52 protein-coding genes and 1 pseudogene (2 of these 53 only partly in view) are annotated in these 56,684 nt (G+C 66.2%); 22 read left to right on the forward strand and 31 right to left on the reverse strand.

Features of this window, described 5'->3' with window-relative positions; translation table 11 throughout:
• The 3 genes from ACQPYR_RS07640 to ACQPYR_RS07650 all read left to right on the forward strand — a co-directional run.
• On the forward strand, positions 1–137 hold the end of the coding sequence (locus ACQPYR_RS07640) for a long-chain-acyl-CoA synthetase (RefSeq protein WP_433629285.1). The gene continues 1,633 nt to the left of window position 1, outside the view; 137 of the gene's 1,770 nt are visible here — the last part of the coding sequence; its start codon lies beyond the left edge, outside the window; the stop codon is at positions 135–137.
• A gap of 140 nt (positions 138–277) precedes the next feature.
• Positions 278–1,162 (forward strand): dihydropteroate synthase, encoded by an 885-nt coding sequence (folP, locus tag ACQPYR_RS07645; RefSeq protein ID WP_433629287.1) that lies wholly within the window; start codon positions 278–280, stop codon positions 1,160–1,162.
• Positions 1,159–2,100 (forward strand): glucosyl-3-phosphoglycerate synthase, encoded by a 942-nt coding sequence (locus ACQPYR_RS07650; protein ID WP_433629290.1) that lies wholly within the window; start codon positions 1,159–1,161, stop codon positions 2,098–2,100. The genes folP and ACQPYR_RS07650 overlap by 4 nt, the downstream gene beginning before the upstream one ends.
• 438 nt (positions 2,101–2,538) lie before the next feature.
• On the opposite strand, the gene ACQPYR_RS07655 is transcribed toward ACQPYR_RS07650, so the two are convergent.
• The gene (locus ACQPYR_RS07655) at positions 2,539–3,486 is read right to left on the reverse strand and encodes a quinone oxidoreductase family protein (protein ID WP_433629293.1); all 948 of its coding nucleotides are present in this window, start codon (positions 3,484–3,486) and stop codon (positions 2,539–2,541) included.
• An 88-nt stretch (positions 3,487–3,574) separates the two neighbouring features.
• Between ACQPYR_RS07655 and ACQPYR_RS07660 the strand changes: the two genes are divergently transcribed.
• Positions 3,575–4,024, forward strand: coding sequence for a MarR family winged helix-turn-helix transcriptional regulator (locus tag ACQPYR_RS07660; RefSeq protein WP_433629296.1), 450 nt, complete (start codon positions 3,575–3,577; stop codon positions 4,022–4,024).
• Between the two features lie 305 nt (positions 4,025–4,329).
• On the opposite strand, the gene ACQPYR_RS07665 is transcribed toward ACQPYR_RS07660, so the two are convergent.
• From ACQPYR_RS07665 to sigE, 5 genes are all read right to left on the reverse strand, one after another.
• Positions 4,330–5,184 (reverse strand): hypothetical protein, encoded by an 855-nt coding sequence (locus tag ACQPYR_RS07665; protein WP_433629299.1) that lies wholly within the window; start codon positions 5,182–5,184, stop codon positions 4,330–4,332.
• A gap of 371 nt (positions 5,185–5,555) precedes the next feature.
• A complete protein-coding gene (gene tatB / locus ACQPYR_RS07670; protein WP_433629301.1) occupies positions 5,556–5,972 on the reverse strand; it encodes a Sec-independent protein translocase protein TatB in 417 nt (138 codons plus the stop codon).
• A 55-nt stretch (positions 5,973–6,027) separates the two neighbouring features.
• Entirely contained in the window at positions 6,028–7,581 is a 1,554-nt protein-coding gene (locus ACQPYR_RS07675; protein WP_433629304.1) for a trypsin-like peptidase domain-containing protein, read from the reverse strand.
• A gap of 10 nt (positions 7,582–7,591) precedes the next feature.
• On the reverse strand, positions 7,592–7,978 hold the full coding sequence (locus ACQPYR_RS07680) for a hypothetical protein (protein WP_040695126.1): 387 nt from the start codon (positions 7,976–7,978) through the stop codon (positions 7,592–7,594).
• 90 nt (positions 7,979–8,068) lie between these two features.
• Positions 8,069–8,674: an RNA polymerase sigma factor SigE gene (gene sigE / locus ACQPYR_RS07685; RefSeq protein WP_387297250.1), complete on the reverse strand. Its 606-nt coding sequence runs from the start codon at positions 8,672–8,674 to the stop codon at positions 8,069–8,071.
• A 465-nt stretch (positions 8,675–9,139) separates the two neighbouring features.
• On the opposite strand from sigE, the gene ACQPYR_RS07690 reads away from it, so the two are divergent.
• From ACQPYR_RS07690 to ACQPYR_RS07700, 3 genes are all read left to right on the forward strand, one after another.
• On the forward strand, positions 9,140–9,772 hold the full coding sequence (locus ACQPYR_RS07690) for an O-methyltransferase (RefSeq protein WP_371856482.1): 633 nt from the start codon (positions 9,140–9,142) through the stop codon (positions 9,770–9,772).
• A gap of 121 nt (positions 9,773–9,893) precedes the next feature.
• Positions 9,894–10,151 carry a hypothetical protein gene (locus ACQPYR_RS07695; protein WP_433629308.1) on the forward strand — a complete coding sequence of 86 codons (258 nt, stop codon included), beginning with the start codon at positions 9,894–9,896 and terminating at the stop codon, positions 10,149–10,151.
• Between the two features lie 90 nt (positions 10,152–10,241).
• Positions 10,242–10,436 carry a hypothetical protein gene (locus tag ACQPYR_RS07700; RefSeq protein ID WP_040695099.1) on the forward strand — a complete coding sequence of 65 codons (195 nt, stop codon included), beginning with the start codon at positions 10,242–10,244 and terminating at the stop codon, positions 10,434–10,436.
• Here ACQPYR_RS07700 and glgC read toward each other — a convergent pair whose 3' ends face one another.
• Positions 10,437–11,651, reverse strand: coding sequence for a glucose-1-phosphate adenylyltransferase (gene glgC, locus ACQPYR_RS07705; RefSeq protein WP_040695098.1), 1,215 nt, complete (start codon positions 11,649–11,651; stop codon positions 10,437–10,439).
• A gap of 137 nt (positions 11,652–11,788) precedes the next feature.
• Here glgC and glgA point away from each other — a divergent pair, with 137 nt between their 5' ends.
• On the forward strand, positions 11,789–12,946 hold the full coding sequence (glgA, locus tag ACQPYR_RS07710; RefSeq protein WP_433635048.1) for a glycogen synthase: 1,158 nt from the start codon (positions 11,789–11,791) through the stop codon (positions 12,944–12,946).
• On the opposite strand, the gene ACQPYR_RS07715 is transcribed toward glgA, so the two are convergent.
• From ACQPYR_RS07715 to ACQPYR_RS07755, 9 genes and pseudogenes are all read right to left on the reverse strand, one after another.
• Complete coding sequence (locus ACQPYR_RS07715; RefSeq protein WP_433629310.1) at positions 12,922–13,752, reverse strand: putative RNA methyltransferase; 831 nt, start codon at positions 13,750–13,752, stop codon at positions 12,922–12,924. The genes glgA and ACQPYR_RS07715 overlap by 25 nt on opposite strands.
• A gap of 16 nt (positions 13,753–13,768) precedes the next feature.
• On the reverse strand, positions 13,769–13,936 hold the full coding sequence (locus ACQPYR_RS07720) for a DUF3117 domain-containing protein (protein ID WP_011211259.1): 168 nt from the start codon (positions 13,934–13,936) through the stop codon (positions 13,769–13,771).
• Positions 13,937–14,116: 180 nt separating this feature from the next.
• Positions 14,117–14,698 carry a DNA-3-methyladenine glycosylase I gene (locus tag ACQPYR_RS07725; RefSeq protein ID WP_433629313.1) on the reverse strand — a complete coding sequence of 194 codons (582 nt, stop codon included), beginning with the start codon at positions 14,696–14,698 and terminating at the stop codon, positions 14,117–14,119.
• Between the two features lie 1,246 nt (positions 14,699–15,944).
• A pseudogene (locus ACQPYR_RS07730) lies at positions 15,945–16,224 on the reverse strand (DivIVA domain-containing protein); the annotation flags it as partial.
• A 148-nt stretch (positions 16,225–16,372) separates the two neighbouring features.
• Positions 16,373–17,509, reverse strand: a complete 1,137-nt coding sequence (locus ACQPYR_RS07735) for an Mrp/NBP35 family ATP-binding protein (protein ID WP_433629315.1) — start codon at positions 17,507–17,509, stop codon at positions 16,373–16,375.
• Between the two features lie 20 nt (positions 17,510–17,529).
• Positions 17,530–18,393 (reverse strand): lytic transglycosylase domain-containing protein, encoded by an 864-nt coding sequence (locus ACQPYR_RS07740; RefSeq protein ID WP_433629318.1) that lies wholly within the window; start codon positions 18,391–18,393, stop codon positions 17,530–17,532.
• A gap of 140 nt (positions 18,394–18,533) precedes the next feature.
• Positions 18,534–19,769: a lytic murein transglycosylase gene (locus ACQPYR_RS07745; RefSeq protein WP_433629320.1), complete on the reverse strand. Its 1,236-nt coding sequence runs from the start codon at positions 19,767–19,769 to the stop codon at positions 18,534–18,536.
• Positions 19,770–20,127: 358 nt separating this feature from the next.
• Positions 20,128–20,721: a DUF1003 domain-containing protein gene (locus ACQPYR_RS07750; protein WP_433629323.1), complete on the reverse strand. Its 594-nt coding sequence runs from the start codon at positions 20,719–20,721 to the stop codon at positions 20,128–20,130.
• A complete protein-coding gene (locus ACQPYR_RS07755) occupies positions 20,711–22,018 on the reverse strand; it encodes a magnesium transporter MgtE N-terminal domain-containing protein (RefSeq protein WP_433629326.1) in 1,308 nt (435 codons plus the stop codon). The genes ACQPYR_RS07750 and ACQPYR_RS07755 overlap by 11 nt, the downstream gene beginning before the upstream one ends.
• A gap of 64 nt (positions 22,019–22,082) precedes the next feature.
• Here ACQPYR_RS07755 and ACQPYR_RS07760 point away from each other — a divergent pair, with 64 nt between their 5' ends.
• Genes ACQPYR_RS07760 through ACQPYR_RS07770 form a run of 3 tightly spaced genes read left to right on the forward strand, consistent with a single transcriptional unit; the run spans position 22,083 to position 24,129 of the window.
• Positions 22,083–23,039, forward strand: coding sequence for an HpcH/HpaI aldolase/citrate lyase family protein (locus tag ACQPYR_RS07760; protein WP_433629329.1), 957 nt, complete (start codon positions 22,083–22,085; stop codon positions 23,037–23,039).
• A gap of 12 nt (positions 23,040–23,051) precedes the next feature.
• On the forward strand, positions 23,052–23,543 hold the full coding sequence (locus ACQPYR_RS07765) for a general stress protein (protein WP_063047186.1): 492 nt from the start codon (positions 23,052–23,054) through the stop codon (positions 23,541–23,543).
• 4 nt (positions 23,544–23,547) lie between these two features.
• Complete coding sequence (locus ACQPYR_RS07770; protein ID WP_433629332.1) at positions 23,548–24,129, forward strand: suppressor of fused domain protein; 582 nt, start codon at positions 23,548–23,550, stop codon at positions 24,127–24,129.
• A gap of 3 nt (positions 24,130–24,132) precedes the next feature.
• On the opposite strand, the gene ACQPYR_RS07775 is transcribed toward ACQPYR_RS07770, so the two are convergent.
• Positions 24,133–25,209 (reverse strand): magnesium and cobalt transport protein CorA, encoded by a 1,077-nt coding sequence (locus tag ACQPYR_RS07775; protein ID WP_433629334.1) that lies wholly within the window; start codon positions 25,207–25,209, stop codon positions 24,133–24,135.
• A gap of 62 nt (positions 25,210–25,271) precedes the next feature.
• Here ACQPYR_RS07775 and ACQPYR_RS07780 point away from each other — a divergent pair, with 62 nt between their 5' ends.
• The 4 genes from ACQPYR_RS07780 (at position 25,272) to ACQPYR_RS07795 (ending at position 29,646) form a co-directional block, all read left to right on the forward strand.
• The gene (locus ACQPYR_RS07780; RefSeq protein ID WP_433635049.1) at positions 25,272–26,126 is read left to right on the forward strand and encodes a PHP domain-containing protein; all 855 of its coding nucleotides are present in this window, start codon (positions 25,272–25,274) and stop codon (positions 26,124–26,126) included.
• A gap of 2 nt (positions 26,127–26,128) precedes the next feature.
• Positions 26,129–26,389 carry a hypothetical protein gene (locus ACQPYR_RS07785; RefSeq protein ID WP_433629337.1) on the forward strand — a complete coding sequence of 87 codons (261 nt, stop codon included), beginning with the start codon at positions 26,129–26,131 and terminating at the stop codon, positions 26,387–26,389.
• 51 nt (positions 26,390–26,440) lie between these two features.
• Positions 26,441–28,012 (forward strand): FAD-binding protein, encoded by a 1,572-nt coding sequence (locus tag ACQPYR_RS07790; RefSeq protein ID WP_433629339.1) that lies wholly within the window; start codon positions 26,441–26,443, stop codon positions 28,010–28,012.
• Positions 28,013–28,449: 437 nt separating this feature from the next.
• A complete protein-coding gene (locus ACQPYR_RS07795; RefSeq protein WP_433629342.1) occupies positions 28,450–29,646 on the forward strand; it encodes an NAD(P)-dependent malic enzyme in 1,197 nt (398 codons plus the stop codon).
• 66 nt (positions 29,647–29,712) lie between these two features.
• On the opposite strand, the gene ACQPYR_RS07800 is transcribed toward ACQPYR_RS07795, so the two are convergent.
• Together ACQPYR_RS07800 and ACQPYR_RS07805 are read right to left on the reverse strand one after the other, a co-directional pair.
• The gene (locus tag ACQPYR_RS07800) at positions 29,713–30,129 is read right to left on the reverse strand and encodes a CBS domain-containing protein (protein WP_433635050.1); all 417 of its coding nucleotides are present in this window, start codon (positions 30,127–30,129) and stop codon (positions 29,713–29,715) included.
• Positions 30,130–30,280: 151 nt separating this feature from the next.
• Complete coding sequence (locus tag ACQPYR_RS07805) at positions 30,281–30,571, reverse strand: hypothetical protein (protein WP_433629345.1); 291 nt, start codon at positions 30,569–30,571, stop codon at positions 30,281–30,283.
• On the opposite strand from ACQPYR_RS07805, the gene ACQPYR_RS07810 reads away from it, so the two are divergent.
• Positions 30,552–30,968, forward strand: coding sequence for a MarR family winged helix-turn-helix transcriptional regulator (locus ACQPYR_RS07810; protein ID WP_433629348.1), 417 nt, complete (start codon positions 30,552–30,554; stop codon positions 30,966–30,968). The two genes, ACQPYR_RS07805 and ACQPYR_RS07810, sit on opposite strands and share 20 nt — an antisense overlap.
• Before the next feature lie 3 nt (positions 30,969–30,971).
• Here ACQPYR_RS07810 and ACQPYR_RS07815 read toward each other — a convergent pair whose 3' ends face one another.
• The 4 genes from ACQPYR_RS07815 to ACQPYR_RS07830 are packed head-to-tail and all read right to left on the reverse strand — an operon-like array spanning position 30,972 to position 34,448.
• Positions 30,972–31,688: an ABC transporter permease gene (locus ACQPYR_RS07815; RefSeq protein ID WP_433629350.1), complete on the reverse strand. Its 717-nt coding sequence runs from the start codon at positions 31,686–31,688 to the stop codon at positions 30,972–30,974.
• Positions 31,685–32,347: an ABC transporter permease gene (locus tag ACQPYR_RS07820; protein WP_433629353.1), complete on the reverse strand. Its 663-nt coding sequence runs from the start codon at positions 32,345–32,347 to the stop codon at positions 31,685–31,687. Before ACQPYR_RS07820 ends, ACQPYR_RS07815 begins: the two co-directional genes overlap by 4 nt.
• Positions 32,344–33,492: an ABC transporter ATP-binding protein gene (locus ACQPYR_RS07825; RefSeq protein ID WP_433629355.1), complete on the reverse strand. Its 1,149-nt coding sequence runs from the start codon at positions 33,490–33,492 to the stop codon at positions 32,344–32,346. Before ACQPYR_RS07825 ends, ACQPYR_RS07820 begins: the two co-directional genes overlap by 4 nt.
• 8 nt (positions 33,493–33,500) lie before the next feature.
• Positions 33,501–34,448 carry an ABC transporter substrate-binding protein gene (locus tag ACQPYR_RS07830; RefSeq protein ID WP_433635051.1) on the reverse strand — a complete coding sequence of 316 codons (948 nt, stop codon included), beginning with the start codon at positions 34,446–34,448 and terminating at the stop codon, positions 33,501–33,503.
• 186 nt (positions 34,449–34,634) lie between these two features.
• Here ACQPYR_RS07830 and ACQPYR_RS07835 point away from each other — a divergent pair, with 186 nt between their 5' ends.
• The 3 genes from ACQPYR_RS07835 (at position 34,635) to ACQPYR_RS07845 (ending at position 38,008) form a co-directional block, all read left to right on the forward strand.
• Positions 34,635–35,558, forward strand: a complete 924-nt coding sequence (locus tag ACQPYR_RS07835) for a glycine betaine ABC transporter substrate-binding protein (protein WP_433629358.1) — start codon at positions 34,635–34,637, stop codon at positions 35,556–35,558.
• A 218-nt stretch (positions 35,559–35,776) separates the two neighbouring features.
• Positions 35,777–36,469, forward strand: coding sequence for a PadR family transcriptional regulator (locus ACQPYR_RS07840; protein ID WP_433629361.1), 693 nt, complete (start codon positions 35,777–35,779; stop codon positions 36,467–36,469).
• Between the two features lie 57 nt (positions 36,470–36,526).
• The gene (locus ACQPYR_RS07845; RefSeq protein ID WP_433629364.1) at positions 36,527–38,008 is read left to right on the forward strand and encodes a DHA2 family efflux MFS transporter permease subunit; all 1,482 of its coding nucleotides are present in this window, start codon (positions 36,527–36,529) and stop codon (positions 38,006–38,008) included.
• A gap of 151 nt (positions 38,009–38,159) precedes the next feature.
• On the opposite strand, the gene ACQPYR_RS07850 is transcribed toward ACQPYR_RS07845, so the two are convergent.
• Together ACQPYR_RS07850 and ACQPYR_RS07855 are read right to left on the reverse strand one after the other, a co-directional pair.
• A complete protein-coding gene (locus tag ACQPYR_RS07850; RefSeq protein ID WP_433629366.1) occupies positions 38,160–39,980 on the reverse strand; it encodes a sulfite oxidase in 1,821 nt (606 codons plus the stop codon).
• Positions 39,981–40,037: 57 nt separating this feature from the next.
• Positions 40,038–40,595 carry a CGNR zinc finger domain-containing protein gene (locus tag ACQPYR_RS07855; protein WP_433629369.1) on the reverse strand — a complete coding sequence of 186 codons (558 nt, stop codon included), beginning with the start codon at positions 40,593–40,595 and terminating at the stop codon, positions 40,038–40,040.
• An 88-nt stretch (positions 40,596–40,683) separates the two neighbouring features.
• On the opposite strand from ACQPYR_RS07855, the gene ACQPYR_RS07860 reads away from it, so the two are divergent.
• Positions 40,684–41,553 (forward strand): alpha/beta fold hydrolase, encoded by an 870-nt coding sequence (locus ACQPYR_RS07860; RefSeq protein ID WP_433629372.1) that lies wholly within the window; start codon positions 40,684–40,686, stop codon positions 41,551–41,553.
• A gap of 55 nt (positions 41,554–41,608) precedes the next feature.
• Here the strand turns inward: ACQPYR_RS07860 and ACQPYR_RS07865 are convergent, their stop codons facing one another.
• From ACQPYR_RS07865 to ACQPYR_RS07880, 4 genes are all read right to left on the reverse strand, one after another.
• Positions 41,609–43,399: an AMP-dependent synthetase/ligase gene (locus tag ACQPYR_RS07865; protein ID WP_433629375.1), complete on the reverse strand. Its 1,791-nt coding sequence runs from the start codon at positions 43,397–43,399 to the stop codon at positions 41,609–41,611.
• A gap of 80 nt (positions 43,400–43,479) precedes the next feature.
• The gene (locus tag ACQPYR_RS07870) at positions 43,480–44,406 is read right to left on the reverse strand and encodes an alpha/beta hydrolase (protein WP_433629378.1); all 927 of its coding nucleotides are present in this window, start codon (positions 44,404–44,406) and stop codon (positions 43,480–43,482) included.
• Between the two features lie 27 nt (positions 44,407–44,433).
• Positions 44,434–45,264 carry an SDR family NAD(P)-dependent oxidoreductase gene (locus ACQPYR_RS07875; protein WP_433629381.1) on the reverse strand — a complete coding sequence of 277 codons (831 nt, stop codon included), beginning with the start codon at positions 45,262–45,264 and terminating at the stop codon, positions 44,434–44,436.
• Positions 45,261–46,793, reverse strand: coding sequence for a flavin-containing monooxygenase (locus tag ACQPYR_RS07880; protein ID WP_433629384.1), 1,533 nt, complete (start codon positions 46,791–46,793; stop codon positions 45,261–45,263). The genes ACQPYR_RS07875 and ACQPYR_RS07880 overlap by 4 nt, the downstream gene beginning before the upstream one ends.
• A gap of 68 nt (positions 46,794–46,861) precedes the next feature.
• Here ACQPYR_RS07880 and ACQPYR_RS07885 point away from each other — a divergent pair, with 68 nt between their 5' ends.
• Positions 46,862–47,497 carry a TetR/AcrR family transcriptional regulator gene (locus ACQPYR_RS07885; RefSeq protein ID WP_433629386.1) on the forward strand — a complete coding sequence of 212 codons (636 nt, stop codon included), beginning with the start codon at positions 46,862–46,864 and terminating at the stop codon, positions 47,495–47,497.
• 209 nt (positions 47,498–47,706) lie between these two features.
• On the forward strand, positions 47,707–49,350 hold the full coding sequence (locus ACQPYR_RS07890) for an alkaline phosphatase D family protein (RefSeq protein WP_433629389.1): 1,644 nt from the start codon (positions 47,707–47,709) through the stop codon (positions 49,348–49,350).
• Between the two features lie 150 nt (positions 49,351–49,500).
• On the opposite strand, the gene ACQPYR_RS07895 is transcribed toward ACQPYR_RS07890, so the two are convergent.
• Entirely contained in the window at positions 49,501–53,277 is a 3,777-nt protein-coding gene (locus ACQPYR_RS07895; RefSeq protein ID WP_433629391.1) for a multifunctional oxoglutarate decarboxylase/oxoglutarate dehydrogenase thiamine pyrophosphate-binding subunit/dihydrolipoyllysine-residue succinyltransferase subunit, read from the reverse strand.
• Between the two features lie 97 nt (positions 53,278–53,374).
• Positions 53,375–56,684, reverse strand: partial view of an ABC transporter ATP-binding protein gene (locus tag ACQPYR_RS07900; RefSeq protein ID WP_433635052.1) — the 3' portion only. It continues 353 nt past the right edge of the window; 3,310 of the gene's 3,663 nt are visible here — the last part of the coding sequence; its start codon lies off the right edge, out of view — the gene reads right to left on this strand; it ends in the stop codon at positions 53,375–53,377.

Below are 56,684 nucleotides of genomic sequence, written 5' to 3' on the forward strand. Positions count from 1 at the left end.
TCGAACTCCGTAAGCAGGGCTACGCAACCGACGCCGACAGTGAGCTGTACGTGCTCGCCGGTCGGACCGATGGCTACGTCCCGGCGTACGACGAATACGCCGCCGACGTCGCCGCGGCTCGCGCTCCGAAGAACTAGCGCCGATCGCACGGCGGCGCTTTGGGCGCGCTCGACAAGTTGCCCAGGTGCTGGCGAAATCCGTTGTTGCCCGTCCCAAGAATGCACCGTCCACAACCCGTTCCCTGGGGCCGTGTTACAGGACTAGGTACAGTCGGGGCATGTTCAGCCCCACCGCAGCGCCGCTCCCTACCTTGTGCGGCAAGCCGGTGGCGACGGATCGGGCGCTGGTCATGGCCATCGTCAACCGCACCCCCGACTCCTTCTACGACAAGGGCGCCACCTTCACCGACGCGGCCGCCATGGACGCGGTCGCGCGCGCGGTCGACGAGGGCACCGATCTGGTCGATATCGGCGGGGTGAAGGCCGGTCCGGGCACCGTTGTCGATGCGGCGGAAGAGGCTCGCCGGGTGGTCCCGTTCGTCGCGGCGATCCGGGAGAAGTATCCGGAGCTACTGATCAGCATCGATACTTGGCGCGCGGAGGTGGCCGAGGCCGCTGTCACGGCAGGCGCGGATCTGATCAATGACACCTGGGCGGGCGCCGATCCGGAATTGGTGCACGTGGCCGCCGATCGTGGGGTCGGCATCGTGTGCAGCCACACCGGCGGGGCGGTCCCGCGGACCCGACCGCATCGGGTGCGCTATGCCGATGTGGTGGCAGAAGTAACGCAAACGGTGCGGCGCGCCGCAGAAGATGCGGCCGCGGCCGGGGTTCGCAAGGATTCGATTCTGATCGATCCGACCCATGATTTCGGCAAGAACACTTACCACGGGCTCGAGTTGTTGCGGGGAATAGACGTTCTTGTAAATACCGGATGGCCAGTCTTGATGGCGCTGAGCAACAAGGATTTTATCGGGGAGACTTTAGGTGTCGGTCTATCCGAACGGTTGGAGGGCACATTGGCAGCAACAGCATGGTCGGCGGCCGCCGGCGCCCGAGTCTTCCGAGTGCACGAGGTTGCCGAAACCCGGCGCGTCGTGGACATGATCGCCGCGATACAGGGCATCCGGCCCCCCGCACGAACCCTGCGAGGTCTGGCATGAATTTCCATCATCACGACAGCCCGCTCTGGGCGACGACGAACACCTGGGACACCCCGGACTGGACGGTCGAGGAACTGATCGCCGCCAAATGTGGACGCACCGTTTCCGTGGTGCTGCCCGCACTGAACGAAGAGAACACCGTCGCCGATGTGGTGGCCAGCATTCGACCGCTGCTCGGCACCCTGGTCGACGAGCTGATCGTGCTCGATTCCGGATCGACCGATGCGACCGCCGAACGCGCGCTCACCGCGGGCGCCGAGGTGATCAGTCGGGAACAGGCCGTCCCCGAACTCGATCCGCTGCCCGGCAAGGGTGAGGTGCTGTGGCGTTCGCTGGCGGTGACCAGCGGCGATGTCATCGCCTTCGTAGACTCCGATCTCATCGACCCGGATCCGGCCTTCGTGCCGAAGCTGCTCGGCCCGCTGCTGCTGGTCGACGATATGCATCTGGTGAAGGCCTACTACCGCAGGCCGCTGCGGCAGGCCGGTGCCGTGGACGCACACGGCGGCGGTCGCGTCACCGAACTCGTGGCCCGTCCGCTGCTCGCCGCATTGCGTCCGGAACTGTCGCAGGTGCTGCAGCCGCTCGGCGGCGAATACGCGGGCACCCGCGAACTGCTGACCTCGGTGCCGTTCGCCCCCGGCTACGGCGTGGAGATCGGTCTGCTCCTCGACACCTACGACCGCCTCGGCCTGTCCGCGATCGGTCAGGTGAATCTCGGTGTGCGCACCCACCGCAACCGCCCGCTCGCCGATCTCGGCGTGATGAGCCGCCAAATCCTCGGCACCGTGCTCGGCCGCAGCGGCGTCGAGGATTCGGGTGCGGCGCTGACCCAGTTCCCGCTGATCGGCGATGCCTTCACCGCGCACAGCACGGAAGTTTCACTCGCCGACCGCCCGCCGATGAATACGCTGCGCCCGGCCTGGGCCGCGGCCTGAATCGACCACGACGAACCCCGGGTGCTCCGAGCGCCCGGGGTTCTTCCGTTTGCGGTGATGCACAGATAGGAGCGGCAGGATGTTTTGAGCCGCAGCGGGTTTCGCCTGTCAGCCGCCGCGGCATGGCCCGCCACCCTGCTCGGCGTGCATGATCGGCGCTGATCTGCCTGGTCGATGCCTCGACCATTTCCTCGATCCCGGGTATGAACCCTCCGATCCTCCGCACCCGGGTGTCGGATCGGTTCCGCCGCTGCGTAACTGGACGTAGCGGCAGACGCTGTGCTGGTCACAGCCGACCGTTTGCGCGGCACGCCGGTAACTGCCGGTCAGATCGGAGGCGGCCAGGATCTGCTCGTCGGTCTTCATCACAGTCGGCACGGTCGCCGATCCAGCGCGGGACACGTGACGAGGTGTCCCGGCCGGATCGGGGACGGCGACTCATCCGATACGGACGATGCTCTTGCCTCGGGTCACTCCGCCGGCCAGGTTCGCGATCGCGGTCTCGACGTCGGCGAGAGCGTATTCGGCGGTGACATCGACGCGCACCGACCCGTTGGCGACCAGCGCCATCGCGCGCGCGGCGCTGTCGGCGAGCCGTTGCGGGCGGGTCTGGCTAGCCAGGTTGCTGTTGTAGGTCATCAGCGACTGACCGTGCATCAGTAGGTCGTTGGCCGACACGGTGACCGGCTCGAAGGTGGCGATGTTGCCGTAAACCACGATCCGGCCGTGCGCCGCCAGCCTGGCCAGGCTCGCGACCCGGGTGGGCCCGCCGATTGGGTCGAGGATTACGTCGAACTTCGCCTCACCCAAGACATCTGGGAACTGTTCTCGCGTCAGCACCTCGTGGTAACCGAACTGGCGCGCGTAATCGAGCTGACCGGTATTGCCGACCACCCCGACGATCCGTTCCGCGCCCGCGGCAGCTGCGAACTGTCCGGCCAGCGACCCGACACCACCGGCGGCGGCATGGATCAGCACACTGTCCCCGCCCCGAACTCCGGCGACGGTATCGACCAGGTCGTAGGCGGTCGGAGTCACCCACCCGAACGCGGCCGCGGTGCGTGGGTCGATACCCGAGGCATTGATCGCCAGCACCGCCGGCGCGGTCACGACCTCGGCGTAACCCCCTCCGCCGACCAGCGCGACGACCTGCTCACCGATCCTGTCCTCGGCCACGCCCTCACCCACCGCGATGATCTCGCCAGCGGCTTCGAAGCCCGGTACGAACGGGCGCGGGATCGGGAAATGCCCTCCGTGCACCAGCACGTCGCCGTACTGCACTCCCGCATAGGCGACGCGGATCGCGACCTCACCCGGTCCGGCCACAGGCTCGTCGATCTCCGAGATCCGGAATGTGTCATCGGTGTCCAGCACAACAGCCTTCATGACATACAACTTTCTGTGTTGACTCAGTATCCTGATACACAAGACCTAAGCAGTATCAGATAGTTGAGTCAACTCAGGGAGTTGTTACATGTCCGACGTGCCCGTCGAGGAATACGTGTGCACCCGAATCCGCCGCGCCGAGCAGGCGCTCATGGCCCACCATGAGGCCGTGCTGCGCGGCTACGGACTGACCATGACCCAATACACGGTCCTGCTGACGCTGTCCCGCGATGACGCTATGTCCGGTGCCCAACTTGCCCGCGCGTGCGGAGTCACCCAGCAGAGCATGGCCACCGTCTTGACCGGCATACAGAACAAAGGACTCATCGACCGGCAACCGTCCCCGGTGCACGCCAAAGTCTTGATCGCCACCCTCACTCCGGCCGGCCGCGGCCTGCTCGACCGCGCCTACGAAGAAGTCATCGTGCTCGAACGCGCCCTCACCGACAGATTCACCCCCGCCGAGCACAAGCTGTTCTGCGAATTCCTCGACCGCGCAACCGCCACCCTCGTCGAACAGACCCCCACCGCCAACTGACCGTCCACGTTCCGTAGTCGAGTTGTGGGGAAACCCGCTGTCCACCAACATGTTCGACCTGCCGACCGCCAGCCGGGCGATACCTGACCGCTAAACAACCGCTCGTTCTCCTCGGCCAGCCGCGCCTGCCCAGACGGAAGGCCTGCGTGATGTGTGACGCATCACGATTTCAGTGCGTACTCCTGTGAGCTACCTGGGTTTCTTCGAGCGTGAGTGAAATATCGCGTGGCTCCGTCGAATCCGGGCGCCGCGCCACGTTCGCGATCACTAATTGGTTGCCAAAAGCTTTCCAGCAGTCGAACAACTCAGCGTCGAAAGCCGGAGATCGATCTGGGCTCGGCGTCGTGCCGATACACCGGTGTGAGCAGATCGGCATCGACCGGTTCCCCCGTGGAACGGTCGTAGCGGACGGCGACCAGCACCGAAAACAGATGTGTGGCAGCACGTTCGTGCAGCGTCGCCAATCTTGTTGCGAGCAAACGGATTGCGCCGAGCGAGCCGGGTGGGTGCAGGCCGTCGATGATCAGGGCGGTGCCGCGTCCGTCGGGACGCGGCAGACGCGCGACATAGGCGATATCGTGCGGTTCCGGACCGCCTGGCCGGTATACCCGCCGGGCCGCCCGATCTTCGATGCCGCGCCGGGCGTCCCCGGCGCGCGCCACCGCGCGCCGCAGTCGCGGATCGGCCGCGATGAGCTGACGAATGCTCGGCGAGAGTTCGGGTCCGCCGAGCACGATCAGTCCGTCGCGATTCAGGTCGACGGGTCGGCCAGGCAGGAAGTGTTCGACCGTTGCGGTGAAGCCGAGTTCGCGAAGTAGCTCCACCAGTCGTTGTGCCGCACTCGGATCCGGTGCGCCGAGCACTCGGCCGCTGCGCACCTCCGGAGCGATTACCGTGAGCGATCCGTGCCCGAAAAACAGACCTTCCGGTGCGGGACCCTGGGTACTCACCTGATGGATCCGCGCGCGGGAAAGTCCCGCCGCCGCACCGATTCTGGCGAAGGTCCAGCCTTCGGCATGAAGTTCCCTGATCACCGCCCTGCGGATACGGGTTAGTTCGTTGATGGTCTGCTGGGCCGCCGCCACCCCATCGGTGGCCGCCTTGAGTCGCTCGACTTTATCTTCGATCGCGAAAACGCGCGCCACGTCATCGGCCGACATGTGCGAAGTCTAGACATCTCGACACGATCAAGCGTCTAGTCTTCTTGACACAACAGACCCGTTGCAGCCCATAGCAACCACGACGGAGCGAGTCTTACGAGCGACGTTCACGGCCCGTCTCGCGTCCGAGTGGCCAAAAGCTTATGCGCCGCAAGCACGGGATTCGACCATCCGCTGCGAGTGCATCAGGTGCCGAACGCTCCGGCCATCAGCACCCACGACGGAGCGAGTCTTACGAGTGACGTTCGCGGCCCGTCTCGCGTCCGAGTCGTCGAAGTGCATGCGCCGCAGGCGCGAGTCTCGACGGCTCGGACGCGAGACACCAGGGGGCCGCGAACCCGCAGCGCCGAAGGCGCTGCAATTAGAAACAGTTACGTCGCGTCGGTGTCGATCGGCGGACGTTCGTTGTGCTCCAAGGGCTTTTCGAGCTTGGGCATCGGGTAGTCCGGCATGCCGCCGCCGGCGCCGAGCAGGTCCTGCTTATCCGGGATCGCCTTCTCGAATTCGCGGAGCACCGAATCGTCGCCATTCAGAAGATGTTTGGTGACCATCTGGCGCGGCGACATCTGGCGCAGCTCGTTCAGATCGGCCAGCGGCTTACGCAGGTCCTCGAATTCCGGTCCGAGCTCCTGCTGCAGCTGCTGGGTCGCGCCGCTGGCATAGTCACGAACCTTGCGCAGGCTCTCCGTGGTCCAGCGAATCGCCCCGGGCAGTCGCTCCGGGCCGAGGATCACGAGGGCGGCGACGAGAAGGATGACCATCTCGCCCCAGCTGATGTTGCTGAACACGAGTCCAGGCTACCTGGGCCGACGTAGCCGAGCCGCTTCGGATTCCATCCGCGGATCAGTCCGATTCCAGCGTGACCGGCACGTCCACCTGCCTGCCATCGCGGATCAACTGCACGTTCACCGTTTCGCCGATCTTGCGCTGCTGCACGGCGACCACCAGCTCGTCCGGGCCGGTCACCTCGCGATCGCCGATCTTCACGATGACGTCGTTCTCCACGATTCCGGCCTTGGCCGCCGGTCCGCCGGGTTCCACATCGGCGACCGCTGCGCCGCTCATCACATCGTTTGCGACCTGCTTGCTGCGGGCACTGAGCCCGATCTTCGGGTGGTGCACCTGGCCGTCGTGGATCAGGGCCTGCGCGATATTGGTCACCATATCCACCGGAATCGCGAAGCCGAGGCCGACCGAACCGCCGGTCTCACTGCGGATCGCGGAATTGATGCCGATGACCCGGCCCTCCATGTCGACCAGTGCGCCACCGGAGTTACCCGGGTTGATCGAGGCGTCGGTCTGCACCGCGTCGATGACGGCCTTGGTGTCGCTGCCCTCACCGGAGAGCGCGACGGGACGGTGCAGGGCGCTGACGATGCCGGAGGTGACGGTCTTGCTCAGGCCGAGCGGCGAACCGATCGCCAGCACGTCGTCACCTACCTGGACATCCTTGGACTTGCCCAGATTGGCGACAGTGAGATTCTTCACATCGACCTTGAGTACCGCCAGATCGGTCTTCGGATCGCGCCCGACGATATTCGCGGGCACCCGGCTGCCGTCGGAGAAGGTCACCTGAATCGCGGCCCGATTCGACTTGTCCTGTGCCGCCATCGAAATCACGTGATTGTTGGTCGCGATGTAGCCCGCACCATCGATGACCACACCGGAACCGGTGGCGCCGTTGTCACCGACTGTGACCCGGATCGAGACGACCGAGGGCAGCACCGCATTGGCCACCTTGGCGATCAGGCCGTGCGGGCGCTCGATCTCGCCGGACTGCTCCAGGCTGACCTTGCGCGAGGTCAAGGGGGACGTCGCCTCCGCGGTCAACCGGCCGACCAGGCCACCGAGCACGCCGATGGCCAGCGCGACGGCCGCGAGCAGGGCCAGCGCCTTGGGCGCCACCCGGGAGCCGAAGAGCACTTCCCTGGCCGAGAGCTTCCGTGCCTGCGGCAGCGGTGCGGGTCGCGGGGTGGCGACGGCGGGTGCGCCGAGACGTGCGGCGGCCTCGGGATCGCGCCACGGATCGGCCGGACCGGCCACCGGTGCGCCGGTGTCGGCGGCATCGGGATCACGCTGCAGGAGTTCGGTGGAGCCTTCGGGGCGACCGAAAGCCTCCTCGAGCACCGCGTCGGGCGGGCTGTTGTGCAGTTCCGGGCCGACCTGTGGCACGCCCGAACCGGTCGACTTGGGCTGCTCACCGAACGAACCGGCCTGGCCCGAGGGGCGGCGGAACGCATGCGCCGTGTGACCGTCCACATGGGGCCGGTAGACCGGGCGCGGTCCGAGTACGGGCGCGTCCGACGGCCTTAAGTTCCCCCGGGGCGCCGAATCGTTGCTATCGCCTGCGGAGGGCCGCGATTCCGACGGCCCGGAATTCGTCGATTCGGTGGTCACTCGGCAAACTCTACTTGCGCCACCAGGTGGTCCACCGGGTCGCGGTGAACGAATCGGTCAGAAATCCGAAAACCGCCTCGTTGCGGGGGCTTCCGGCGGGCGGCCGGGCGGCCGCGCTGGTTGCGCCGCCGGGCAGTTCGGCGAGCGGAATGCGGGTGAGGCTGTCGTGCAGATCGGTCGGAATCGACACCTGACCGGCCCGGCGCAGGGCGATCCGCGCCTGCTGCTGTGCGTCGACCTCCGCCGCACATTCGGGGCAGACGGAAAGATGTTGGGCGGCACGCAGATAGGCATTCATCCGCAGTTCGCCGTCCACATAGGCCGCGATCGCCTCGCTGGCCAGATGCTCGGTGGGACGGAAACGGGGACGACCTGACGTGCTGGCGTCGCCACTCATTCGGTGCTCACCCTTCCAACCGACATCATCCACTCCTGCGCTCGACCGAACGGATATCCGGCCGTCGGGTGCGGTTCGGCTTGCGCCGGATCACCCCAGGTTCGCGTCAGCGGCGAACCGCTGCTCACTTCCATTATGCGCAAGGTAGTCGCGCAGTGCCTGACGGCCGCGGTGGATGCGGCTGCGCACGGTGCCGAGCTTGACACCGAGGGTCGCACCGATCTCTTCGTAGGACAGACCCTCGATATCACAGAGCACGACCGCCGCGCGGAATTCCGGAGCCAGAGAATCCAGGGCGGATTGCAAGTCGGGATCCAGGCGGGAGTCGTGATAGGCCTGCTCGGGGCTCGGTCCGTCGGCGGGCACCCGATCGTAATCCTCGGGCAGCGCCTCCATCCGGATCCGGTTGCGCCTGCGCACCATGTCCAGGAAGAGGTTCGTGGTGATGCGGTGCAGCCAGCCCTCGAAGGTGCCCGGCTGGTAATTCGACAGTGAACGGAATACCCGAATGAAGGTTTCCTGGGTCAGATCATCGGCGTCCTGCGCGTCGCCGGAAAGTCGGTAGGCCAGGCGGTACACCCGGTCGGCATGTTCGCGGACCAACTCGTCCCAGGACGGCATCGCGGAACGGTCGCCCGTCGCGTCGAAGGCCGCGGTACCGGTCAGCTCGACTTCGGTGGCGTCCTCGTCGTGCATTTCGGCCTCCGTCGGGAGAATTTGCGCCGCTTCCGTCGGGATAGCTTGCGCTGGCAGGGTGGCGAACTCGCGCGCCGCCCCGGCGCGAGCGACGGGCCCGGAGGCGGAAGCTTGCGTAACCACGGAGGGCACCGGGAGCGTCGAAAATGACCCTCTGTCCATGTGGATGGTGATACCTCCTACTCGGGACCGTGGCTGCGGATCTGGTGGCGATCCGGGTCTCGGATCGTCACGTACGGTTACAACAGACGATCGGTATGTCGTTGTTCCCGCGCCCCCGTGCCGGACGGTCGGCTGGTCTTGCTTGCCCATACTCTTTCCTGCCTCGATATGCCGAGGGTATGGAGATCCTGAGGGACACCTGAGAATCCGCCCCCGCCCCCGACAAACAATTAATCGCACGACCACGGGATAACGCTTCACCGATGAGCCAAACTTGCGACTTCGTGCCCTAGATTCATAGGCGTGGCATCGAATCTGGAGCGAAACCTCTCCTACGTGGAGGAATCCGTCGTGGAAGACGAGGTCCTCGTCAGCGCGCGTGAGCGGGCCACTGAACTCGGTGCGTTACCCGTACCACCCTCGGTCGGCGCCCTGCTGAGCATGTATGCCCAGCTGCTCGGCGCGCGTGCGGTGGTCGAGGTGGGGACGGGCGCGGGGATCAGCGGGCTGTGGCTTTTGGATGGCATGCGCGAGGACGGGACCCTGACCACCATCGATTCCGAACCCGAGCATCAGCGCGCGGCCAAGGAGGCGTTCCGCACCGCCGAGATCCTGCCCGCGCGCACCCGGTTGATCAACGGCCGAGCCCTCGATGTGCTGCCCCGACTCGCCGACGGCGCCTACGACCTGGTGTTCATCGATGCGGCCCCGCTCGAGCATCCGCAATACGTCACCCAGGCCGTGCGGCTGCTGCGCGCGGGCGGCGCGATCCTGCTGCACAATGCCCTGCTCGGCGGCCGGGTTCCGGACCAGACCCAGCGCGACCCCGCGACCCAGGCCGTGCGCGCCGCGACCAGGGCGATCGCCGAGGATCCCGAGCTCACCAGCGTGCTGATCCCGGTCGGCGACGGTCTGCTCTGCGCATCGCGGGGCTAGTAACCGCCCGGCTATTCACAAGCGTTGGGCGCGTGTGGATTTCATTCGCCGTGTGCTGATTTCATCGCCGCCGGACGGGTATTCGAGCTGATGCCAGGTTCGACGACGGCAAGGTACGCCCATGGTGTGGGAGCGCGGATCCCAGATCCTAGAAATCGGCCATTTCGGCCACACGATCAAAGAGGGACGAGCACGCGGTGGTTGTCTGCTGCCCGCTCTCGGCTTTCTGATTTTCATCATGGTGCTGGCCGTGGTGGTGCTGTTGTGGGTCAGCAATGCCGATTTCGGCACCGAGCACACAAAAGTTCCGCTGACTCCCGGTCCCTGCGAACCGTTCTGCACGGGCATCGTCGCGCCACCGGAACCCGCCCCGCGATAACCGTCGGAAACATTTCGCGCGAAACCGCCGCCGACTGGGTATCAAGGAGTAGAGGATGTCCCGGGAGTGGCGATCGGGGAGAGGTTCAGCGTGTTTCGCGACAACGATGATCGAGACCCGATCAACTGGGGCTGGTCGGCGATCTTTCTCGTGCTGGTGCTCGGTCTCGCCGTTGTACTGATGCTATTGGTCGTCACCGCCGATTTCGGCGATAAGTCACCGGCCACGACAGTGCCGAAAACACCCGGTGCCTGCGCGCCGTTCTGTCCGTCGAATCCGACGTAGTCAGACCCAGACGCCCTTGCCGACGGTCACCACACCGCCGTTGCTGACCGCGAAGCGATCCCGATCCCGATCCAGATCTACGCCGATGATCTCGCCCTCGCCGACGACCACGTTCTTGTCCAGAATCGCGCGCCGTACCACCGCGCCGCGCCCGATCCGGACGCCGGGCATGATCACACTGCCCTCGACTGTCGCGCCGTCGTCGACCATGACATTGGAGCTGAGCACCGAATTGCGCACGGTCGCGGCCGACAGGATGCAACCGGCGCCGACCACGCACTCCTGCGCGAGCCCGCCCTGCGCGAACTTGGCAGGCGGCAGATTCTCCGCCGCGCCGCGAATGGGCCAATGCTTGTTGTAGAGATTGAAGACCGGATGCACCGAGACCAGATCCATATGGGCCTCGTAGAACGCGTCGATGGTGCCGACATCGCGCCAGTAACCGCGATCGCGCTCGGTCGCGCCGGGCACCTCGTTGTCAGCGAAGTCGTAGACCGAGGCCTCGCCGGCGGCCACCAGCGCCGGGATGATGTCGCCGCCCATATCGTGATCGGAATCGGAGTTGTCGGAGTCGGCCCGGATCGAATCGACCAGCACCTTGGTGGTGAAGACGTAGTTGCCCATCGAGGCGAAGGTGACGTTCGGATCGTCTGGTGTGCCCGGCGGATGCGCGGGCTTCTCCAGGAATTGGGTGATCCGCCCGGACTCGTCGGAGTCGATGCAGCCGAACGCACTGGCCTCGCTGCGCGGCACCCGGATGCCCGCGACCGTGACGCCCGCGCCGGAATCGATGTGGTGCTGGACCATCTGCTCCGGATCCATCCGGTACACGTGATCCGCACCGAAGACCACGATGTAGTCCGGATCCTCGTCGTAGATCAGGTTGAGCGACTGCATGATCGCATCGGCGCTGCCGGTGTACCACCGAGGGCCGAGCCGCTGCTGCGCCGGCACCGGCGTGATGTATTCACCCGCGAAACCGGAAAGCCGCCAGGTCTGCGAAATGTGCCGGTCCAGTGAATGCGATTTGTACTGGGTGAGCACGCACAGGCGCAGATAACCCGCGTTGACGAGATTGCTGAGTACGAAGTCGATCAGTCGATACGCACCGCCGAAGGGGACAGCTGGTTTGGCCCGATCCGCGGTGAGGGGGAACAGGCGCTTACCCTCGCCACCGGCGAGCACGATCCCGAGTACGTGCGGCTGGCTCCTCACACCTGCCAAACTACCGCGCGTCGCGGGTACAGGTGGCCCATGCCAAAGTGAACGTCTAGTTTGAAGCCGTGAGTTTCGGCACGGGCGGTGGGGGTGCGGGGGCGGAAGCCGGCGATCACGACCGGCTTCGCGTCGCTATGTTGACGCGCGAATATCCCCCCGAGGTTTACGGCGGGGCAGGTGTCCATGTCACCCAGTTGGCCGCCCAATTGCGGCAGTTGTGCGAGGTGACCGTCCATTGCATGGGCGTGCCCCGCACGGATGCCGTAGTGCACCAGCCGGATCCGATGCTCTACGCCGCCAATGCCGCGATGCAGATGCTGTCGGCCCAGCTGCGGATGGCCGATGCCGCGGGTGAGGTGCACGTGGTGCACTCGCATACCTGGTACACCGGGCTCGCCGGACATCTCGCCGCGACCCTCTACGGGATACCGCATGTATTGACCGCGCATTCGCTGGAGCCGCGGCGGCCGTGGAAGGCCGAGCAGCTCGGCGGCGGCTACCGGCTGTCGTCCTGGTCGGAGCGCAATGCCGTGGAGTATGCCGACGCGATCATCGCGGTGAGCGAGGGCATGCGCCACGATGTGCTCGACGCCTATCCGACGATCGATCCGGACCGGGTTCACGTGGTGCACAACGGCATCGACGCGACCGTTTGGCATCCGGGACCGCCCGACGGCGAAGCCCGCACGATCCTGGACGAATTGGGCGTGCGTAGCGACCAGCCGATGGTGGCCTTCGTCGGTCGCATCACCCGGCAGAAGGGGGTCGGGCATCTGCTCGCCGCCGCCCGCGAATTCGATCCGGAGATCCAGTTGGTGCTGTGCGCGGGCGCGCCGGACACCCGCGAACTGGAAACCGAGGTCGCCGCCGCCGTCGCGGAACTCACCAAGGCACGCGGCAATGTGTTCTGGGTGCGCGAGATGCTGCCGACCGAGCAGATTCGCCAAATTCTCGCGGCGGCCACGATGTTCGTCTGCCCCTCGGTCTATGAACCGCTAGGGATCGTGAATCTCGAGGCCATGGCGTGCGCGACCGCGGTGGTCGCCTCCGATGTCGGCGGCATTCCGGAGGTGGTCGTGGACGGACAGACCGGTCGCCTTGTGCACTACGACCCGAACGCACCGGAGCAGTACGAACACGATCTGGCCGCGGCGGTCAACCAGGTCGCCGGTGATCCCGTGCTGGCCGCCGAATTCGGCGCCGCCGGACGCCACCGCGCCATCGCCGAATTCGACTGGCCGCAGATCGCCGTCCAAACCGTGGCGATCTACGACCAGGTTCGCAAGTTCTGACGTCGGAAGGTCGAGATCTGGACCGAGGCGGTCACCTCGAGCGTGTCCGGTAGGCCATCCAGTCGGTTGGTCGCGTGGTGGGCGGACGGACCCATCGCCACCACGTTGCCGATATCGGTGCGGGTGAGTTTCATCGGGTATTCGACGGTGGTGCGGTCTACCGCGTCGAAGTGGCCGGACATGGTGTCGGTGAGACGGCGATCCTTGTCCGGGTCGACCGTCACCATGCCGAGTGGGCCGACAAGCTCGGCCAGATGACGTGGGGTAGGTGTGGCGACGACGAACCGGCCGTCGGCGGTGAGCACCCTGGCGACCTCGCTCGGATTACGGGGTGCGAACACCGAGACCACTCGATGCAGCGCACCGTCTCGAACCGGCAGCCCACGCCAGGCGTCAGCCAGTACCGAGGCAGCACGCGGATGGGCGCGGGCACAGCGTCGGGCCGCGGGCTTGGCCACATCCAAGGCGATCCCGATGGCCGCCACGGCATCGAGCACCGCGGCCAGGTAATAGCCGGTTCCGGCACCGACCTCGAGCACGGCGGCGCCGTCGAGCACCGGCTCGTCGGCCGCGACAGCCGTGGCCACCGCATCGGCGATCGGCGCGAAATGTCCCCCGACCTGGAACGCGGCACGCGCGTCCAGCATCGCCGAGGTATCGCCGGTCATTTTCGTCGACGCACCGGTCAACAGACTGACATAACCCTGTTTGGCGATGTCGAAACTGTGCCCGTGTCCGCAGCGCAACGCCCGATCGCGCGACTCCATTTCCGAGCCGCATTCCGGACAGGCCAGCAGACCGGCCACATCAGCGAGTGTGGGATTAGCTGGTGACACTCTTCAGTTCGTCACCGAGCGCTGCCGCTTCATCCGGCGTGAGCTCAACGACCAAACGCCCGCCACCCTCGAGTGGAACCCGCATCACGATTCCACGCCCTTCCTTGGTTGCCTCGAGGGGACCGTCCCCGGTGCGGGGCTTCATGGCCGCCATCCTCTGCTCCCTCCAGATCTGCGCGATATGCAGCGCACTTTCTTGGAACTCCAGTTGTCACCAACTAGTGAGCTCGCCGGCATTTGGCGAGCTACACCCGTCCCATTCTTCCCTATCGCCGGAGCGGACGGATACCTGAGTTCGAAATGTGACCGCTCGGCCGGTGTCGGACCGTCCTCCCTAGACCCAGCAATCGGCCAGGTGGTCGTCGACCATTCCGGTCGCCTGCATCAGCGCGTAGGCCGTCGTCGGGCCGACGAAGCGGAACCCGCGCCGCTTCAATTCTTTTGCCAGAGCTACGGATTCGGGGGTGGTCGCGGGCACCTCGGCAATCGCGCGCGGGCGCGGCCGGACGGCGGGTGCAAAGGACCAGATCAACTCGTCGAGTCCGATATCGAGGTCGGCGGCAACCCGGGCGTTGGCGATCGACGCTTCGATTTTGGCCCGATTGCGCACGATGCCGGAGTCGGCCAACAGCCGCGCCACATCCTCATCGCCGAACGCCGCCACCCGCTCGATCGCGAACCCGGCAAATGCGGTTCGGAAGGCCGGACGCTTGCGCAGAATGGTGATCCACGCCAGCCCCGATTGAAATGCCTCGAGGCACATGCGTTCGAACATGGCGTCATCGCCGTGCAGCGGTTTGCCCCATTCGTTGTCGTGATAGTCCCGATAAAGCTGGGAGCCCTCCGACCAAGGACAGCGGATCTTGCCGTCGGATTCGGTCGTGTCCTGTGCGGCCGCAGTGATTTCGGCGGTCATTTCTGATCCAGCCCGAATGGCGTGTGCTGCTGCACGCTCGGTGCCTGCTGCGCGGTTGGGCCATGCTGCACGCTCGGGGCCTGCTGCGAAGCCTGGACCTGTTGCGCCATTAGGCCGTGCAGTGCGGTTGGGGTCTGCTGCGTGCTCGGGGCTTGCTGCACGTTCGGTGCCTGCTGCGAAGCCTGGACCTGTTGCGCTGTTGGGTCGTGCTGTGTGGCTGGGGCCTGCTGGGTGGTCGAGATCTGCTGTGCGACTGGGACTTGCTGCGTGGTCGGGGTCTGTTGCGTGTTCGGGGTCTGCTGTGTGGTGGGGACATGCTGCATGTTCGGGGTCTGCTGCGAAGCCTGGACCTGTTGCGCTGTTGGGTCGTGCTGTGTGGGTGGGGCCTGCTGTGTGGGTGGGGCCTGCTGTGTGGTTGGGCCGTGCTGGGGGGTCGAGATCTGCTGTGTGGTGGGGACTTGCTGCGTGGTCGGGGTCTGTTGCGTGGTCGGGGTCTGCTGTGCGGTCGGGATTTGCTGCACGTTCGGGGGCTGCTGCACGCCTGGGAACTGCTGCGCGGTCGGAGCCTGCGAGGCGGCGACGGAGGGCTGCATGGTCGGCGGCTGGGCGATCGCCCCGTTCTGCGGCACAGTCGTGGTCTGCTGGACAGTCGGCAGCTGGAGCGAGGCGACCGATGGCTGTCCGAACGGTCCCTGGGTTGCTGTGCCGCTCGACGGGACGGGCATGATCTTCTCGGTAGACGGCAGGTGGGGCGGGGCGACTGATTGTCGGGCGATTGGTGCTCTGGGCGCTGTGCCGTTCGGCGGGACGGTCGGCGCTTGGGGCTGGCCGGTCGCGGCCGGCTGACCAATCGTGCCGTTCGGCTGGAGGGCCGTGGCTTGCTGAGCTGTCGGTGGTTGCGGCCGGGCGACCGATGGCTGTGCGATCGGTGCGTCGGGCGCTGTGCCGTTCGGCGGGGCGACCGACGGCTGTCCGATCGGTGCCTGGGTTGCTGCGCCGTTCGGCGGGGCGGGGGGCGTCTGCGGCGGAGCCGCAGGTGGCTGGACACTCGGTGCTTGCGGGGTGATCGAGCCATGCGGCGGGACAGTCGGTGTCCGGGGCTGGGCGGTCGGGGCCGGTGACTGAGCGGTCGGGGCCGGTGGTTGGGCGATCGTGCCGTTCGGTTGCGGGGTCGCCGCCTGGGGCTGCTGGTGCGGCGTGCTCGGTTGCGGCTGCTTCGGGAGCTGGACGCTCGGGGTTTGGGCGCCGCGCGCCTCGGCTAGTTGGAGCTGCAACTCGTCGATTCTGGCCGCGAGCCGGGTCAGCGCCCAGTCGACTTCACCGGCCTTATAGCCACGCACCACCTGCTGGAAGCGTAGGGCGCGTACATCCGCGCCGTTGATGCCTTCGGCAGGCAGCACGGTCGCCGTTGTTCCCTCGGGCAGCGGTCCGAGTTCCTCGGCTCGCCCGAAGACCGCACTGGCGAGCAGGAACAGCACCGCGGCGACCAAGCCGACGATCAGCACGTACAACAGCAGCGTGAGCATGTCCCCGAGCTTATTGGCCTACGCCGACACCTGACATCCGCCCGCCCGCGAAAATTGGACCTCGAATTGCGAGCGGCCATGTCATCGGCCCACCGAGCTGTGCGATCGCCCGAGTCGGCACGGCGCGCTGTAGCGACCCGGCCCGCGGCTACAGGTGGCGGGTCGTATCGATGCCGAGTGACATGCCCGCGAGTCCGCGGCGGCGCACTGCGAGTTTGTCGGCTACATCGAGCAGTGCCTTCGCAGCCGGATTCTCCGGATCGCGCAATACGATCGGGGTGCCCTCGTCGCCTGCCTCGCGCAACTCCTGCTCGATCGGAATCTGGCCCAGCAGTGGCACATTCGCTCCGACGGCTCGGGTGAGGCGGTCGGCGACGGATTGGCCGCCACCGGAACCGTAGAGGTCCATCCGGGTGCCGTCGGGCAGATCGAGCCAGGACATATTCTCGATGACACCCGCGATCCGCTGCCGGGTCTGCAGCGCGATCGCACCGGCGCGTTCGGCGACCTCGGCGGCCGCCGGCTGCGGGGTGGTGACGACCAGGATCTCCGCATTCGGGATCAGCTGCGCGATGGAGATCGCGACATCGCCGGTGCCGGGCGGGAGGTCGAGCAGCAGCACATCGAGATCGCCCCAGAACACATCGGCGAGGAACTGCTGCAGCGCCCGGTGCAGCATCGGACCGCGCCACACCACCGGCGTATTGCCCTGGGTGAACTGCGCGATGGAGATCAGCTTCACATTGTGCGATTGCGGCGGCATGATCATCCGCTCGACCTGAGTCGGTCGCGCGTCGGTACCGAGCATCCGCGGAATCGAGTGGCCGTAGATGTCCGCGTCGAGCACACCGACCGAGAGACCCCGCGCGGCCATCGCGGCCGCGAGATTGACCGTGACACTGGACTTTCCGACGCCGCCCTTACCGGAGGCCACCGCATAGACACGGGTGAGCGAACCGGGCTGGGCGAACGGGATGACCGGATCGGCGGAGTCGCCGCGCAACTGCTTGCGCAGATTGGTGCGCTGCTCATCGCTCATCACATCGAGGTCCACTGTGACCGCGCCGACGCCCGCGACGTCGGCCACCGCCTTGGTGACCCGCTGGGTGATCTCGGTGCGCAGCGGGCAGCCCGCCGTCGTCAGGTAGACCTCGATATGGACATTGCTATCTGCACCGATCTCGATGCTCTTCACCATGCCCAGTTCGGTGATCGGTTTGCGGATCTCCGGGTCGTCGACCTTCGCGAGGGCTCCCCGCACATCCGTTTCCGTTACCACTGGCATGGCATGAATTTTACGTTGTCTCAGATTCGCGGCAGGTCGCCGGGCTTAGGTGCGACGCCGGAGGCGTAGGACCCGGCCCACGCCATCACATTCGCGACATAGGCCATGGAGTTGTTGTAGCGCAGGATCGCCCGGGTCTGCTGGGTGAGATCGCGCATATTCAACCCGCCGTCGCACAGATACCTGCCCGCGGTCAGTGCCGCGTCGAACAGATTCTGCGGATCGGCGATGCCGTCGCCGTTACCGTCGGCGCCGTAGCGCTTCCAGGTCTCCGGCAGGAACTGCATCGGGCCGATGGCGCGGTCGTATCCGCTGAGTCCGTCCAGCGCGCCGCCGTCGGTGTCGTGAACGACGTGGTTGCCCGCGAGGCTGCCGTCGAGCACCGGACCGTAGACCGGTGTCAGCGGATTGCCGTCCGCGTCGGCCTTGCCGCCGAAGGCGTGCGTCGACTCGACCCGACCGATGCCGGCGAGCATAGACCACGGCATTCCGCAGACCGGATTCTCCGCGGCGAGTATGTTTTCGGCGTTTTGATAAGCCGCGACGGCCACGCCGGGAATGCCGAGCGGGCCGGGTGGCAGCGCGGCCGGTTGCCTACCATCGGACAGCGCAACGGTTTTCACGATCGGCGGCGCACTCGGTGCCTGCTTTGCCATTGCGTTCGCGACGAATTCGGTCGCCGCCGGTTCCGCGGCGACCGAAAGTCTGGCCGCCTGGTCGTCTTGATCGTCCCCCGGAATGTGTTGCAGGACAGACGATGCGGTCGGATCGCCGGTGCCTGCGGACGCGGCGACGGCCACGAGTCCAGCGGGGACCAATCCGGTCAATGCGATAACGGAGCTGCGCTTGATCGTCGCAGGCGACTGCTTTCGGTGACGCCCCACTGTGTGGTGACCCTCCAATTGACTCGATAACGAGCCCTTCGTGATGGACGAAGTAGAGGGTACCGCATTCGAGATCTTTTTGTTACTGCTTCGTTATCGGGTCTCGGTGTGGCGTCATCTGTTCGATATCAGGCCTGGTCTCAGCCTTGCGGGACCGGTGCCGGGCCGGGCAGCGGGATCACGATGCCGAACGGCAGCGTGATGCCCGGTGCGGGCGGCGGGGTGGCTGCTTCGGTCTGGGGCGGCTCCGGCGCTTCGGCCACGCCGGGCTCCGGCGTCTTCTCCGGGGTGTTCTGCTGCGTTTCGCCCGGCGATGGCGCGGGAGCCTGCGCATTGGGCGCGGGCTGGGCCGCACCGGGCTGGGGCGCATCCGGTTGGGCCGGAGTGCAATTGGCGGGTTGCTGTTGCGGCTGCTGCTTGTCCGGGCGCTGCTGGTCTTGCTGCTGAGGATCCTTCGGCTCGCCGTTTTCCGCGGCACCGTAGGTCTGCGCCGGTGCGATGGGCGACTGTGCCGGATCGCCGGGGGCGGGCAGCTGCGCCGGGGCCACCTGCTGTGGATCGCACGGCGGCTTGGGTACCGGGCGCGGGCAGAAGATGCCGCAGGGGATCGGTGGCAGACCGGGGATGGTGATCATCACCTCGGTCGGCGTCGGGATGGTCACGGTATTCGGCGGCAGTTCGGGCTTGGTGGTGGTGGTGGTCGGTGCCGTCGAGGATGCGGCCAACATGTCCGCGCCCGCCGTGATCGGCGCGGTACCGGGCGGAATGAGATCGGGGGAGATGTTCACTTGGCTCGGTGTGCCGCCGGTGCGATAGGCCGCCGACCAGCTCAGCACATTGGCGGCGTAGGCGAGCGAGTTGTTGTAGCGCAGCACCGCGCGCAGTTCCTGTTGCGGATCGCGCAGGTTCAGCCCGCCCGAGCACAGGTACTTGCCTGCGGCGAGCGAGGCGTCGAAGACGTTGTGCGGGTCGGCGATTCCGTCACCGTTGCCGTCGGCGGCGTACCGGCTCCAGGTGCCGGGCAGGAATTGCATCGGCCCGATGGCGCGCACCGCGCTGCCGTCGGCGGCCTTGATCACTTCGTTGCCCGGCAGCGTGCCGTCCAGCGCGGGTCCGAAGATCGGCGTCACGGTGGTGCCCGCGGCGTCGGTGCGTCCGCCGCCGGCGTGCATTGATTCGATCCGTCCGATCCCGGCCAGCAGGCTCCACGACAGACCGCAGCCGGGCATCGAGGATTCCAGCGCGAGTTCGGCATTGCGATAGGCCGCGAGCACGATTTCCGGGATCCCGAGCGCGCCGCCGGTCGCGGGCAGGGCGATGTCGTGCAACGGCACCGAACCCGCGAACAGCGGGGTGCCGTCAGCAAGCGGGGTCATTGCTCGAAGTTTGCGGGGAGCTTCCGGCGTTACCGGAAGGAGACCAACTGTCCGGGACAATGCGGGTTCGCTGGTGTCGCCGGATGTTCCTTCGGCGGTGGATGTGCCGGTCGACGCCGCGAGTAACGCCTCGGGCGCGGTATCGGGAGTGGTGGATTGCGTGGTGTTGGTACCCGAGCCTGTGGCCACAAGACCTGCGACGACCAGGGCCGAGACGGTTATCGGAGCAGAGATTCGCATTCGGCCACACCAATCCTCTACGTCGTGAGAGCGCCTGTCCGGGACATCCCCTGCCCGTCCGCTCGGGACAACGTCGTCCAGGTTACCCGTGGGTCACAACCTTGTAGAGCATTTCCTGTCAATCGTCAGCAACTGGCGGTGAAACCTGAACTGTGCCCGGCTTTCTGCCGGAACTTTTCATGCGATTGGCCTTCGAAGGCTTACCGGGGCTCGACTCGGAATCCAGTGACCGCGCGGCCTCGATCCGGTCCAGCACCTCGCGCATTTCCTCCAATTCCCTGCGCAAGTAGTCGCGCGTAGCAACCTCGCCGACTGCGATCCGCAGCGCCGCGAGTTCGCGGGCAAGGAATTCGGTATCGGCCTTGGTCTGGGCGGCCCTGGTGCGATCCTCCTCCAGCGAGACGCGGTCGCGGTTGTCTTGTCTGTTCTGCGCCAACAGGATCAGCGGCGCGGCATACGCGGCCTGGGTCGAGAACGCGAGATTGAGCAGGATGAACGGATACGGATCCCAGCGCAGCGCGATCACGAAGACGTTCAGCAGGATCCAGACGACCACCACAATCGTCTGGATCGCGAGATAGCGTCCGGTGCCGAGGAATCGGGCGACCCGCTCGCTGGAACGGGCCAGCGCCTCGGCGTCGTAGTCGAAGCGGAACCGCGATTCCACCGGCGTTTCCAGTCGCTGACGCGCCGGATTCTTCTCACTCGGCATCGGCTATCCCCTCGCGCCCCGCGACCGCGTCATGGGCCGTATCTTCTTGCTCGCGCCAATCTTCCGGTAGTAGATGATCGAGCACGTCGTCCACACTGACCGCGCCGAGCAGATGGTTCTCCTCGTCCACCACCGGACCGCAGACCAGGTTGTAGGTCGCGAAGTAGCGGGTCACCGCACCGAGCGGGGCATCGGGACGCAGCGGGGCCAGATCGGTATCGAGGATGCCGCCGACCAGGTGTGCCGGGGGTTCGCGCAACAGTCGCTGCAAATGCACCGAGCCGAGGAAGCGGCCGGTCGGCGTTGCGGTCGGCGGCCGCACCACGAACACCATGGTGGCCAGCGCGGGTGTCAGATCCGGATTGCGCACTCGGGCAAGCGCTTCGGCGACCGTGGTGGCCGGGGTCAGCACCACCGGTTTCGGTGTCATCAGACCACCCGCGGTATCGGGGGAGTGCTCGAGCAGCCTGCGGACGGGTTCGGACTCCTCCGGATCCATCAGCGCCAGCAGCGATTCCCGCTCACCCTTCGGCAGTTCGCCGAGCAGGTCGGCGGCGTCGTCGGGATCCATCGCCTCGAGCACGTCGGCGGCGCGGCGCACCTCGAGGTGGCCGAGCAGATCGACCTGGTCGTCGTCGGGGAGTTCCTGCACGACGTCGGCGAGTCGCTCGTCGTCGAGCGCGATCGCCACCTCGATGCGCCGCTTCTCGGGAAGTTCACGCAGCATGTGCGCGACATCGGCGGGACGCAGGCCTTCGAACTGCTCGAGCAACTGGGTGACGTCCTGGCCCGGCCTACCGATCTCGTACGGCGTCAGCCCGCTGACCTGCATCCAGTCCACCACGTGCACGGTCCGGCGGCGGCCGAGCCTGCGATGTCCGCGCACCGCGACCCTGGTGACCCGCCAGTCCCTGGTCCGGGTCTGTTCGATGCCCAGATCGACCACGAGCACATCGACATCGGCGAGATCCGGCAGATCCGGATCATCAACGCGCACCGAGGAATCCACGATCTGCGCGAGTGCCAGCATCTCGCCCGGACGCTGGGTGAAGCGGCGCAGGCTCACCGTGCCGGTATTGAGCGCGACGACACCGGGTTCGATCGTGGTCACCCGCAGCATCGGTACGAATATTCGGCGCCGGGACGGCAATTCGACAACCAGGCCGTGCACCCGGGGTTGCTGGCGGTCGTAGCGGACGGCCACGACGACGTCGCGGATGCGGCCGATAGACTCGCCGTCCGGGCCGAGTACCACCAGTCCGGCGAGCCTGGCGACGTACACCCTGGTTGCTGCCATGGCTGTCAGGTTAGAGGGTTCGCTGACCGGTACTCACACCATGCCACGATCGACGGGAGTGATCATGAAGCCGCGCCGCTCGGTGCTCGCCTGCCCCGGCAGCAGCAAGAAGATGATCGATAAGGCCAAGGGTTTGCCGGTCGACGAGGTATTTCTCGATCTGGAGGATGCGGTCGCCCCCGCCGCCAAGGCCGAGGCCCGCGCGAATATCGTGGCCGCGTTGAACGACCGCGGCTGGGGCGATCAACTGCGGGTGGTCCGGGTCAACGATTGGACCACCGAGTGGACCTACGCCGATGTGATCACCGTGGTCGAGGGCGCGGGCGCCGCGCTGGACGCGATTTTGCTGCCGAAAGTGACCGATGCCGGTCAGGTGCGGGCACTGGACCTGCTGCTCACGCAATTGGAGAAGGCCAGCGGGCTCGAGGTCGGGCGGATCGGTATCGAACCGCAGATCGAGAACGCCATGGGGCTGCGCAACATAGACGAGATCGCCACTGCGAGCCCGCGGGTGCAGACCCTCGTTTTCGGCCCGGCCGACTTCATGGCCAGTATCAATATGCGCACCCTGGTGGTCGGTGAACAGCCCGAGGGTTATGACACCGGCGATGCCTACCACCACATTCTGATGACCATCCTGCTCGCCGCTCGCGCACACGGGCTGCAGGCAATCGACGGCCCCTACCTGCAAATTCGGGATATCGATGGATTCCGCAGGGCGGCCGGGCGCACCGCGGCACTCGGTTTCGACGGTAAATGGGTATTGCATCCCGGACAGATCGAGGCCGCGAACGAGATCTTCAGTCCGCGCCAGGCCGATTACGATCGCGCCGAGCTGATTCTGGATGCCTACGCCTTCCACACCTCGGAAAAAGGCGGTGCGCGCGGAGCGGTAATGCTGGGCGACGAAATGATCGATGAGGCCAGCGCGAAGATGGCTCAGGTAATCGCTGACAAGGGCCGAGCTGCGGGGATGACGAGGACCACGCGTTTCACACCCCCGAACTCCGGTTCGGAATAGCAGAATAGAGATATGACGAATCCCTTGGGGAACTCGAATCGCGGTCGCCAGGGCCTGCCGACGCCGCCTTCGGGCTGGCCGGTCGGCTCGTATCCGACCTATGCCGAGGCACAGAAGGCGGTCGACTTCCTGGCCGACAACGAGTTCCCTGTGCAAGACGTGACCATCGTCGGCGTGGACCTGATGCAGGTCGAACGCGTGCTGTACCGACTGACCTGGGGCAAGGTGATCGGCGGTGGAGTGGTTTCGGGCGCCTGGCTCGGCCTGTTCCTCGGCCTGCTGTTGAGCTTGTTCACCACCAGCGGCGGTTTCGCGCCGGTGCTGGTCGGCTTGGTCGGCGGCATCATCTTCGGCGTCATCTCCACCTCGATCCCCTACGCGGCGACCAGGGGACAGCGCGATTTCGCCTCCACCATGCAGTTGGTGGCGGGCCGCTATGACGTACTGTGTGACCCGAAGTCGGCCGAGCAGGCTCGGGACATGCTGGCGCGGTTGGCGATCTGAGCGCATGGAAGTTGTAGACAAGGTCCGCACCGAGGTGCTGGATCACTTCGGTGCCGCCTCGACGGGCGTCGACTCCGCGTCGGTGACCTTCCTCGGTCTGGAGCCCATCGAGATTCTGCGCATTCCCGGCGACGAGCTGGTGCACTACGTGACCCTCGGCGGATCACGTCATCCCATGGGCGATCCCGGTGACCTGCACGCCGATCCGGTGCGCGGGCCGCGGGCCGAATTGGTGCTGACGCTGCGTGCGGGGGTCGGTCCGAGTTCCGGACTTGCCCGCACCCTCGGCGTGCTCGTCGCGGCGCCCGCCGTGGAAGGTGTTGTGCTGCAAGCCGATGCGCTGCTCGATCTGGGCGAGCCGATGTGGCGCGATGCGCCGTTCACCGCGGTGTTGTTGGGGGACAGCGATATTCCCGAGGTCGCGCTGCCCGAACCCGCCGAACCGGTGCGGTATTTCGCGGTGGTTCCGGTGACCGCGACCGAGGCGGCATGGGTGCGGGTGCGCGGGGCACAGGCGTTGCGTGACGCGTGGGCCGAGGCCGGGATCGATGTGCACGATCCGGCGAGAGGCGCTGCGTCGCTGTAGTTCTCAGAGCCAGTTGTTGCGGTGGAAATTGACGTAGAGCCCGGCGCAGATCGCGAGCGTGAGCACGATGACGATCCAGAAGCCCCAGGTTGCCTCCAGCCCCGGCATATGCGTGAAATTCATCCCGTAGATGCCGGCGATCATCGTCGGCACCGCCGCGATCGCGACCCACGCGGAGATCTTGCGCATGTCGGTATTCTGCTGGACACCGACCTTGGCGAGCGCCGCGGTGATCAGTGCGCTGAGTGCCTCGTCGAAATCGTTGATCCGCTCGGCCACCGCGGTGTGGTGGTCGGCGACATCGCGTAGATAACGCCGAATCTCTTTGGGCAACGGCATTGTGGTGTTGCGGCCGAGTGCCTCGAGCGCGGTGCCGAGCGGATTCACCGCGCGACGCAGCTCCACGACCTCTCGCTTGAGCTGGTAGATCGATTCGATGGTCACCGTGCTACGCGGGGTGAAGACCTCTTCCTCCATCTCGTCGATATCGTTCTCGACCGACTGCGCCACCGCCACATAGGAATCCACAACATGGTCGGCGACCGCGTGCAGCACCGCACCGGGACCGAGCATGAGCTGTTCGGGGTGATCCTCCAATTCCTTTCGGACACCGGCGAGTCCGGTGTGCTCGCCGCGCCGAACGGTCACCGTGAAATTGGGTCCGGTGAAGACCATGATGTCGCCGGTCTCGACGATCTCACTGACCGAATGGATTTCGTGTGGGACGTAGCTGACCGTGCGCAGGACGAGGAACAGAGTGTCGTCGTAGCGTTCCAACTTCGGCCGCTGATGACCATGGACGACATCCTCGACGGCCAACGGATGCAGGTCGAAGACCTTCGCGATATCGGCCGTCTGGTACTCGTCCGGCTCGTGCAGTCCGACCCAAACGAATCCGGTTCCCCGGTTGCTGACCTCGGCCATCGCGTCCGCGTGGCTGAAGTGGCCGGGCAGCCGCCTGCCGTCGACGTACACGGCACAGTCGACCACCGCACGTGCGGTGGGAACCGGGATATGGGGCACTCGGGTACGTACTCGGCCCTGGCCGCGGAACGACGGTAGCGGCGGAATAGATGGCACGGGTTGATGCTACGTCGCGTGCGCGTGCGTGCGCCGGGTGAGCGCACGGTATGAAAGAAGGCGTGCGCATCGACCTGCATACCCATTCGACCGCGTCCGACGGTACCGACACCCCGGCCGAACTCGTCCGTAACGCGGCCGCGGCCGGCCTGGACGTGGTCGCCGTCACCGACCACGACACCACCGCCGGGTGGGCCGAGGCGGTCGACGCGCTACCGAAGGGATTGACGCTGGTGCGCGGCATGGAGATGTCGTGTATCGGGCTCGGTGAGGACGGGTGGCCGGTCCCGGTGCACCTGTTGGCTTACCTGTTCGACCCGACCGACCGGTGTTTCGCCGACGAGCGGGAACGCTTGCGCGCCGAACGCGTCGAGCGGTTGCGCGCGATGGCCGAGCGCATGCGCGACGACGGACTACCCATCGATCCGGATGCGGTCCTGGCCTCGGCCGGACCGTCGGCGGGGCGTCCGCATCTGGCGCGCGCGCTCGTCGTGGCCGGTGTGGTGCCGACTGTGGACGCGGCCTTCACCGAATTGCTGGCCCCGCACGGCCCCTACTACGCGGAGAAGGCGGATACACCGCTGCGCCGGGCCGTCGAGATGATCGCGACCGCGGGTGGGGTCAGTGTGCTCGCGCACACCCGCGCGCGTAAGCGTGGACGGCTGCTGGCGATCGACGATATCCGCGAGCTGGCCACGATCGGACTCGGCGGGCTCGAGATCGATCACCCGGACCATTCCGCGGCCGATCGCGCGCTGCTGACGGAGTTGTCCGCCGAACTCGGTCTCATCACCACCGGTTCGTCGGACTATCACGGTTCCAACAAAACCATCCGGCTAGGTGAATTCACCACCGACCCCGCGCAATTCGAGGAACTCGCGGGCAAAGCGACGGGCGTGCCGGTGATCGCCTCGTGAGAGTGCTGCGCGGACTCAGCGGAATCGTCGCCGGTGGGATGTTCGTGCTGGCCCTCGTCGTTATCGGGACTGCGGTAATAGCTGCTCGGCGCGGCTTTCCCGGACCCGGCGGCGAATCGGTGACGTGGCATGTCGCCACCTCGGCGGTCGGGCTCGGCGCACAAATTTTTTCAGATCGTCATCGGGGTTTGGCAGCTTTTTCCGGATCGGTGGTCGTTTTTATTGTCGCCGGGATATTGCTGTGGACGCAGTGGTGGAGCTGATAAATCGGGAATGGTTGCGGTCGCGTGAATTGTGGCCGAACATTTCTCTTTGTGACGGAATTCGAGACGGATGTGCTCGTGCTCGGCGGCGGTCCCGCCGGGACCTGGGCCGCCATCTCCGCCGCCACCGCGGGCGCTCGGGTGACGCTCGTCGACAAGAGCCGCTGCGGCGCGAGCGGGCCGACCGCCGCCGGGACGACCTCACTGTGGAATATCCCGTCGGGGACCGCGCGAGACGAGGCGGTGCGGCGCGCATACGCGCACGGCGGCGGACTCGCCGAACCGGAATGGATGCTGCGCGTACTCGACGAAACGCATCGGCGGGTCGAACAGCTCGTGGCGTGGGGTTATCGGTTTCCTGGTGAGGGCAACGGCGCAACGCCATTGCGCGTATGCCTCGACGGCGCAAGCTATCTGCGTCGGATGCGCCGCGGCCTGCTCGAAGCCGGAGTCCGAATTCTCGATCACCATCCCGCCCTGCAACTGCTCGTCGATTGCGACGGCGCGGTCGCCGGTGCGGTTGGTGTGCAGCGCCACAACGGCTTTCGGACTTGGACCGGCCGAGCCGGGGCGGTCGTCGTCGCCACCGGCGGCTGCGCCTTCCTCTCCGGCGGCGCAGGCACCGATGTGGATACCGGCGATGGACTGCTGCTGGCCGCCGAGGCGGGCGCGCAACTGTCCGGCATGGAATTCTCCAGTGCCTACGGTCTGGTGCCGCATGTGCCCGCGCCCCGCGACACCGCCTTCGCTCCCGGGCTGGCACTGCATTTCGCGACGCTCTACGACGAATCCGGTGCGGAGATCACCGGACATCGCTCGGCGGCATTCACCGCGATCGCGGATGGCCGCCGGATCTACGCGGCCCTGGATGATGTGCCCTACCCGGTCCGGCGCTGGCTCTCCAGACAGGGGCTGGTCGACCACACCCGCCGGGTACCGCTGCGCGCGGTGCTGGAGGGGACGGTCCGCGGGACCGGCGGGTTGTGCATAGGCGGGACCGACTGCGCGACCACGGTGGCCGGCCTCTATGGTGCGGGCGATGTGATGACGCGCGAGCCGATCACCGGCGCGGTCAGCGGCTTCGGCGGTCAGGGCGGAGCATGGGCCATCGCCTCGGGTGTGTGGGCCGGAAAAGGGGCCGCGCGCTACGCACGTGGGCGCGGCGTGCCGGGTCCGGTACGTGAGGTGGCCGGTGCGGGACTGAATCCGGTGGCCCGCATCGATCCGCGCGCGGTGGTCGGGTTGGTGCAGGAGCACACGCTGCCATTGCGGCGCAGCTACTGGCGCAGCGCCGGAAGTCTGCGCGACAGCATCGGCGAGCTCGACGCCATGTGGCCGGGCGCCGACTTCGATCTCGGCGGGTTCGGCGTGCACCGGTTGCGGGCCAGGCAGGCGGCGGCGCTGCTGGCGGTGGCACGCTGGACCAAATACAGTGCGCTCGCGCGCACGGAGAGTCGCGGGATGCACCGGCGCACCGATCATCCAGGCGCGGCGGCGGATTGGCGGGTGCGGCTGACCTCCGGCGGACTCGAGGCGGTGTGGGTGCGCCCCGGAGTTGCCGATATGATGCCCGAGCCTCCGGGCCGGCCGGAGCTCACCGCGGCCGATCCGTTCCCGTTGTGACAGCTCACCGGATACCGCTGCCGAACTGCGAGTTTCTGCTTACCCCCTGGTAATTCCCGCGACCTACCCTCGAAAGATGACGCTCGACCGGGACACGACACGCCGGTTTGGCAATGCGTCCTCCGGCTGGCAGAATGTTGCGGATTCCCGCCTACGCCACCGCCGGGTTCGGGAACAACGGCGATCATCGCCTCGCGACGCACCGTCGCGACCCGAGGATCCCCCCGCACGTTTCGTACGGACACACCCGTCCGACCTTCGCTCTGCGGATCAGTGCCGCGCCACGTTTCGGTAGTAGATCGTCGCATTTCCGATGCTCTCGGCTCGACCCGAAATGTCCCGGTCAGCGCACTCGATGAGCCTGTGAAACAGCTAACACCCGAGTACCCGGCGGTAACCGTCCCCCCGGCTTGTCCGACCCGATCAGGAGTGAAATCGTGTCATCTGTGACTGACGCAGCGAATGCCACCGCAAGCCTTTCCGAAATCACCCAGGAAGAAATTTTCGCGGGCCACCTAGGCGGCAAACTGTCGGTCGAACTCGCCGCGCCGCTGGACACCCAGCGCGACCTTTCCATCGCCTACACCCCGGGTGTCGCGAAGGTCAGCTTGGCCATCGCGGAAGACGAGGCGCTGTGCAAGCGCTACACCTGGACCGACCGGCTCGTCGTGGTGGTCAGTGACGGCACCGCGGTGCTCGGTCTGGGTGACATCGGTCCGCGTGGCTCGCTGCCCGTGATGGAGGGCAAGGCGGCGCTGTTCAAGAAGTTCGCCGGACTGAACTCGATCCCGATCGTCCTGGACACCAAGGACGTCGACGAGATCGTGGAGACCATCATCCGGCTGCGCCCGAGCTTCGGCGCGGTGAACCTGGAGGACATCTCGGCGCCGCGTTGCTTCGAGATCGAGCAGCGGCTCATCGAGGCCCTTGACTGCCCCGTCATGCACGACGACCAGCACGGCACCGCCATCGTGGTGCTCGCCGCCCTCAATGGCGCGGCCAAGGTGCAGGGTCGTGCCATCGAAGGCATGAAGGTCGTGGTGTCCGGCGCGGGCGCCGCCGGTGTCGCATGCACGAACATCCTGCTCGCCGCGGGTGTCAAGGACGTGACCGTGCTCGATTCCAGGGGCATCGTGAACCGCGAGCGCGGCGACCTCAACGAGGTGAAGGCCGAGCTGGCGCAGCGCACCAACCCGCGCGGTCTCGCCGGTGGCGCGGCCGAGGCGCTGGACGGCGCCGATGTGTTCCTCGGACTCTCCGCGGGCACCATCGCCGAGGAGCTGATCGCCTCGATGGCGCCGGAGTCGATCGTGTTCGCCATGTCGAACCCGAATCCGGAGATCCACCCCGATGTCGCGCACAAGTACGCCGCGATCGTGGCCACCGGGCGCAGCGACTTCCCGAACCAGATCAACAATGTCCTCGCGTTCCCCGGCGTCTTCAAGGGCGCGCTGGACGCGGGCGCGCGCCGCATCACCGAGGGTATGAAGATCGCGGCCGCCGACGCCATCCTCAGCGTGGTCGCCGATGAGATCGCCCCGGACAAGATCGTGCCGAGCCCGCTCGACCCGCGCGTCGCCCCGGCCGTTGCCGAGGCGGTGGCCGCCGCCGCCCGTGCGGAGGGCGTCGCCTGATTTCGACCCGGAAATACGGGGCTGCTCACTCGGGTGAGCAGCCCCGTATTGCGTTGTGCGGGTTGATCAGTGCGGAACGAAGACGGCCGAGACGAATTCTGCGATTTCGGCGTCGCTGAGGTTCTTGGCGATATCGGATTCGCAGATCATGCCGACGAGTCGCTTCTTGTTGTCGATCACCGGCAGCCGTTTGATCCGATCATGCTCCATCATGTCCAGCACCTCGCGGACGTCGGCATCGGCGGATATCCAGCGCGGGGTGCCCTCGGCCAGATCCCCGGCCCGCACCTTGCTCGGATCATGGCCCATCGCAATGCATTTCACGACGATGTCGCGATCGGTGAGCATGCCGATGAGCCGGTCGTCGTTGCCGATCGGCAGCGCGCCGATATCCAGCCTGCGCATCATCTGCGCGGCCCGATCCAGCGTTTCGTCGGCGGGGATCCACTCCGCGTTTTCGTGCATGATGTCGCGCGCCTTCATAGAGCGACTGTTCACGGTACGCCTCCTGGTCTCGGATGAGTGATCCCGCAGAATTCGGCTCCGCGATCCTGCGTCGAGCATCCGCGAAGCAAACTACTGCGGCCACGTCACATCGTGACCCATGTCACATCATTGGTCAATGCCGGGGCGGTCAGCGCAGGCGAGCGGTCATCGCTGCCACGCCGTCGCCCGCCAGCAGGTCCATTGCCGCTGCGCGGCCGGTGACCAGGAGTAACAGTGCGGTGATCGGGCCGCGGATCTCCGGTCCGCTGCCGTGGATCCAGTCGACGTCGGATGCGACCAGGCGGATGCCGTCAAGGCGGTGTTTATCCCATACCGGCCATCCGATGGTTACCGCATGGGCGGCCGCGGCGGCCGCGGCGGCTGGTTCGATCTCGATCGTGCGATCGAGCGGAATTGCGATGGGCCTGCTGATGTTCATTGCCCACCGATCGATGGAGGACCGGATCTTCGCCGACCTCGCCGAGTCCGGATACGACGACATCACCGTCGCCCAGGGGCGGCTCGCGGCGCGCATCGGTCCCGATGGCAGCCGCCTGACCGAATTGGCCGAGCAGGCCCAGGTCACCAAGCAAACCGCCGGATTCCTGGTCGATCAGCTCGAACGCGCCGGCTATGTGCAGCGCGTGCCGGACCCGAGCGACGGTCGGGCACGGTTGGTCGTGCTGTCCGAACGCGGGGCGAAGATGGCGGCGTACGCGAACTCCGTCGCCGATCGGATCGAGGCCGAGTGGGCGACGCACCTCGGTGCGCAGCGCATGCGGCAGCTGCGCGAGACGATGGCCCGGCTGCGCGAGATCACCGATCCCTATGCCTGAACTCTATTCCGCGGTCTGCAGGATTCCGGCAGGTGTCACGGGCAGCTGAGAGGTACGACGCAGGCGACCCGTGCCGGGCGCGCTGGCCCAGACCGCGAAAGCCAGCAGGCCGTCCATGACCATGGCCAGGACCGCGACCAGCAGGGCTCCCACGAGGACCCGGTCGTAGCGGTAGACGGCGATGCCGTCGAAGATGTAGCGGCCCAGACCGCCCAGGTTGACGAAGGCGGCGATGGTGGCGGTGGCGATGACCTGCAGGGTGGCCCCGCGCAGGCCGGTGAGCAGGATCGGCAGCGCGTTGGGGACCTCGACGCGGAACAGGATCTGGCGCTCGGTCATGCCCATGGCGCGTGAGGCGTCCACGACATCGGCCGCGACATTGGCGATTCCGGCGTAGGCGCCGGCCAGCAGCGGCGGAATGCCGACCGTGACGAGTGCGAGCAGCGGCGGAATCAGGCCGAGTCCGAGGCCGAGCACCAGGAAGGTCAGCAGGCCGAGGGTGGGCAGCGCGCGCATGGCATTGGCGAATCCGACCAGCAGCGCGGAACCGCGACGGGTGTGCCCGATCACCAGCCCGAGGGGGAGCGCGACGGCCGCGGAGACGACGACGGTCAGGAAGCTGTACCAGAGGTGCTCGGCGATGCGGTGTTGGATACCCGCCGGGCCGCTCCAGTTCGCGCCGTCGGTGAAGTAGTGCCAGGCATCGATGAAAAGGTTCATGCCGCAGCGCCTTTCGCCGTCCTGGTGTCCGCGCGTGTCCACGGCGTCGCCCAGCGCCCGATGACGTACACCAGGCGGTCGAAGATCAAGGCCAGCGCCAGTGTCACGATGATGCCCGCGATGATCTCGTCCGGGTAGTCGCGCTGATAGCCCTGGGTGAAGAGTTTGCCGAGCCCGCCGACACCGATCAGCGCGCCGACCGAAACCATGGCGATATTGGTGACCACCACAACGCGCAGGCTGGAGACGAAAACCGGTATGGCCAAAGGCATATCGACGGTCACGGTGCGCCGCAGCGAACTGAAGCCGACGGCGTCGGCGGCGTCGATGACGGTGGGCGACACCGAATCCAGCGCCGTCGGCACCGCGATCACCAGCAGTGCCGTCGAATACACGGTGAGCGCGATGATCACATTCAGCGGATCGATGGTCGAAATCCCGGCCAGCGGCGGAATGATCACGAACAGGGCCAGTGACGGAATGGTGTACGACAGGCTGGCCGCCGTCACCGTGACGCGCCGCAGCCAGGAGATCCGGCGCACCGACGCGCCCACCGGAATCGCGATGATCAGCCCGAGCAGTAGCGGCACCAACGCGAGATACAGATGGGTCTTGGTGAAACCCATGATCTCGGAGAAGTTGTCGATCAGATACTTCATGCGTTTTCGGTTTCGAAGAAATGCCGATTGCGCTCGTCGTCCTCCATCGTGCGCTGCCCGGCGAGCTGATCGAGTACCTCCGGAGCCCGGATGCCACCGCGAGCTGCGCCGGAATCGTCAACGGCGACACCGATTCCCGACGGTGAGGAGATCGCCGCGTCCAGCGCCTGCCGGAGGTCGCCGTCCGGCGGGAAGAGCGAGCCACCCGCGGCGATGCTGTCGTGCAATGCCCGCCCGGCCCGAAGGCTCTCTACGCCGGTGACATCGATCCACCCGCGCGGAACGCCGGAATCAGTGACCACCAATACCCATTCGCCGCGGTCCAGCCGCAATTCGGCGAGTTCGGGTTCGGTCGCGGTGTGAATCGCGTGCAGTGTCAGGCTATCCCCACTGCGGAACGACAGTGCGCGATAACCGCGATCACGTCCGACGAATCCCGCCACGAAATCTGTTGCGGGCGCGGCGAGTACGCGCTGTGGTTCGTCGTACTGCTGGAGGACGCCGCCCGGTCCGAACACCGCGATCCGGTCGCCGAGTTTCACCGCCTCATCGATGTCGTGGGTGACGAAGACGATGGTTTTGCGCAATTCCGCTTGCAGCCGCAGCATTTCGGCCTGCAACTCCTCGCGCACCACCGGATCGACCGCGCTGAACGGTTCGTCCATCAAAAGCACCGGCGGATCCGCGGCCAGCGCCCTGGCCACCCCGACCCGCTGCTGCTGTCCGCCGGAGAGCTGGGCCGGATACCGGTTGGCCAGCGATCGGTCCAACCCGACCCGGTCCAGCACCTCGAGTGCCGCCGCGCGGGCCGCGCGGCGCCGAACTCCTTGCAGCACAGGCACGGTCGCGACATTGTCGATGACAGTGCGGTGCGGCAGGAGTCCGGCGCTCTGGATCACGTATCCGATACCGAGCCGCAGCTCGACCGGATTCACCGTCGAAATATCCGCGCCGCCAACGGTGATGGTGCCCGAACTGGGTGTGATCATCCGGTTGATCATGCGCATCGAGGTGGTCTTGCCGCAGCCCGACGGTCCGACGAAGACGGTGAACGAACCGGATTCGATGCGTAGATCGAGTTCGGAGACGGCGTGCGTACCGTCCGGATAGGTCTTGCTGATACGGCTGAATTCGATATCGGACATGCTGGCTCCTACCCGGTGGGCTTGTTCAGCCCTTGGGCGGCGACCCATTGTTGTGCTGCGGCCTTGGGTTCGGTCTTGCTGCTACCGGAGACCGCCTCGTTGAGCTTCAGCAGTTCGTCGGTGGTGAGTTTCGCGGAGACCGCGTTGAGCGCGGCGAGCGCCTTATCGGTCTTCTTGGCGGAGTTGAACAGCGGCACGACATTCTGGGCGGGGAAGTTGTGCTTCGGATCCTCCAGGACCACCAGGTTGTTCTGCGCGATCGCCGGGGAGGTGGTGAAGATATTGGCCGCGGTCACCGTGCCCTCGACCAACGCGCGCACCGTCGCGGGTCCGCCGCCGTCGGCGATCGGCACGAAATTGTTCGCCGCGATATCCAGGTTGTAGTTCTTCTTCAGACCGGGCAGACCGCCTGCGCGCTCCTGGAATTCGGCGGGCGCACCGAATTTCACCTCGGCCGAATGTGCGGCCAGATCGGCGATGCTGTGCAGGTTCCAGCGCTCGGCGGTGGCCTTGGTGACCACGACCGCGTCCGAGTCCTGGCCCGGGGCCGGTGTGCCGACGGCGAGATCGGAACCCGAACCCGTGGAACCCAGCGCTTTGGTGAGGGCGGCGTCGATATCGGCTGAGCTGGCCGCGGTGGCGTTCTTGTCCAGGTACTGCAGCAGGTTGCCGTTGTACTCCGGAATCACCGAGATCGCGCACTGGCGCAGTGCCGGGATATACGCTTCGCGGCTACCGATATTGAGTTTGGTGTCGACATTGAATCCGTTGGCGCGCAACGCTTCCGCGTAGATATTCGCGACCGTTTCCGATTCCGGGAAGTTCGCCGAGCCGACGGTCAGCCCGTCGCCCTCGCAATTGCCCTTGGCCGCAAGCGGATCGGAGTTGCCACAGGCGGACAGGATCATGGCGGCGGCCAATGCCGCGGCAGCAACGAGAATGCGGGCGGCGCGCAGCGTCAGCCGCAGCGCGAACCGCCCGTGCCGCGCGGCATCGGGGTTGATCGTGGTTTTCACTGGAGTCCTTCCGGCATGACGGGCGGTGCGAGAAGCCGTGCTCGCACGGCCACCCGGTACATTCTGGTTGTTCATACTGCCCGCTGCACGCAGTTCCTGTTCACTACCGAAGGTTGGTGTCGCCGGATGGGGTTGGCCGCGTCGAGGCGGATGCTGGCACGGTTCGTGGTCGTCACGGCCGTCGGGCTGGCTGTTTCCTGCGGAAGCGACGATTCGGGCCCGACGATAGCGGTCGGCGCGGGCGATTCGATGGAATCAAATCTGCTTGCGCAAATTTATGCGGGCGCGTTGGCGCGGACCGGTGCGCGCACCTCGGTCACCGCCGATCTCGGTAATCGGGCGGACTATCTGGCCGCGCTGGATGCGGGCATGGTGACGGTGGTCGGCGAACACAGCGGCGAACTCCTCACCTTTCTGAATGCCGATGCGCAGGCGCGCAAGCCCGAGGTGACGACCGAGGTGGCGGACAAGTCCGCACCGGTTCGGCTGTCGGTGACCGAGGAGTTGAACCGGTCGCTGCCGGAAGGGCTGGCGGTCTCCGATCCGGCCGACGGCACGGATATGCGAGCGCGGGTGCTGCTGACCGAAGCGACGGGCAAGGACGTGCGGTCGATCGGCGCGCTCGCACCGCGGTGTGGCGAAATCCAGGCCGGGGTGGCACCGGTGCCCGGCGTGCTGCGAGCAGCTGCGCCCGTGCGGATTGCCGGTTGCGACTTCGCCGGCACCAGGCCCTATCCGGACGCGACCGCGCTGCGAACGGCCTTGCTGGACGGCGAAATCCAGGCCGGAATCCTGACCGGCCCGCCCGCGCTGGCCCCCGGTGCGACGGATGGGCTGACGGTCCTCGCCGACAACGACTACGCGGTGCGAGCCGAGAATGTGCTCGCGGTCTACCGCAAGGGTCTGCTCGATGATCGGCAGATCAAGAAGCTGAACTACGTCGCGGGTGAGCTCACGACCGACGAGTTGGCGGCGATGATCCGCAAGGTCGGCGAAGGTGCCGCTGCCGCGGAGGTGGCGCGCACCTGGTTGGACAACCACGCGCTCTAGCGAATCCCCTGGTCACGACGGCCCGAACGGGTGCGCTCGGGCCGTTTTGCTATGTCGCCGATCACATTTCCGTTCGATACTGCGGTCTTGTGGGCGGACTGTTCCACGCCGTATATTCCACGTGGAGTATTTGATGCGGAGTATGTCGGTGGCCCTGGCTATCGTGCTCCGGGAATTCGATCTCGCATCCGCGAGTGTTGTGCAGGAGGTGACCGAAAATGGGGCAGCACGCGCGTCCGTCGGTGACGCCATTGGCGATCGCCGTGCTCGCGCTGCTCGACGAGCGGCCCATGCATCCTTACGAGGCGTATCAACTGCTGATCGCCCGTCGGGAGGACATCTTGGTGAAGGTGCGTCCGGGCTCGCTCTATCACACGGTGACACGGTTGGCCGACCAAGGAATGGTCCAGGCCGAGGGCGTCGATCGGGAAGGGAATCGGCCGGAGCGCACTACCTACCGGATCACCGAAAGCGGCCGGAAGACGTTGCGTTCCCGAGTGGCCGAGATCCTGCGCAATCCCGGGCGGGAATATCCGGTGTTCCCGGTCGCGCTCGCGGAGGCGCACAACTTGCCCGCGCCGGAGGTGGTCTCGCTACTGCGGGAGCGGGTCGAGCGATTGGCGCAGGACCTCGCCGACGTCGACATGATGAGCCAATGGGCTGGGTTGCACGCCGTACCGCGGCGCTACTGGATCGTGCTCCCGTACCTGCGTGCCACCATCGCCGCCGAGATCGCGTGGGTCGACAGCCTGATCTCCGAACTGGACAGCGGCGAGCTGGAATGGGACGAGTTCGATCCCGCGACCGGAGTCCGCACAACCGAACATCAGCACCCCTGGTCCGCCCAGCAACATTCCGAACCACCCCCGGTGCCGCGCCGCTGGAACGAGACCAGCGCGTCATCGCCCTGATGTGTACCGGTGTGCGCACGCCCTCCGGAACAGACATCCGAGATAGGAACCAAATCCATGACCACACAACGTAATCCGTGGCTGGCGCTATTCGCGCTGGTCGTCGGGTTCTTCATGATCCTGCTGGATATGACCATCGTCGCGGTCGCCAATCCGGCGATCATGACGGATCTGCAGGCCGACATCTCCCAGGTCATCTGGGTGACCAGCGCGTACTTGCTGACCTATGCGGTGCCGCTGCTGGTCACCGGTCGGCTCGGCGATCGCTACGGGCCCAAGAACCTGTACCTGATCGGTCTGGCCGTCTTCACCGCCGCCTCGCTGTGGTGCGGTCTGTCCGGATCGATCACCATGCTTATCGCTGCGCGGGCCGTGCAGGGTCTCGGCGCCGCGATGATGACGCCGCAGACCATGGCGGTGATCACCAGGACCTTCCCGCCGGACAAGCGCGGTGCGGCCATGGGTCTGTGGGGCGGTGTCGCCGGTCTGGCCACGCTGGTCGGCCCGATCCTCGGCGGTGTGCTGGTCGACGGGCTCGGCTGGGAGTGGATCTTCATCGTCAATGTTCCGGTCGGCATCGTCGCGTTCGCGCTCGCGGTCTGGCTGGTTCCTGCGCTGCCGACGCATGAGCACAAGTTCGACGTCCCGGGTGTGGTGCTCAGCGGTCTCGGTCTGTTCCTGCTGGTCTTCGGTATCCAGGAGGGCAATACCTACGACTGGTCGCTGCGCATCTGGCTGATGATCGGCGCGGGTGTCGTTGTGCTCGCGGTGTTCCTGGTGAATCAGTCGCGCAATACCGGTGAGCCGCTGCTGCCGTTGGGGCTGTTCCGTGATCGCAACTTCGCGATGTCGAATGTGGCCATCGCGGCCATGGGCGCGGCGGTCACCTCGTTTATGGTGCCGACGTACTTCTACCTGCAGGCGGTGCGCGAAATGTCACCGACCAAGTCCGCCTTGGTATTCGCGCCGATGGCGATCGTCACCGGCGTTTTCGCACCGATCATCGGCAAGGTCTCCGACAAGCTGCACCCGCGTCTCGTGCCCACCATCGGATTCATCGGATTCTCGGTGTCGATCTTCTGGTTCTCGGCAGTGATGACACCGCATTCGTCACTGGTGTGGTTCCTGGTCTCGGCCGCGCTGGCCGGTTTCGCCAACGCCTGCATTTGGGCGCCACTGGCTTCCACCGCCACGCACAACCTGCCGATCCAGTTGGCCGGTGCGGGCGCGGGTGTCTACAACACCACCCGGCAGGTGGGTTCGGTACTCGGTAGCGCCGCGATCAGCGCCTTGGTCGCGGCCCGGATGAGCGCAAACGGCCTCGGCGGCGGCAAGGTCTCCGAAGGCGGTGCGGGCCAAGGGCCCATCCCCGAATTCGTCAAGGACGGCTTCAGCACCGCCCTCAGCCAAGCCATCCTGCTCCCCGCGGGCATCCTTCTGATCGGTGTAATCGCCTCGGCCCTGTTCATCCGCCACGGCAAGTCCGCCGCATCCGGCCCGAAGACCGACCTGGCCAAGGCCGACGCCGTCGGCGTCTGAGCTGGTCAACTTGTACCCCGCGACAGTTTTGTTCGCGGGGTACAAGGCATTCAGCGCACGAGTTCTGTGAGCCGGTCCCAGTTGACCTTTAGGGGCAGCCTTGTGATATCTGCCAAGCGACCACATCCGAATTGTGCGGGTACATCGGTACTCACGTGACCTGGATGGTGGTGGAGGGGTAGCCGGTGGCGCCGTCGGGGACTACGGGGGCGCGGGCTTCGGTTTGGGTTTCGCCGGTGCCGTCGGTGGCGCGGGCGCGGATGGTGTGGGGGCCGGGGGTGGCGTTCCAGTCGTAGACCCATTGGCGCCAGGTGTCGGTGGACTGTTCGGTGGACAGGCGGGCGGGTTGCCATGGGCCGTTGTCGATTTGGACTTCGACGGCTCGGATGCCGCGGTGTTGGGCCCAGGCGACGCCGGCGATGGCGGTGTTGCCCGGTTGCAGTTTGGCGCGAGCGCGCGGGGTGTCGATGCGGGTGCCGGTTTTGATGGGGCCGTAGGCGGACCAGCCGCGACGGGTCCAGTAGGCGGTAGCGCGGTCGAAACGGGTGACCTCGAGTTCGGTCACCCATTTGGTGGCGGACACGTAGCCGTACAGGCCGGGGACGACCAGCCGGGCCGGATAGCCGTGTGCGACCGGGAGGGGTTCGCCGTTCATACCGACTGCGAGCAGTGCATCGCGGCCGTCTGTGAGTACGGCCAGCGGACTGCCCGCGGTGAAGCCGTCGATGCTGTGCGACAGGACCATATCGGCATCCGGATGCGGTCCGGCCTCAGCGAGCAGTTCGTCCAGGCGGTAGCCGCGCCAGCTCGCATTGCCGATCAGATCGCCGCCGACCGGATTCGAGACACAGGCCAGCGTCACCAGTGTCTCGACCGGTGTGCGTTTGGCGAGATCGTCCCAGCTGAGCTGGATTTCGTGATCGACCATCCCGTGGATACGCAAGGACCAATCGTCGACGGAGACCTGCGGCAGGATCAGCGCGGTGTCGATCCGATAGAAGTCGCTGTTGGATGTCAGGTACGGCGTCAGCCCCGGCAATTTCAAATCCGCGTCGGGTGCGAGCGAAACTGTTGGTCCACTGGGTTCCGGCAACTGAATTGCCGCCCGCTCCCCGGAGACGTCTCGCCGCCGCGCCCCGATCAGTCGCCCACCCACCCCGCTGAGCAGCGCCAGTCCACCCGTAATCGCAATGCCCCGCAACACCTGTCGGCGACCCGCAACCGACTCGGCCGGCGTGATCGCTGCGCCCTCAGGGATCTCCGTCGTGCCCTGGTTGGTCGAGTCACGGTGGCCGGTAGTCGTTTCCGGTGCCGCCGATGCCGGTGCTGGCGGGCTCTCCCGAACTTGCTCGGGCACCTCGTCGGTCCTGCCGGGTGAGGCCGACGTGTGGGTGCTGGATGAGTCAGCTTGTGTGGCAGTGGTTTTCGGCGTTGCGGATTCGGCCGAATCATGGCCGGTAGTGCGCGGTGCGACTGCTCGATCTTCGCCGTGTGCGGTACCGATCGAGGCGGAAGATGGCGCGGCGGGCTGGGCTCTGCGTGCGGCCGCCGCGTCGTCGATGCGGGAGGTCAGGGCGCGCAGGGCGTAGATGCCTGCGGCAACGCCGATTACGGTCGGCCAGGCGGCGGACAAACCGGACCGTCCGAACGCAATGGCCGCGGTGAGCAATCCGAGGGCGGCCAGCAGCCAGGATCCGCGCGGGTGGTCTGTTCGTTCGATAACTCCGATGAATCCGGCGACCAGTATGGCGACCAGCGCCATGCAGACGAACAACAGCGTCTTGTCATTGGTGCCGAAGGTTTGGATGACCCATTCGCGCACGCCGTCCGGGGTGTGGTCGATGACGGTGGAGCCGAGAGCGTTCGGGGGCGCGCTGTCGGGGCCGATGAAGGCGGCCACGAGCTCGGACACGCCGAGTGTCAGTCCGGCGGCGACAATGCCCGCCGCCACCCGAAAGCGCAGTTCAGCCATGGTCCGAGCCTACTGCCGGGTGCGGTCGGGGAGTATGACCATTCGGTGACGTGAACCTCAGTCCGCGGACTTGTGGCGCTGGTAGTAGCGGGCGACACGGACCCGGTTGCCGCAGCGTTCGGGTGAGCACCAGCGCCGGCGCGGGTGGGCGGGCAGGAACAGCAGAACGCAGTCGTCGGCCTCGCAGCGCTTCAGCTTGCCGATCGATGGATCGGCGAGCAGGTCGGCGGCGGCTTCGGCCAGGACGGCGGCCAGCTTCTCGGCCGCCGTGCCGTTGCGACGCACAGTAGTGATCACCGCTTCGCCGCCCCACTCGAGCTGTCGGGTCGCGGGCGCGGCTGCCTGCGCGACATTGAGTCCGCGTAAGGCATCGGTGGGCGGGCGACGTTCATGGAGCAGGGCGTCCAGGACTGCGTTGGTGTGGTCGCGCACCGCATGAACGGCTACCAGGTCGGCGGGAGTGGGGTGTGCAACCGTCAGCTCCGGAAAACGTTCGGCCTGCAGCGCAAGCCAATTCGCGAGGTCGTCGGGGGTCGCCAGCAGATCGACACCGCTCGGCCGGGTATTGACCAGGTCCAATGCCAACGGCTCGCCGACCAGCGGAGCTTCACTCATACATCTAATGCTACATCGAGCAGTTGACACATTAGAAGTCGATCGGCTAGAACTAATGCAACATCACGGAAAGAAAGCATGTGAAGCCATGATCGAGCTGCCAGTCATCCACCACCGCCACATCGATGTCGACGGCGTCGAGGTCCACTACCGCGAATCGGTCCCCAACCGCGCGGATGCTCCGGTGCTATTGCTGCTGCACGGCTTTCCGTCGGCCTCGCACCAGTTCCGCAGGCTCTTCGATGTGCTCGGCGCACAGTACCGGCTGCTCGCCCCGGACTACCCGGGCTTCGGAAACACCACCGCACCAGCCGATTTCGATTACTCGTTCGAGCGATTGGCCGATGTCGTCGAGGGCTTCGTCGAACGGCTGGAACTGCGCGAGTTCGCCATGTACGTCTTCGATTTCGGCGCTCCGGTCGGCTTCCGCATCGCGCTGCGCCACCCCGAATGGATCAACGGCCTCATCGTCCAGAACGGCAATGCCTACGAGGCGGGACTGTCGGATCTCGCTCGCGACTTCACCGCATTGCGGCCCGAGGACGAAGGAGCCGAAGACACGATTCGCGGTCTGCTCACACTGGAAGGAACCCGCGGCCAATACGAGCAGGGCGTCCCCGACCCGGCGGTGCTCAGCCCCGAATCGTGGATCCTCGATCAGTACTTCCTCGACCGGCCCGGCCGCAAAGAGGCCCAGGTAGCCCTCGCCTTCGACTACAAGTCGAATGTCGCCGCCTACCCCGAATGGCAGCAGTGGTTGCGCAAGTACACCCCGCCCACCCTCGTCGTCTGGGGCTCGAACGACCCCTTCTTCCCTGAGCCCGGCGCGCACGCCTATCTCGCAGATCTCTCGGACGCCGAGCTGCACGTCTTCGATACGGGCCACTTCGCGTTGGAGACACACCTGGCCGAGGTCGCGCCGCTGATCGCCGACTTCCTGGACCGCCTCCGCAGCTGAACGAAAAGCAAAGGCGCCGCCCGCAACTCGCGGACGGCGCCTCGCAAAACCAGCGTCAGCTGTAGATCTTCTCCACCTCGGACGCGTACTGCTTCATCACCACGGCCCGCTTCAGCGACATCTTGGGTGTCAGCTCACCGGTCTCCTGGGTCCAGTCGACGGGCAGGATGCGGATCTTCTTGATCGCCTCGGCGTGCGAGACCTTCTTATTGGTCTCCGCGACCGCCGCATTGACCTCCGCGACCAGCGCCGGATTCTCGATGATCTGCTCGATCGGGGTCTCGACGGGCAGGTTGTTGCGTTCCTTCCAGCCCGGCAGCGCCTCCGGATCGAGGGTGACCAGCGCGCCGACGAAGGGCTGTCCGTCGCCGACCACCATGACCTGGCTGATCAGCGGGTGGGCGCGCAGCGAATCCTCCATCAGACCGGGGGAGACGTTCTTACCGCCCGCGGTGACGATGATTTCCTTCTTGCGGCCGGTAATGGTGACGTACCCGTCGCCGTCGACGGCGCCCAGGTCACCGGTCTTGAACCAGCCGTCGGTGAACGCCTCCTCGGTGGCCTCGGCATTGCCCCAATAACCGTTGAAGACAACCGATCCGCGCAGCAGCAGTTCGCCGTCTTCGGCGATCTTCACCGCATGGCCCTCGATCGGCTTGCCGACGGTGCCGACGCGAATATTGCCGGGGGTGTTCACGGTGATGGCCGCGGTGGTCTCGGTGAGGCCGTAGCCCTCGTAGATGGTGACGCCAACGCCGCGGAAGAAGTGGCCCAGGCGTGCACCGAGCGGTCCGCCGCCGGAGACCGCGGCCTCACACTGACCACCGAGCGCGACCCGCAGCTTGCTGTAGACGAGCTTGTCGAAAACCGTGTGCTTGAGCTTGAGCACCAGGCCGGGCCCACCGTTGTCGAGGGACTGGCTGTAGGCGATGGCGGTCTCGGCGGCCGCGTCGAAGATCTTGCCCTTACCACCGTCGTGCGCCTTCTGCTTGGCGCTGTTGAACACCTTCTCGAAGACGCGCGGCACCGCGAGGATGAAGTGCGGGCGGTAGCTGCCGAACTGTTCGACCAGGGTGGACCAGTCGGCGGTGAACGCGACGATCACCTTGGCGTCGAATGCGGCCAGCGTGACGGCACGCGCGAAGACGTGCGCCAGCGGCAGGAACATCAGCGTCTTCTTGCCCTCGGCGACGTACTTGTTCAGCGCGATCCGGTCGGACTTCGACTCCGCGTACAGATTCGAGTGCGAGAGCATGACGCCCTTGGGGCGGCCGGTGGTGCCCGAGGTGTAGATCAGGGTGGCCGGGGACTTGGCGTTGACCTCGGCGCGGCGCGCGTGCACGGTCGCGTCGTCGAGGTCGGCGCCGCGCGCGATCAGATCGTCGACGGCGCCCTTGTCGATCTGCAGGGTCTGCTGCAGATCCGGCAGCGCACCCGCCTCGATCTCATCGATGACCTTGCGATGCTTATCGCTGTCGACCACCAGCAGCTTGGTGGCGGAGTCCTGCAGGATCCACTTGGCCTGTTCGGCGGCCGAGCTGTCGTAGATGGCGACGGTGCAACCGCCCGCGGCCCAGATGGCGAAGTCGAGCAGCACCCACTCGTAGCGGGTCGGTGCCATGATGGCGACGCGATCGCCGAGTTCGAGACCGGAGGCGATGAGGCCCTTGGCGACATCGGTGACCGTCTTGGCGAACTCCGCGGCCTTGATTTCCCGCCAGCCGCCGCCGTCGGTGACGTTGAACAGCACCGCGCCCGGCGACTGCTCGGCATGCCGGAAGACGTTATCGGAATTGTTCGCATCTTCCGGGACGGTGTAGGAAGCCGGGGCTTCGAACTCTCGCATCAGTGCCCTTCCACGTGGGTTTACTCACCAGTAATCTACGACACCTGTGACCGGGACGTCAGCTCGGCCTGCTCGCATATCTATCCTAAGTCGCGGATCGAGACCGGTTGGACGGCTTCTCGCAGGAAATCCGCCAGTTCGGTCAGTGCGGCGGCCGCGGGACCCACGAGCGCGGCCTGCAGCTGCGCGACGTGCCATAGCCCCTTGCTCTCAGTAAACCGGACATGGACGCCTGCTGCCCGCAGTGCCGTCACCAATTCGACACATTGCGCGTGCAGCAGTTCGCTGACATCGACCTGTACATACGTCGGCGGCAAACCGCGCAGTTCACCGTGCAGCGGTGCGTAGCCGGTGTCCTTGTCGTCCCCGTCGCCGAGATACGCCGCGGCGCATGCGCGCGACCACGGCCGATTGATCACCAGATCGCGGAACTTGTCCGGGACCTGATTCGGATCCACCCACGGCGCGATCAGTCCCAGCGCCGCCGGGGCGTAGCCGTGTTCGGCGATGAGCCGCTGCGCGGTGGCCAGCGACAGCCCGCCGCCCGCGGAATCACCCGAGAGCGCAATCTGTTCGGGGCGGTAGCCGATATTGCCGACCAGTTCCAGGAAGGCTGATTCGGCATCCTCGAGTCCGGCCGGGAACGGGTGCTCCGGCGCCAATCGGTAGTTGAGAACATAGACGGTGCAACCGGTTTCGTGCGCCAGCCGGGCGGCCAGTGAACGGTGCGTCGTCGGCGATCCGATCGCATAGCCGCCGCCGTGCAGGTAGAGCACTGCGCCTGCGTTCAGATTCGGCCTTGCCGAACCCGCGGTGATTCGTTCCGCGGGTCGCCCGCCGAGGCGGAGCCGGTGCACGGTCGTGCCCGATGGCAGAAACTGTGCGCGCGAACCGATATCGAGCAGCAATCGCTGCATCTGCCAGGGCAGTCGCGCGTTCAGTGCGACCCGGAAAATCGGACTCAGCAGCGCTCGCGCGACGGGTAGCGGAATGTTGATGTCACGCATAGGTTTTCCTCGATTCCCCGCGCCGGCTCAGGGTAGGAACGGACGGTTCACCGCGGCGGCGATGCGCTGGTAGCCGGAGGCGGTGACCCGGACGAACAGGTCGAGCACCTTGGCCTCCCAGCCGATCAGCACGCGACCGTGTCCCTTGCGGACGCCCTCGGTAATGGTCTGCGCGGCCATTTCCGGCGTGTGAATGGCCAGCTTCTTGTCGAACAGCGATGCGGCACCCTCGCTGTCGATGCCCTCGGCATAGGTGGCATTGCGGGCGACGGCGGTCTTGATGCCGCCGGGATGCACACAGGTCACCTTGACCGGATGCTTGCCGACAAGCATTTCCTGGCGCAGCGATTCGGTGAACCCGCGCACCGCGAATTTGGCTGCGTTATAAGCACTCTGGCCCGGGACCGCGATGAGGCCGAACAGGCTGGAGACATTGACGACGTGGCCGTCGCCGGATTCGATCAGCAGCGGCAGGAAGGCCTTGGTGCCGTTGACGACGCCCCAGAAGTCGACGTCCATGATGCGCTCGATGTCCTTGAACTCCGAGCGGATCACCTCGCCGTGGTAGGCGATGCCCGCGTTATTGTAGATCTGGTGCACCTTGCCGAAGTGCGCCTGCACGGCGTCGGCGTACAGCAGTACCGCTTCGCGCTCGGTCACATTCAGCCGATCGGCTTTGATTTCGGCTCCGTACGCCTCGCAGCGGCGCACCGTCTCGGCCAGGCCGTCGGTATCGATATCGGAGAGCGCGAGTTCGGCGCCACGCCTGGCCAGGTTCTCCGCGAGGGCACGGCCGATGCCGGAACCCGCCCCGGTGATCACACAGACCTTGCCCTTGAAGTAAGCATCATCGCTCACTGTGCTGCCACCACTTTCAGATCGTCTCGGAGACTTTCGACGCTAGTCGTCTCATAGGCGGAGACGTCGAAATTCTTTGTAATCCTGCGGAATTCGAAGGTGAAATCCGGCCAGAGCGTGGTGTTGTTGCCGTGCTTGTCCAGGTACCAGCTGGCGCAGCCGCCGGTACTCCACACGCTTTTCACCAGTTTGCCCTGCAGGTTCTTGTTGTAGGTGTCCTGCGCCGCGCGCTTCACCTCGACGGTGCGCAGGCCGAGGCGATCGACGGTGGCGAGAGCATCGGCGATGTAGTTGATCTGGGATTCGATCATGTACACCATCGAGGTGTGGCCGAGGCCGACGTTCGGGCCGAGCAGGAAAAACATATTGGGGAAGTTGGCGACGGCCGAACCCTTGTAACCCTGCTGGCCGATTTCATCGAATACCTCGGCCAGCGTGCGACCGTCCTTGCCCGAGATGGCGTTGTAGGTCGGCGAATCCGTGACGTGGAAGCCGGTCGCGACGATGAGTGCGTCGATTTCGCGCTCGGTGCCGTCCTTCGTGACGATGGAATTCGCGCGCACCTCGGCGATGCCGTCGGTGACCACGTCCACATTCGGGCGGCTCAGCGCCGGGTAGTAGTCGTTGGAGATCAGCATGCGCTTGCAGCCGATACGGAAGTTCGGAGTGACCTTCTTGCGCAGCTCCGGATCGCGGATCTCCAGCTGCAGCTTGGCCTTGGCGATCAGCTCGAAGGCCTGCATCAGCGCTGGAACCTTGGCCAGGCCGACGACCTGGGTTTCGCGGGCGGCGTAGATGGCGGCGCGCGATAGTCGCTGGAAGCCGGGGATGTGCCGGAAGGCGAGACGCTCCGGCAGGGTGTACGGGCGGTCCATGCGGGGCAGCAACCACGGCGCGGTGCGCTGGTAGACGTCCAGGTGCGCGACTTGCGGGGCGATGGACGGCACGATCTGGATGGCCGAGGCACCGGTGCCGATGATGGCGACGCGCTTGCCGGTCAGGTCGGCGTCGTGGTTCCAGCGGGCGGAGTGGAAGATCTCGCCCTCGAAACCGTTGATGCCCTTGATATCCGGGAGCGCGGGCTCGCACAGCGCGCCGACGGCGGACACCACGGTGTCGGCGGTGAAGCTGCCCTTGCTCGATTCGATATGCCACAGGTTGGTGGCGTTGTTCCAACGGGCCGCGGTCACATCGCAGTTGAACAGGTGCTTGTCGAGCACGTTGTACTCGCGCGCGACGCCCTGGATGTACTGCTGGATCTCGCCCTGCTTGGAGAACGAGCGCGACCAGTTCGGGTTCAGCGCGAACGAGTACGAGTACAGGTGCGACGGCACATCGCAGGCCGCGCCCGGGTAGGTGTTGTCGCGCCAGGTGCCGCCGACATCGCTGCCGCGTTCCAGCACGAGGTAATCGTTGCGGCCCTGCTTGCTCAACCGGATTGCCAGGCCCAGACCAGCGAAACCGCTGCCGATGATGATGGTCTTGACGTGGCGGTTGCCGACAGCTTTGTCTGTAACCTTGCGACTCATATATTGCAGACTACGGTGCTATTGAGCATGAGTCAACAGTATTGAGCAGCGTTCAGTAAGATGGGCCCGTGAGTAGTCGAGGCACCGGAGAAACCGTCAAGCGCACCCGGCTCAGCCCGGACGAGCGCCGTCTACAACTGATCACCCTGGGCGCGAAGATGCTCGGGGACCGCGCCATCGAAGACATCTCGATCACCGAAATCGCCGGGGAAGCCGGGATCTCCCGCGGCCTGCTCTTCCACTACTTTCCGACCAAACAGGACTTCCAACTGGCGATAGTCCGCCATGCCAATGCCGAGCTGCTGGAGCACGTCGAACCCGACCGCACCCTCGGGGTCTTCGACATGCTGCGCGATTCGATCGAGCGCTACATCGAGTACGTCGGCGAGAACCGCAATTCGTACGTATCGCTGCTGCGCGGCCCGGCGAGTGTGAGCGCCGAGGTGCTCCCACTCGTCGACCAGACCCGCAACGTCATCATCGACATCATCCTGACCGAAGTGCCCGTCGACATTCCCGACGCCGACCGCCCCCGCCTCACCCTCGCCATGCGCGGCTGGATCGCCTTCGTAGAGGAAACCACCCTCACCTGGCTGCGCCACGAAACCATCACCCGCGAACAGTTGGTTGACCTCTTGGTCGAATCGCTACTCGCCCTGGCCCTTGCGCTGAACCCCGCACTCGCCGCCGCCCTACGGGGGTGAGCTCCGCGCGATTCGTAATTTCGAGCACTCCTGCAAGACTGCATAAACGACAACAACCAAGCCCGTAGCTGCGTTCAGCATGTATGAACGAAGCTGAAGTCGGAGTGTCCGCTACAGAGTGCCACGCTTACTTGATGCGTGCGCGCAGCATCGTCACGGTGGACTCGGCAGACGGGCGGGCGGCGGCGATGGTGGGGATACCCTGACGTATGGGTCTGTCGCGGCGGAAGCTGTTGCGGTTCGGTACCGCTGGATCGGTTGCGGTGTTGGTGGGGGCGTCGGCGGCGAGCAGTGGGCGGTTTCGGGCGCCGCGGTGGTTGGGGGATCCGTTCACGTTGGGGGTGGCCTCGGGGGATCCGCTGCCAGACGGGGTGGTGTTGTGGACGCGGCTGGCGCCGGATCCATTGGCGCCGGACGGGCACGGGGGGATGGCGCAGCATCCGGTGACCGTTGATTACGAGGTCGCGCACGACGAGCAATTCCAGGATGTGGTGGCGCGAGGAAGTGCGGTCGCGACTCGTGAACTCGCACATACCGTGCACCCGGAAGTCGGGGGACTCGAGCCGAATCGCTGGTACTTCTATCGATTTCGGGCGGGCTCGGCGATTTCGCCGGTCGGTCGAACCCGAACGGCACCTGCGCCCGGGCAGCCCACCGCGCGAATGCGATTCGCGTTCGCGTCCTGTCAATCGTGGACCTCCGGCTACTACACCGCTTATGAGCATATGAGCGTCGAAGACCTCGATTTCGTCGTACACCTCGGGGATTACATCTACGAACGCGGCTGGAGCCGTGGACGCGAGGGCATGTCGGTGGAGCCGTATCTGGCCGTTGAAGCGGTCGATCTCCCTGGCTACCGACTCCGCTACGCCCAAGCCAAGGCGGAACAACCGCTGCGCGCCACCCATGCTGCCTTTCCCTGGCTCGTCACCTTCGACGATCACGAGATCGACAACAACTGGTTCGCCGACCACCCCGGCCTCGGTCTGGACATCTACCGCATCCCCGCCTTGTTCCGCCGCCGCAAAGCCGCAGCCTTCCAAGCGATGTACGAGCATCAGCCACTGCGCATCGCGGCCCTGCCGTCCGGCCCGAGCATGCGCATCCACCGTCGCTACAGCTTCGGTGACCTCGCCGACGTCACCATGCTCGACACCCGCCAATACCGCACCGGCGGAGCCTGCGGAAACGGCAATATCGGCGACGACTGCCCCGGCAGACTTTCGCCCGACCGCTCGATATTGGGCGCACCACAACGAGATTGGCTGCTCGACGGCCTCGCCCGCTCCACCGCCCGCTGGCAGATCCTCGGCAACCAGGTGGCCATGGCCAAATCCGACTATGACCCCGGCCCCGGTACCAATTTCGGCACCGACGCCTGGGACGCCTACGTAGCAGACCGGAACACCGTCCTCGCCACCGCCGCCGACCGCGACATCCACAACCTCGTCGTCATCACCGGCGACCGCCACCACAACTACGCCGCCGACCTCCGGCCCGAGTACAGCACTCCCGAATCCCCAGTCGTAGCAGCCGAATTCACCGGCACATCGATAACAACCGGCGGCGACGGCGCCGACGTCAACCCCACCGGCCGCAACCTGCTGGCCGCCAACCCCGATATGAAGTTCTTCAACTCCCAACGCGGCTACGTCCGAGTCCACCTCGATCACACCTTGTGGCAGACCGACTTCCGCACCGTCCCCTACATCCGCCACCCCGGCGCCCCCATCCGAACCCGAGCGAGTTTCGTGGTACAAGACCGAGTCCCAGGCGTCACCGCAGCTGCGCAGCCCGATTACGACCGCGCTCCCGAGTACGGAAGCGCAGGCCCCCCTCCTGCTCCAAGGTAGTCGTCGGGGTGTTGGGAAGCATGCGGTGCAGGCATCACATTCTCGATCAAGCGATAGTTCCGCACCACGTCCCGCGCCGGATACGAGCAACGCCGGACCGAATCACTCTGGGGGAGAGGAGATTCGGCCCGGCGTCGGGTCAACGAGAAACTACGCGGTCGGCTCGAAGGCCTCGGCGACGATTTCGGCTTGCTCCACGGCATGCACCTTGGACGAACCCGAGGAGGGGGCCGACATGGCGCGGCGGGAGATGCGGCGGAGTTTGGTGAAGCGCTCCGGGAGGAGTTCCGGGAGGTTCAGACCGAAGAAGGGCCAGGCGCCCTGGTTGGCCGGTTCCTCCTGGACCCAGGCGATATCCGTCGCATTCGGGTAACCAGCAAGCGCCTCGTTGAGGCGGAACTTGGGCAGCGGGTAGAGCTGCTCGATGCGGACGATCGCCACGTCTTCGCGCTTCTGCTTGGCCTTTTCGGCGACCAGCTCGTAGTAGAGCTTGCCGCTGGTGAGCAGGACGCGCTTGACCTTGCTGCGGTCGCCGACGCCCTGTTCGTAGGTGGGCTCGTCGAAGACCGAGCGGAACTTCGATTCGGTGAAGTCCTTCAGATCCGAGACCACAGCCTTGTTGCGCAGCATCGACTTCGGGGTGAAGACGATCAGCGGACGGCGGATGCCATCGAGCGCGTGACGGCGCAGCAGATGGAAGTAGTTCGCCGGGGTGGACGGCACGGCGACCGTCATCGAGCCCTCGGCGCACAACTGCAGGAAGCGCTCGATGCGACCGGAGGTGTGGTCCGGGCCCTGACCCTCGTGACCGTGCGGCAGCAGCAGCACAACCTCCGACAGCTGACCCCACTTGGCCTCACCGGAGGAGATGAACTCGTCGATGATGGACTGCGCGCCATTGACGAAGTCACCGAACTGCGCTTCCCACAACACGAGTGCGTCCGGGTTGCCCAGCGAGTAGCCGTATTCGAAGCCGACGGCGGCGTATTCGCTCAGCGCCGAGTCGTGCACCGCGAACCAACCCGGGTTGGAGCTGCCGATGTTGTGCAGCGGGGTGTATTCCTCGGCCGTCTTGCGGTCGATGATCACCGAGTGACGCTGGGTGAAGGTACCGCGACGCGAGTCCTGACCGGTCAGACGCACCGCGCGACCCTCGTCGATCAGCGTGCCGAAGGCCAGCAACTCGGCGAAGGCCCAGTCGACCTTGCCCTCGTACGCCATTTCGCGCCGCTTCTCCAGCACCGGCTTGACGCGCGGGTGCACATTGAAGCCCTCGGGGACACCGAGGAAGGCGTCGCCGATGCGCTGCAGCACGGTCTTGTCCACGGCGGTCACGACCGTCGCGGGCACCTGCTGGTCGTCCTCGACCGATTCGCTCGGCTCCGGGACGTACTTCTCCAGCTCGCGAACCTCGTTGAAGACCCGCTCCAGCTGACCCTGGTAGTCGCGCAGCGCGTCCTCGGCCTCTTTGAGCGAGATGTCGCCACGGCCGATCAGGCTCTCGGTGTAGGCCTTGCGCACCGAGCGCTTGGTGTCGATGACGTCGTACATGTACGGCTGGGTCATCGACGGGTCGTCGCCCTCGTTGTGGCCGCGACGCCGGTAGCAGATCATGTCGATCACGACGTCCTTGCGGAACTTCTGGCGGAAGTCGACCGCCAGACGCGCCACCCAGTCGCAGGCCTCCGGGTCGTCACCGTTCACGTGGAAGATCGGCGCGCCGATGAACTTCGCGATATCGGTGGAGTATTCGGTGGAGCGGCTGTTCTCCGGTGCGGTGGTGAAGCCGATCTGGTTGTTCACCACGATGTGGATGGTGCCGCCGACGCGGTAACCGCGCAGCCCCGACAGGTTCAGCGTCTCCGCGACCACACCCTGACCCGCGAATGCGGCATCACCGTGCAGCATCAGCGGCATGACGGAGAAGCCCTCCGGCCCGTCGCCCTTGTTCAAAAGGTCTTGCTTCGCGCGTACCAGGCCCTCGAGCACCGGGTCGACCGCCTCGAGGTGCGAGGGGTTGGCGGTCAGCGAGACCTCGATCTCGTTGTCGCCGAACATCTGCAGGTAGGTGCCGCGCGCGCCGAGGTGGTACTTCACGTCGCCGGAGCCGTGGGTGGCGGCCGGGTTCATGTTGCCCTCGAACTCGGTGAAGATCTTCGAGTACGGCTTGCCGACGATATTGGCGAGCACGTTGAGGCGACCGCGGTGCGGCATACCGATGACGACCTCGTCGAGCGAGTGCTCGGCGCACTGGTCGATGGTGGCGTCCATCATCGGGATGACGGCTTCGGCGCCCTCGAGCGAGAAGCGCTTCTGCCCGACGTATTTGGTCTGCAGGAAGGTTTCGAAGGCCTCGGCCGCGTTCAACCGGTTCAGGATGTACTTCTGCTGTGCGACAGTCGGTTTGACGTGCTTCTGCTCGACCCGCTCCTGAATCCACTGCAGCTGCTCGGTTTCCAGGATGTGGGTGTACTCCACACCGACGTGGCGGCAGTAGGCATCGCGCAGCACCGAGAGCACATCGCGCAGCTTCATCCGCTCCTGGCCGTGGAAGCCCGCGACATCGAAGGTGCGGTCCAGGTCCCACAGGGTGAGGCCGTGCTGGGTGACATCGAGGTCGGGGTGGCTGCGGAACTTGTCCTTGACCAGCCGCAGCGGGTCGGTGTCGGCCATCAGGTGGCCGCGGTTGCGGTAGGCCGCGATCATTTCGAGCACGCGGGTGCTCTTGTCGACGCCGCGTTCCTTGACGTCCTTGCGCCAGCGCACCGGCTCGTAGGGCACGCCGAGGCCGTGGAAGATCTCGTCGTAGAACTCGTCGCTGATCAGCAGGTTGTGGATGGTCCGCAGGAAGTCGCCGGATTCCGCGCCCTGAATGATGCGGTGGTCGTAGGTCGAGGTCAGGGTCATCAGCTTGCCGACGCCGAGCTCGTTGATGCGCTCGTCGCTCATGCCCTGGAATTCGGCGGGGTACTCCATCGCGCCCGCGCCGATGATCGCGCCCTGGCCCGGCATCAGCCGCGGCACCGAGTGCACGGTGCCGATGGTGCCCGGGTTGGTCAGCGAGATGGTGACACCGGTGAAGTCGTCGATGCCGAGTTTGCCGTCGCGGGCACGGCGCACGATGTCCTCGTAGGCGGTGTGGAACTGCCCGAAGGTCATGGCCTCGCAGCCCTTGATGGCCGCGACGACCAGCGAGCGGCTGCCGTCCTTGCCCGCCAAGTCGATGGCGAGACCGAGGTTGGTGTGTGCCGGAGTGACCGCGTTCGGCTTGCCGTCGATTTCGGCGAAGTGCCGGTTCAGATTCGGGAACGACTTGACCGCCTGCACGATCGCGTAGCCGAGCAGGTGGGTGAAGGAGATCTTGCCGCCGCGGGTGCGGGCCAGGTGGTTATTGATGACCAGGCGGTTGTCGATCATCAGCTTCGCCGGAATGGCGCGCACGCTGGTCGCGGTCGGGATGGCCAGCGACGCGGACATGTTCTTGACCACGGCGGCGGCCGGGCCGCGCAGGACCTTCGCCTCGTCGGTCGCGATGTCGGCAGTCTTCGGCGCGCCGGAAGTGGGCGCGGCGTTCGAGGTCGGTGCGGGAGTCGTCTGCGGTGCGCGGGTGGTGGGCTTCGCGGGCGCGGGAGGCTTGGGTGCGGCGGGCGCGGGCGCTGCCGGAGCGGGGGCCGCAACGGCGGGGGCCGCGTTCACCGGCGCGGGGGCCGGTGCCGGGGTGGCCACCTGCGCGGGCGCGGCCGCGGGCGCGGCGCTGCTGTTACCGGAATCACCCGGGACTTCGGGCGTGTAATCGGCGAGGAACTCGTGCCAACTTTCATCGACGGAAGATGGATCCTGTTTGTACTTTTGATACATCTCATCGACTAGCCACTGGTTCTGTCCGAACTGGGAAGTTGAGCTGCTCACAGCAGGTGTTCGCCTCATTTCGTTCTTCGCGCTGCGACGTTTGTGACGTGCCCGGCACGGGGATCAGCGGATGCGCGCCGATGCGCCCTCTGTCGAGGATAGGCCCAGCAGCAAATCAGTGAATCGACTGACCACCGGACAACCCCGATCCCAAAGATGACGACCCGTCCTCACCCGAGAATATTCCCCCCGCTTCACTGGCCGCCGCCCAGAGCTGGGCATAGCGGCCGCCGGCCGCAACCAATGTGTCGTGCGGCCCGATTTCGGCGATTCGTCCGCGTTCCACGACGGCGATCCGATCGGCTCGCGCGGCGGTGCCCAGTCGGTGCGCAACGACGACGGTGGTCCGGCCGCGCGTCAGCGATCGGCTCGCTACCAGCACCGATGCCTCGGTCTCCGGATCGAGGGTGGCGGTGGCCTCGTCGAGCAGCAGCAGATCCGGACGCACCAGTTCGGCCCTGGCGAGTGCGATCAGCTGGCGTTGGCCCGCCGAGAGGCCTCGACCGCGCTCGCCGATCGGATGACGCATGCCCTGCGGTAGCGCGGCGATCATGTCGGCCGCACCGACCGCGGCGGCGGCCGCCGCGATCTCCGCTTCGGTCGCGGAAGGTTTCCCGAATGCAATGTTGCTGGCGACGTCGCCGGTGAAGAGGTGAGCTTCCTGGGGAACGATGCCGAGCCGGGCGCGGTAGTCGGTGAGGCGATAGTCGCGGATGTCGATGTCGTCGACGGCGATCGCACCCAGGTTGTCGCTGGGCAGATCGTAGAGGCGGGCCAGCAACTTGACGATGGTCGATTTGCCCGCGCCGGTCGGTCCGACCAAAGCCAGCGTGGATCCGGCCGGAATCCGCAGTGACACTCCGTCGAGGGCAGGCTTCTCGGTGCTCGGATAGTGGAATCGGATGTCGTCGAGGACGACCTCGCCACGCAGTCCGTGGTCGATCGCGATCGCCTCCGGTGGATCGGCGGCGATCGAGGACGGGGTGCGCAGCAGGTCGCCGATGCGGCGCAGGCCGACGCGCGCCTGCTGGTAGCCGTCGAAAACCTGGGACAACTGCAGGATCGGGCCGAAGAGCAGCTGCAGGTAGAGCACGAAGGCGATGAGTGTGCCCGCGGTGGTGGTGTTCTCGGCGACTTCACGCGCGCCGAAGTACACGACCGCGGCCAGCGCCAGATCCGCCCAGGCAATGACGAACGCGAAGTACATGGCGATCGCGCGCTGGGCGCGCATCCGGCTGGCGCGGTAGCGATCGGAATATTCGGCGAAGCGGCGGGCGGCGACCGGCTCGTGCCGGTTGGCCTGGACGGCGCGTAGACCGGCGACGTTTTCCTGGAAATCGGCGTTGACGGTCGAGACGTGTTCGCGCGAGATGGTGTAGGCGGTGGCGGAGACGCGGCGGAACAGCGCCGTTGCCACCAGCAGCGGCGGCAGCGCGACCAGCACCACCGCGGCCAGCGAGGCATCGATGACCAATAGCGCCACTGCGATACCGACCAGGGTGAGTGCGCCGATCAGAGCGGTCGCGACGCCGGTCTGCAGGAAGGTCGAGAGTGCGTCCACATCGGTGGTCATCCGGGTCATGATGCGACCGGAAAGCTCGCGCTCGTAGTAGTCCAATCCCAGCCGTTGCAGATGGGCGTAGCTGCGCACGCGCAGGCCGTAGAGGACGCGTTCGCCGCTGCGGGCGGTGCGGACGGTGGTCGCCGCGCCCACCGCGAGACCGAGCAGCACCAACACCGCGCCGAGCACTCCGGCCCGGGCGAGTGCGCCTGAATCATGTTCGCTCACACCGGAATCGATGGCATAGCGGACGATAGGCGGGAACGCGACGCCGATGAGGGTATCCAGTGCGAGCAGGGTGAGTACGGTCAGAACCAGCCAGCGCACCGGACGCAACAGTCGAGCGAGCCGGAATCCGGGATCGGGTTGGCGCAGCTGTTCGTCGTCCAGGCCGGGTTGTTCGGTGGCCGGTGGCAGACGTTCGATGGTGCGGCGCAGTTCCGGGGTTTCGCTGAGATCGGCGGCTGCGCCGGAGAATCCGCCCGGGCCGCTGGTTGGTGTGGTGGTGCGCCTGGAACCGGCTGCCGCTGGAATGTCGGCGATTGTGGCTTCATCGGTGGCGTATGAGACCGGCCCGGGGAGCCGGATCACCCGATCCGCATGGGCCAGCGTGGATTCCCGATGCGCCAGGATCAATGTGGTGCGTCCGCCCGCATCGGGCAGTTTCTCGAAGATGGCCGCCTCGGTCACCGCGTCGACCGCGGAGGTCGCGTCATCGAGCACCAGAATCCGTGGCCGCGCCAAGAGCGCTCGGGCCAAAGCGATTCGCTGCCGCTGCCCGCCGGAGAGCGTCAATCCGCGTTCGCCGACCACGGTGTCGTAGCCGTCGGTGAGTTCGGTGATGAACTCGTCGGCCGCGGCAAGCTTTGCCGCATAGCGGATTTCGGCATCGGTGGCCGTCGGTCGGCCGAGCGCGATATTCGCGGCGATGGTGTCGCTGAACAGGAACGGGTCGTCGAACACCACTGCGACCGCGCCGCGTAGATCGGACGCGCGCAGGTCGGCGATATCCACCCGCTCCGTGGTTCCCGCGGATCCGAACAGGCGGATGGTGCCGGACTCCGGAGCGTAGAAGCGGGGGAGAAGCAGTGACAGCGTGGACTTTCCAGAGCCTGCGGGCCCGATGATGGCAACAGTTTCACCGGGCCGCACGGTCAGATCGAGGTCGCGCAGGATGGGCTGCGCGGGCTCGAATCCGAACGTCAGTGAATCGATTTCGATGCCAAGGGGCCCATCGGGGAGCTCGGCGGGCGCGGGCGGGTCGGCGATTTCGGGGGCGGCGTCGATGACCTGGTAGACGCGCTCGGCGGCGGCCCTGGTCAGCTGGGCCATGATCACCACCGAGGACATGGTGCGGGTGGTGACGGTCATGGTGGTGACGTATGCGGAGAAGGCGAGAAAGGTACCTATGCCGATGACGCCGTGCAGTGCGAGCAGCCCACCGAAAACGATCACCGCGACCAGTCCGGCTTGCGGAATCGTGGTCACCACGGGGGCGAAGCGCGCATTGATCTTGGCGGCGCGCATGCGCTCGGCGTAGAGAACGCGCCCGTGCTCCTCCAGTACCCGCACCATCCTGGCTTCCTGCCCGAAGCCCTTGACCACCCGGACGCCGGTGACGGTCTCTTCGACATGTTGGGCGACCTCGGCGGCTCGCTGCTGCGCCGACCACGTCGCCGCGTACAGGCGGGGCCGCATCCGATACACCAGCACCGCGATGGCCGGAACCACCAGCAATGCGACGGCGGCCAGCGGCGGCGACAGCCACACCATCACCGCGGCGGCCAGCAGGAACTCCAGCAATGCCAACCCCGACAGCGGCGTCATCGCCAAAAGGCCCTGCACCAACTGCAGATCCGTGATC

Origin of the sequence: Nocardia sp. CA-120079 (assembly GCF_050955745.1) — a bacterium.
GTDB lineage: Bacteria > Actinomycetota > Actinomycetes > Mycobacteriales > Mycobacteriaceae > Nocardia.

Bases quoted from the DNA above. Each gene is read 5' to 3' on its own strand.
- ACQPYR_RS07880 (WP_433629384.1), bottom strand. From the start codon at position 46,793: ATGAGTCGCAAGGTTACAGACAAAGCTGTCGGCAACCGCCACGTCAAG.
- ACQPYR_RS07655 (WP_433629293.1), bottom strand. From the start codon at position 3,486: ATGAAGGCTGTTGTGCTGGACACCGATGACACATTCCGGATCTCGGAG.
- ACQPYR_RS07750 (WP_433629323.1), bottom strand. From the start codon at position 20,721: ATGCCGAGTGAGAAGAATCCGGCGCGTCAGCGACTGGAAACGCCGGTG.
- ACQPYR_RS07760 (WP_433629329.1), top strand. From the start codon at position 22,083: ATGAAGCCGCGCCGCTCGGTGCTCGCCTGCCCCGGCAGCAGCAAGAAG.
- ACQPYR_RS07820 (WP_433629353.1), bottom strand. From the start codon at position 32,347: ATGAAGTATCTGATCGACAACTTCTCCGAGATCATGGGTTTCACCAAG.
- ACQPYR_RS07800 (WP_433635050.1), bottom strand. From the start codon at position 30,129: ATGAAGGCGCGCGACATCATGCACGAAAACGCGGAGTGGATCCCCGCC.
- ACQPYR_RS07695 (WP_433629308.1), top strand. From the start codon at position 9,894: ATGGTGTGGGAGCGCGGATCCCAGATCCTAGAAATCGGCCATTTCGGC.
- ACQPYR_RS07835 (WP_433629358.1), top strand. From the start codon at position 34,635: ATGGGGTTGGCCGCGTCGAGGCGGATGCTGGCACGGTTCGTGGTCGTC.
- ACQPYR_RS07810 (WP_433629348.1), top strand. From the start codon at position 30,552: ATGGGCCTGCTGATGTTCATTGCCCACCGATCGATGGAGGACCGGATC.
- ACQPYR_RS07845 (WP_433629364.1), top strand. From the start codon at position 36,527: ATGACCACACAACGTAATCCGTGGCTGGCGCTATTCGCGCTGGTCGTC.
- ACQPYR_RS07890 (WP_433629389.1), top strand. From the start codon at position 47,707: ATGGGTCTGTCGCGGCGGAAGCTGTTGCGGTTCGGTACCGCTGGATCG.
- ACQPYR_RS07815 (WP_433629350.1), bottom strand. From the start codon at position 31,688: ATGAACCTTTTCATCGATGCCTGGCACTACTTCACCGACGGCGCGAAC.
- ACQPYR_RS07680 (WP_040695126.1), bottom strand. From the start codon at position 7,978: ATGAGTGGCGACGCCAGCACGTCAGGTCGTCCCCGTTTCCGTCCCACC.
- ACQPYR_RS07650 (WP_433629290.1), top strand. From the start codon at position 1,159: ATGAATTTCCATCATCACGACAGCCCGCTCTGGGCGACGACGAACACC.
- ACQPYR_RS07860 (WP_433629372.1), top strand. From the start codon at position 40,684: ATGATCGAGCTGCCAGTCATCCACCACCGCCACATCGATGTCGACGGC.
- ACQPYR_RS07865 (WP_433629375.1), bottom strand. From the start codon at position 43,399: ATGCGAGAGTTCGAAGCCCCGGCTTCCTACACCGTCCCGGAAGATGCG.
- ACQPYR_RS07665 (WP_433629299.1), bottom strand. From the start codon at position 5,184: ATGTCGGCCGATGACGTGGCGCGCGTTTTCGCGATCGAAGATAAAGTC.
- ACQPYR_RS07660 (WP_433629296.1), top strand. From the start codon at position 3,575: ATGTCCGACGTGCCCGTCGAGGAATACGTGTGCACCCGAATCCGCCGC.
- ACQPYR_RS07765 (WP_063047186.1), top strand. From the start codon at position 23,052: ATGACGAATCCCTTGGGGAACTCGAATCGCGGTCGCCAGGGCCTGCCG.
- ACQPYR_RS07725 (WP_433629313.1), bottom strand. From the start codon at position 14,698: ATGACCGCCGAAATCACTGCGGCCGCACAGGACACGACCGAATCCGAC.
- ACQPYR_RS07755 (WP_433629326.1), bottom strand. From the start codon at position 22,018: ATGGCAGCAACCAGGGTGTACGTCGCCAGGCTCGCCGGACTGGTGGTA.
- glgA (WP_433635048.1), top strand. From the start codon at position 11,789: ATGTTGACGCGCGAATATCCCCCCGAGGTTTACGGCGGGGCAGGTGTC.
- ACQPYR_RS07805 (WP_433629345.1), bottom strand. From the start codon at position 30,571: ATGAACATCAGCAGGCCCATCGCAATTCCGCTCGATCGCACGATCGAG.
- ACQPYR_RS07850 (WP_433629366.1), bottom strand. From the start codon at position 39,980: ATGGCTGAACTGCGCTTTCGGGTGGCGGCGGGCATTGTCGCCGCCGGA.
- ACQPYR_RS07720 (WP_011211259.1), bottom strand. From the start codon at position 13,936: ATGGCGGCCATGAAGCCCCGCACCGGGGACGGTCCCCTCGAGGCAACC.
- ACQPYR_RS07870 (WP_433629378.1), bottom strand. From the start codon at position 44,406: ATGCGTGACATCAACATTCCGCTACCCGTCGCGCGAGCGCTGCTGAGT.
- ACQPYR_RS07825 (WP_433629355.1), bottom strand. From the start codon at position 33,492: ATGTCCGATATCGAATTCAGCCGTATCAGCAAGACCTATCCGGACGGT.
- ACQPYR_RS07735 (WP_433629315.1), bottom strand. From the start codon at position 17,509: ATGCCAGTGGTAACGGAAACGGATGTGCGGGGAGCCCTCGCGAAGGTC.
- ACQPYR_RS07895 (WP_433629391.1), bottom strand. From the start codon at position 53,277: ATGAGGCGAACACCTGCTGTGAGCAGCTCAACTTCCCAGTTCGGACAG.
- ACQPYR_RS07855 (WP_433629369.1), bottom strand. From the start codon at position 40,595: ATGAGTGAAGCTCCGCTGGTCGGCGAGCCGTTGGCATTGGACCTGGTC.
- sigE (WP_387297250.1), bottom strand. From the start codon at position 8,674: ATGCACGACGAGGACGCCACCGAAGTCGAGCTGACCGGTACCGCGGCC.
- folP (WP_433629287.1), top strand. From the start codon at position 278: ATGTTCAGCCCCACCGCAGCGCCGCTCCCTACCTTGTGCGGCAAGCCG.
- ACQPYR_RS07770 (WP_433629332.1), top strand. From the start codon at position 23,548: ATGGAAGTTGTAGACAAGGTCCGCACCGAGGTGCTGGATCACTTCGGT.
- ACQPYR_RS07745 (WP_433629320.1), bottom strand. From the start codon at position 19,769: ATGACCCCGCTTGCTGACGGCACCCCGCTGTTCGCGGGTTCGGTGCCG.
- ACQPYR_RS07840 (WP_433629361.1), top strand. From the start codon at position 35,777: ATGGGGCAGCACGCGCGTCCGTCGGTGACGCCATTGGCGATCGCCGTG.